This is a genomic window from Williamsia muralis (assembly GCF_002735905.1).
Classification (GTDB): Bacteria; Actinomycetota; Actinomycetes; order Mycobacteriales; family Mycobacteriaceae; genus Williamsia; species Williamsia muralis_A.
This window is the reverse complement of the sequence record NZ_PEBD01000004.1, coordinates 455,973-513,049: the sequence shown is the minus strand read 5'-3', so window position 1 is coordinate 513,049 and position 57,077 is coordinate 455,973. Positions and strand designations below refer to the sequence as shown.

The 57,077-nt window shown below is 64.8% G+C and carries 54 protein-coding genes (2 of these 54 cut by a window edge); 16 read left to right on the top strand and 38 right to left on the bottom strand.

The genetic code is table 11. The annotated features are described in order from the left end of the window. The 4 genes from CSW57_RS03085 to CSW57_RS03070 all read right to left on the bottom strand — a co-directional run. A protein-coding gene (locus CSW57_RS03085; protein ID WP_143696460.1) for a hypothetical protein crosses the window boundary here: on the bottom strand, positions 1-484 show its 5' portion. 431 nt of this gene lie to the left of the window's left edge; the window shows 484 of its 915 coding nt (coding positions 1-484); its start codon is at positions 482-484; its stop codon lies beyond the left edge, outside the window. 119 nt (positions 485-603) lie between these two features. After that, a complete protein-coding gene (gene dmpG, locus CSW57_RS03080; RefSeq protein ID WP_099381393.1) occupies positions 604-1,680 on the bottom strand; it encodes a 4-hydroxy-2-oxovalerate aldolase in 1,077 nt (358 codons plus the stop codon). A 1-nt stretch (position 1,681) separates the two neighbouring features. Then, positions 1,682-2,602, bottom strand: coding sequence for an acetaldehyde dehydrogenase (acetylating) (locus tag CSW57_RS03075; protein ID WP_099381392.1), 921 nt, complete (start codon positions 2,600-2,602; stop codon positions 1,682-1,684). A gap of 54 nt (positions 2,603-2,656) precedes the next feature. Beyond that, complete coding sequence (locus tag CSW57_RS03070) at positions 2,657-3,445, bottom strand: 2-keto-4-pentenoate hydratase (protein ID WP_099381391.1); 789 nt, start codon at positions 3,443-3,445, stop codon at positions 2,657-2,659. Positions 3,446-3,592: 147 nt separating this feature from the next. Between CSW57_RS03070 and kstD the strand changes: the two genes are divergently transcribed. Further along, positions 3,593-5,332: a 3-oxosteroid 1-dehydrogenase gene (gene kstD / locus CSW57_RS03065; RefSeq protein WP_223249007.1), complete on the top strand. Its 1,740-nt coding sequence runs from the start codon at positions 3,593-3,595 to the stop codon at positions 5,330-5,332. Next, positions 5,332-6,192: a MaoC/PaaZ C-terminal domain-containing protein gene (locus CSW57_RS03060; RefSeq protein ID WP_099381389.1), complete on the top strand. Its 861-nt coding sequence runs from the start codon at positions 5,332-5,334 to the stop codon at positions 6,190-6,192. The genes kstD and CSW57_RS03060 overlap by 1 nt, the downstream gene beginning before the upstream one ends. Positions 6,193-6,298: 106 nt before the next feature. Here CSW57_RS03060 and CSW57_RS24760 read toward each other — a convergent pair whose 3' ends face one another. Then, complete coding sequence (locus tag CSW57_RS24760; RefSeq protein WP_255283862.1) at positions 6,299-6,424, bottom strand: hypothetical protein; 126 nt, start codon at positions 6,422-6,424, stop codon at positions 6,299-6,301. Between the two features lie 196 nt (positions 6,425-6,620). On the opposite strand from CSW57_RS24760, the gene CSW57_RS03050 reads away from it, so the two are divergent. Beyond that, a complete protein-coding gene (locus CSW57_RS03050; RefSeq protein ID WP_099381388.1) occupies positions 6,621-8,315 on the top strand; it encodes an MFS transporter in 1,695 nt (564 codons plus the stop codon). 39 nt (positions 8,316-8,354) lie between these two features. Here CSW57_RS03050 and CSW57_RS03045 read toward each other — a convergent pair whose 3' ends face one another. The 7 genes from CSW57_RS03045 to CSW57_RS03015 form a co-directional block, all read right to left on the bottom strand. Then, positions 8,355-9,977, bottom strand: coding sequence for an AMP-binding protein (locus CSW57_RS03045; protein WP_099381387.1), 1,623 nt, complete (start codon positions 9,975-9,977; stop codon positions 8,355-8,357). Positions 9,978-9,987: 10 nt separating this feature from the next. Then, positions 9,988-11,163, bottom strand: coding sequence for a lipid-transfer protein (locus CSW57_RS03040; RefSeq protein WP_099381386.1), 1,176 nt, complete (start codon positions 11,161-11,163; stop codon positions 9,988-9,990). Further along, a complete protein-coding gene (locus CSW57_RS03035; RefSeq protein ID WP_223249006.1) occupies positions 11,160-11,630 on the bottom strand; it encodes a MaoC family dehydratase in 471 nt (156 codons plus the stop codon). The genes CSW57_RS03040 and CSW57_RS03035 overlap by 4 nt, the downstream gene beginning before the upstream one ends. Next, positions 11,627-12,661, bottom strand: coding sequence for a bifunctional MaoC family dehydratase N-terminal/OB-fold nucleic acid binding domain-containing protein (locus CSW57_RS03030; RefSeq protein WP_099381384.1), 1,035 nt, complete (start codon positions 12,659-12,661; stop codon positions 11,627-11,629). Before CSW57_RS03030 ends, CSW57_RS03035 begins: the two co-directional genes overlap by 4 nt. Positions 12,662-12,666: 5 nt before the next feature. After that, on the bottom strand, positions 12,667-13,830 hold the full coding sequence (locus tag CSW57_RS03025; protein ID WP_031332047.1) for an acyl-CoA dehydrogenase family protein: 1,164 nt from the start codon (positions 13,828-13,830) through the stop codon (positions 12,667-12,669). A 2-nt stretch (positions 13,831-13,832) separates the two neighbouring features. Further along, positions 13,833-14,891, bottom strand: coding sequence for an acyl-CoA dehydrogenase family protein (locus tag CSW57_RS03020; RefSeq protein WP_099381383.1), 1,059 nt, complete (start codon positions 14,889-14,891; stop codon positions 13,833-13,835). A 93-nt stretch (positions 14,892-14,984) separates the two neighbouring features. Further along, positions 14,985-17,189 (bottom strand): acyl-CoA dehydrogenase, encoded by a 2,205-nt coding sequence (locus CSW57_RS03015; RefSeq protein ID WP_099381382.1) that lies wholly within the window; start codon positions 17,187-17,189, stop codon positions 14,985-14,987. Between the two features lie 235 nt (positions 17,190-17,424). Between CSW57_RS03015 and kstR the strand changes: the two genes are divergently transcribed. Continuing rightward, complete coding sequence (gene kstR / locus CSW57_RS03010; protein WP_099382006.1) at positions 17,425-18,078, top strand: cholesterol catabolism transcriptional regulator KstR; 654 nt, start codon at positions 17,425-17,427, stop codon at positions 18,076-18,078. A gap of 74 nt (positions 18,079-18,152) precedes the next feature. Here the strand turns inward: kstR and CSW57_RS03005 are convergent, their stop codons facing one another. Together CSW57_RS03005 and CSW57_RS03000 are read right to left on the bottom strand one after the other, a co-directional pair. Continuing rightward, positions 18,153-20,693, bottom strand: a complete 2,541-nt coding sequence (locus CSW57_RS03005) for an ATP-dependent Clp protease ATP-binding subunit (protein ID WP_023957391.1) — start codon at positions 20,691-20,693, stop codon at positions 18,153-18,155. Between the two features lie 283 nt (positions 20,694-20,976). Beyond that, positions 20,977-21,582, bottom strand: coding sequence for a TetR/AcrR family transcriptional regulator (locus tag CSW57_RS03000; RefSeq protein WP_099381381.1), 606 nt, complete (start codon positions 21,580-21,582; stop codon positions 20,977-20,979). Positions 21,583-21,641: 59 nt separating this feature from the next. On the opposite strand from CSW57_RS03000, the gene CSW57_RS02995 reads away from it, so the two are divergent. Continuing rightward, the gene (locus tag CSW57_RS02995; RefSeq protein WP_099381380.1) at positions 21,642-22,496 is read left to right on the top strand and encodes an alpha/beta fold hydrolase; all 855 of its coding nucleotides are present in this window, start codon (positions 21,642-21,644) and stop codon (positions 22,494-22,496) included. 18 nt (positions 22,497-22,514) lie between these two features. On the opposite strand, the gene CSW57_RS02990 is transcribed toward CSW57_RS02995, so the two are convergent. Next, positions 22,515-23,252, bottom strand: a complete 738-nt coding sequence (locus CSW57_RS02990) for an NAD(P)H-dependent oxidoreductase (RefSeq protein WP_223249005.1) — start codon at positions 23,250-23,252, stop codon at positions 22,515-22,517. Between the two features lie 76 nt (positions 23,253-23,328). Between CSW57_RS02990 and CSW57_RS02985 the strand changes: the two genes are divergently transcribed. Further along, on the top strand, positions 23,329-23,688 hold the full coding sequence (locus CSW57_RS02985) for a winged helix-turn-helix transcriptional regulator (RefSeq protein ID WP_099381378.1): 360 nt from the start codon (positions 23,329-23,331) through the stop codon (positions 23,686-23,688). Between the two features lie 54 nt (positions 23,689-23,742). On the opposite strand, the gene CSW57_RS02980 is transcribed toward CSW57_RS02985, so the two are convergent. Both CSW57_RS02980 and CSW57_RS02975 read right to left on the bottom strand, forming a co-directional pair. Beyond that, on the bottom strand, positions 23,743-24,219 hold the full coding sequence (locus tag CSW57_RS02980) for an anthrone oxygenase family protein (protein ID WP_099381377.1): 477 nt from the start codon (positions 24,217-24,219) through the stop codon (positions 23,743-23,745). Then, positions 24,216-25,067, bottom strand: coding sequence for an NmrA family transcriptional regulator (locus CSW57_RS02975; protein ID WP_099381376.1), 852 nt, complete (start codon positions 25,065-25,067; stop codon positions 24,216-24,218). Before CSW57_RS02975 ends, CSW57_RS02980 begins: the two co-directional genes overlap by 4 nt. 71 nt (positions 25,068-25,138) lie before the next feature. On the opposite strand from CSW57_RS02975, the gene CSW57_RS02970 reads away from it, so the two are divergent. After that, a complete protein-coding gene (locus tag CSW57_RS02970) occupies positions 25,139-26,065 on the top strand; it encodes an AraC family transcriptional regulator (RefSeq protein WP_099381375.1) in 927 nt (308 codons plus the stop codon). A 16-nt stretch (positions 26,066-26,081) separates the two neighbouring features. On the opposite strand, the gene CSW57_RS02965 is transcribed toward CSW57_RS02970, so the two are convergent. Continuing rightward, positions 26,082-27,098 (bottom strand): esterase/lipase family protein, encoded by a 1,017-nt coding sequence (locus CSW57_RS02965; protein ID WP_099381374.1) that lies wholly within the window; start codon positions 27,096-27,098, stop codon positions 26,082-26,084. 75 nt (positions 27,099-27,173) lie between these two features. On the opposite strand from CSW57_RS02965, the gene CSW57_RS02960 reads away from it, so the two are divergent. The 3 genes from CSW57_RS02960 (at position 27,174) to CSW57_RS02950 (ending at position 30,394) form a co-directional block, all read left to right on the top strand. Continuing rightward, positions 27,174-28,448: an outer membrane protein assembly factor BamB family protein gene (locus CSW57_RS02960; protein WP_189339116.1), complete on the top strand. Its 1,275-nt coding sequence runs from the start codon at positions 27,174-27,176 to the stop codon at positions 28,446-28,448. Positions 28,449-28,568: 120 nt separating this feature from the next. Next, positions 28,569-29,078, top strand: coding sequence for an RNA polymerase sigma factor (locus CSW57_RS02955; protein ID WP_099381372.1), 510 nt, complete (start codon positions 28,569-28,571; stop codon positions 29,076-29,078). Next, positions 29,075-30,394, top strand: coding sequence for a VOC family protein (locus CSW57_RS02950; protein ID WP_099381371.1), 1,320 nt, complete (start codon positions 29,075-29,077; stop codon positions 30,392-30,394). Before CSW57_RS02955 ends, CSW57_RS02950 begins: the two co-directional genes overlap by 4 nt. Positions 30,395-30,479: 85 nt before the next feature. Here CSW57_RS02950 and CSW57_RS02945 read toward each other — a convergent pair whose 3' ends face one another. The 5 genes from CSW57_RS02945 to CSW57_RS02925 form a co-directional block, all read right to left on the bottom strand. Continuing rightward, on the bottom strand, positions 30,480-31,751 hold the full coding sequence (locus tag CSW57_RS02945; protein WP_099381370.1) for a M18 family aminopeptidase: 1,272 nt from the start codon (positions 31,749-31,751) through the stop codon (positions 30,480-30,482). An 8-nt stretch (positions 31,752-31,759) separates the two neighbouring features. Then, entirely contained in the window at positions 31,760-32,440 is a 681-nt protein-coding gene (gene purQ / locus CSW57_RS02940) for a phosphoribosylformylglycinamidine synthase subunit PurQ (protein WP_099381369.1), read from the bottom strand. Next, complete coding sequence (gene purS, locus CSW57_RS02935; RefSeq protein ID WP_030173357.1) at positions 32,437-32,685, bottom strand: phosphoribosylformylglycinamidine synthase subunit PurS; 249 nt, start codon at positions 32,683-32,685, stop codon at positions 32,437-32,439. Before purS ends, purQ begins: the two co-directional genes overlap by 4 nt. 119 nt (positions 32,686-32,804) lie before the next feature. Beyond that, the gene (locus CSW57_RS02930) at positions 32,805-33,509 is read right to left on the bottom strand and encodes a DUF2334 domain-containing protein (RefSeq protein ID WP_099381368.1); all 705 of its coding nucleotides are present in this window, start codon (positions 33,507-33,509) and stop codon (positions 32,805-32,807) included. A gap of 94 nt (positions 33,510-33,603) precedes the next feature. Further along, complete coding sequence (locus CSW57_RS02925; protein WP_099381367.1) at positions 33,604-34,092, bottom strand: glutathione peroxidase; 489 nt, start codon at positions 34,090-34,092, stop codon at positions 33,604-33,606. A 117-nt stretch (positions 34,093-34,209) separates the two neighbouring features. On the opposite strand from CSW57_RS02925, the gene CSW57_RS02920 reads away from it, so the two are divergent. Then, positions 34,210-34,737, top strand: coding sequence for a MarR family winged helix-turn-helix transcriptional regulator (locus tag CSW57_RS02920; protein WP_223249004.1), 528 nt, complete (start codon positions 34,210-34,212; stop codon positions 34,735-34,737). 30 nt (positions 34,738-34,767) lie between these two features. Then, the gene (locus tag CSW57_RS02915; protein WP_099381366.1) at positions 34,768-36,231 is read left to right on the top strand and encodes a DHA2 family efflux MFS transporter permease subunit; all 1,464 of its coding nucleotides are present in this window, start codon (positions 34,768-34,770) and stop codon (positions 36,229-36,231) included. 100 nt (positions 36,232-36,331) lie between these two features. Here the strand turns inward: CSW57_RS02915 and CSW57_RS02910 are convergent, their stop codons facing one another. The 3 genes from CSW57_RS02910 to CSW57_RS02900 are packed head-to-tail and all read right to left on the bottom strand — an operon-like array spanning position 36,332 to position 39,782. Further along, entirely contained in the window at positions 36,332-38,452 is a 2,121-nt protein-coding gene (locus tag CSW57_RS02910) for a S9 family peptidase (RefSeq protein WP_099381365.1), read from the bottom strand. After that, positions 38,449-39,342: a phosphoribosylaminoimidazolesuccinocarboxamide synthase gene (locus CSW57_RS02905; RefSeq protein WP_099381364.1), complete on the bottom strand. Its 894-nt coding sequence runs from the start codon at positions 39,340-39,342 to the stop codon at positions 38,449-38,451. The genes CSW57_RS02910 and CSW57_RS02905 overlap by 4 nt, the downstream gene beginning before the upstream one ends. A 53-nt stretch (positions 39,343-39,395) precedes the next feature. Next, a complete protein-coding gene (locus tag CSW57_RS02900; protein WP_099381363.1) occupies positions 39,396-39,782 on the bottom strand; it encodes a DUF1304 domain-containing protein in 387 nt (128 codons plus the stop codon). An 87-nt stretch (positions 39,783-39,869) separates the two neighbouring features. Between CSW57_RS02900 and CSW57_RS02895 the strand changes: the two genes are divergently transcribed. Next, positions 39,870-40,160: a SelT/SelW/SelH family protein gene (locus CSW57_RS02895; RefSeq protein ID WP_223249003.1), complete on the top strand. Its 291-nt coding sequence runs from the start codon at positions 39,870-39,872 to the stop codon at positions 40,158-40,160. A 281-nt stretch (positions 40,161-40,441) separates the two neighbouring features. Here the strand turns inward: CSW57_RS02895 and purB are convergent, their stop codons facing one another. From purB to CSW57_RS02880, 3 genes are all read right to left on the bottom strand, one after another. Continuing rightward, positions 40,442-41,890, bottom strand: a complete 1,449-nt coding sequence (purB, locus tag CSW57_RS02890) for an adenylosuccinate lyase (RefSeq protein ID WP_099381361.1) — start codon at positions 41,888-41,890, stop codon at positions 40,442-40,444. Positions 41,891-41,948: 58 nt separating this feature from the next. After that, positions 41,949-42,548 carry a TetR/AcrR family transcriptional regulator gene (locus CSW57_RS02885; RefSeq protein ID WP_099381360.1) on the bottom strand — a complete coding sequence of 200 codons (600 nt, stop codon included), beginning with the start codon at positions 42,546-42,548 and terminating at the stop codon, positions 41,949-41,951. A gap of 84 nt (positions 42,549-42,632) precedes the next feature. Beyond that, on the bottom strand, positions 42,633-43,784 hold the full coding sequence (locus tag CSW57_RS02880; RefSeq protein WP_099381359.1) for a pyridoxal phosphate-dependent aminotransferase: 1,152 nt from the start codon (positions 43,782-43,784) through the stop codon (positions 42,633-42,635). A 92-nt stretch (positions 43,785-43,876) separates the two neighbouring features. On the opposite strand from CSW57_RS02880, the gene CSW57_RS02875 reads away from it, so the two are divergent. Beyond that, positions 43,877-44,842 (top strand): alpha/beta hydrolase, encoded by a 966-nt coding sequence (locus CSW57_RS02875; RefSeq protein WP_370623885.1) that lies wholly within the window; start codon positions 43,877-43,879, stop codon positions 44,840-44,842. Between the two features lie 11 nt (positions 44,843-44,853). On the opposite strand, the gene CSW57_RS02870 is transcribed toward CSW57_RS02875, so the two are convergent. Further along, positions 44,854-45,711 (bottom strand): helix-turn-helix domain-containing protein, encoded by an 858-nt coding sequence (locus CSW57_RS02870; RefSeq protein WP_223249002.1) that lies wholly within the window; start codon positions 45,709-45,711, stop codon positions 44,854-44,856. Between the two features lie 145 nt (positions 45,712-45,856). On the opposite strand from CSW57_RS02870, the gene CSW57_RS02865 reads away from it, so the two are divergent. Continuing rightward, positions 45,857-46,795, top strand: coding sequence for an SDR family NAD(P)-dependent oxidoreductase (locus tag CSW57_RS02865; protein WP_099381358.1), 939 nt, complete (start codon positions 45,857-45,859; stop codon positions 46,793-46,795). A 35-nt stretch (positions 46,796-46,830) separates the two neighbouring features. Here CSW57_RS02865 and purD read toward each other — a convergent pair whose 3' ends face one another. The 4 genes from purD to CSW57_RS02845 form a co-directional block, all read right to left on the bottom strand. Next, a complete protein-coding gene (gene purD, locus CSW57_RS02860; protein ID WP_099381357.1) occupies positions 46,831-48,081 on the bottom strand; it encodes a phosphoribosylamine--glycine ligase in 1,251 nt (416 codons plus the stop codon). Positions 48,082-48,107: 26 nt separating this feature from the next. After that, on the bottom strand, positions 48,108-49,397 hold the full coding sequence (locus CSW57_RS02855) for a low temperature requirement protein A (protein WP_223249001.1): 1,290 nt from the start codon (positions 49,395-49,397) through the stop codon (positions 48,108-48,110). 81 nt (positions 49,398-49,478) lie between these two features. Beyond that, entirely contained in the window at positions 49,479-51,641 is a 2,163-nt protein-coding gene (locus CSW57_RS02850) for a glycosyltransferase family 39 protein (RefSeq protein ID WP_099381356.1), read from the bottom strand. Next, positions 51,638-52,912 (bottom strand): bifunctional glycosyltransferase family 2/GtrA family protein, encoded by a 1,275-nt coding sequence (locus CSW57_RS02845; RefSeq protein WP_099381355.1) that lies wholly within the window; start codon positions 52,910-52,912, stop codon positions 51,638-51,640. Before CSW57_RS02845 ends, CSW57_RS02850 begins: the two co-directional genes overlap by 4 nt. Positions 52,913-53,166: 254 nt before the next feature. On the opposite strand from CSW57_RS02845, the gene CSW57_RS02840 reads away from it, so the two are divergent. After that, entirely contained in the window at positions 53,167-53,592 is a 426-nt protein-coding gene (locus CSW57_RS02840; RefSeq protein WP_099381354.1) for an HIT family protein, read from the top strand. Between the two features lie 12 nt (positions 53,593-53,604). Here the strand turns inward: CSW57_RS02840 and CSW57_RS02835 are convergent, their stop codons facing one another. The 4 genes from CSW57_RS02835 to CSW57_RS02820 all read right to left on the bottom strand — a co-directional run. Further along, complete coding sequence (locus tag CSW57_RS02835) at positions 53,605-54,951, bottom strand: sensor histidine kinase (RefSeq protein WP_099382001.1); 1,347 nt, start codon at positions 54,949-54,951, stop codon at positions 53,605-53,607. 83 nt (positions 54,952-55,034) lie between these two features. Next, positions 55,035-55,733, bottom strand: a complete 699-nt coding sequence (locus tag CSW57_RS02830; protein WP_099381353.1) for a response regulator transcription factor — start codon at positions 55,731-55,733, stop codon at positions 55,035-55,037. Positions 55,734-55,823: 90 nt separating this feature from the next. Further along, the gene (locus tag CSW57_RS02825; RefSeq protein ID WP_099381352.1) at positions 55,824-57,008 is read right to left on the bottom strand and encodes a winged helix DNA-binding domain-containing protein; all 1,185 of its coding nucleotides are present in this window, start codon (positions 57,006-57,008) and stop codon (positions 55,824-55,826) included. Next, on the bottom strand, positions 57,005-57,077 hold the end of the coding sequence (locus CSW57_RS02820; protein ID WP_099382000.1) for a RidA family protein. It continues 317 nt past the right edge of the window; 73 of the gene's 390 nt are visible here — the last part of the coding sequence; the start codon falls outside the window, past its right edge; it ends in the stop codon at positions 57,005-57,007. The genes CSW57_RS02825 and CSW57_RS02820 overlap by 4 nt, the downstream gene beginning before the upstream one ends.

Genomic DNA, 57,077 nt, shown 5'->3' with positions numbered 1-57,077 from the left:
CCAGCAGGAGCCCGATGATGATGGTGGCGATGCCCGGCGCACTGGTTTCGGCCTCTGCCTCGCTCTCGGCGTCGGCCACCTCACTCGAGTCGGCCGTGTTGTCGCCTGCGTCGATGGTCACCGAACCGAGGCCGCTGATCGACACGCTTCCCACACCGAAGTCCTGTGACGCCCAGGTGAAAAAGCTGAACAGCACGATCAGCAGACCGCCGACGGCGAGAGCGATGCCCGGGAACCTCACCCCGGAATTGGACGACCTGGGAGCGAGCAGTCGACCCGTGGCAGACGTCTGGCTCGGACCGGCGGCACCGAAGGCCGACTGATAACCGGATTGCTGAGGCGGATAGCCGGGCCCCGGTTGATGGACAGGTTGATAACCCCCGGGCTGGTACCCACCGGGCTGATGGCCACCGGGCGACTGACCACCGGGACCCCCAGGCGGCGGGAACCCACCGCTGTTTCCGGATGGCGGACCGTAGGTCATGTTCTCCCCCTGATCAGTGCATCACCGACGCGCGGACGCACGCTCGGACCCCGATCGTAGCGTCCGGTGTTCCCGGAGACCGGGGTCCGCGAGTCGGCGGCAACGCCGGCGGCGAACTCTCACACGCCGGCGTTCGCGTCCTGCTTCTTCTTGAGTTCCAAGGCGATGTCGATCAGTTGGTCTTCCTGGCCGCCGACGAGCTTTCGGCTGCCCGCCTCGATCAAGATCGCTGCGGCGGACACACCGTACTTCTCGGCGTGGCCCTCGGCGTGCTTGAGGAACGAGCTGTAACACCCGGCGTAGCCCATCATCATCGCGGGCCGGTCGACCAGGCATTCGGTGGGCATGACCGGCCGCACCACGTCCTGCGCCGCGTCGGCGATCTTCATGAAGTCGATGCCGGTGCTGATGCCCAGCTTGTCGCAGACCCCGACAAACGCCTCCACGGGCGTATTGCCGGCGCCGGCGCCGAAGCGGCGGACCGACCCATCAATCTGTTGTGCGCCAGCCCGAACGGCCGCAATGGAATTGGCGACCGCGATGTCGAGGTTCTCGTGCCCGTGGAAACCGATCTGAGCGTCGTCCCCCAGCTCTGCACGCACTGCCGACACGCGATCCGACACCTGCTCGAGCACCAATGCGCCGGCTGAATCCACCACGTACACACACTGACAACCCGCATCGGCCATGATCCGCGCCTGCTTCGCGAGCACCTCCGGAGGCTGGCTGTGCGACATCATCAAGAACCCGACGGTCTCGAGCCCCAGCTCACGCGCCAGCCCGAAATGCTGGATCGAGACATCGGCCTCGGTGCAATGTGTCGCGATACGACAGATCTGCGCACCGTTGTCCTGCGCCGCCCGGATGTCGTCCTTGATCCCCAGACCAGGCAACATCAGGAACGCGATCTTCGCTGTGGTGGCGGTCTCGACGGCGGCCTTGATGAGTTGCTGCTCAGGCGTTTTGGAAAACCCGTAGTTGAAGGACGAACCACCGAGTCCGTCACCGTGGGTCACCTCGATCACCGGGACACCCGCACCGTCGAGGGCGGCGACGATGTCACGCACCTCTTGCTCGGTGAACTGGTGACGCTTGTGATGGCTGCCGTCACGCAACGACGAATCAGTGATGCGAATGTCCAACGTATCGCTGTACTTTCGGGCATCTGCCATCAGATCTGCCGAGTTCGCGAACATATCAGACACCCACCTTTTCTGCCTTCTCGGCAAGCTTCTTCTTTGCGATCTCTTCGCCCACCTTGGTGGCGGCGGCGGTCATGATGTCGAGATTGCCCGCGTACGGCGGCAGGAAGTCACCGGCGCCTTCGACCTCCACGAAGATCGACACCCGGGCCATCCCACCGTTGACCACGCTGGGCGGGTCGAACTGCGGTTCCTGCAGCAGTCGGTAACCCGGCACATATTGCCGGATTTCCTTCTCGCGATCCAAGATCGCCTGAGCGATGGCGTCGGTGTCCGCATCCTCCGGAATCGCGCAGAAGATCGTGTCGCGCATGATCATCGGCGGATCGGCCGGGTTGAGGATGATGATCGCCTTACCCCGATCGGCGCCGCCGATCGTCTCGATTCCGCGCGATGTGGCACGCGTGAACTCATCGATGTTCGCGCGCGTTCCCGGTCCGGCGGACTCGGACGACACAGACGCCACGATCTCGGCGTACACCACCGGCACCACGGACGAGACGGCGTGGACCATCGGAATGGTCGCCTGGCCGCCGCAGGTGATCATGTTGGTGTTCGGTGCGTCGAGATGCTCCCGCAGGTTCGCCGGGGGAACCACGGCAGGGCCGATGGCGGCCGGGGTGAGGTCCACCGCGGTGATGCCGGCCGCCTCGTACTTCGGGGCGTACTCGCGGTGTACGTAGGCCGAGGTGGCCTCGAAGATGATGTCGGGCTTCTCCTCTGACGCCAGGAGTTCGTCAGCCCCGCCGGCCATCGTGATGAGCCCGTGGTCGGCCGCACGCTTCATGCCCTCGGAGTCCGCGTCGATACCCACCATCCAGCGTGGTTCGATCACCTCCGAACGCGCCAACTTGTACATCAGGTCGGTCCCGATGTTGCCCGAACCGATGATTGCTGCAGTGACCTTCTGTGCCACGGGTGGTGCTCCTAACCTCAGGTCTTGCCAAAGTTTGTGGTGATGTGTGCGGTGCTACGTGAAATCCAGGGTGACGCTGCCGAGTCCGGCGAACTGTGCGACGAAGTGGTCGCCCGACCGGATGTCGATCGCCCTGGTGGCGGTGCCCGGAAGGATGACGTCACCCTTGCGCAGGCGAACACCGAAGCTCTCGACCTTGCGCGCCAGCCAGGACACCGCGTTGAGCGGATGACCGAGCACCGCGCTCGAGTTGCCCTCGGCGATCAACTCCTCGTTGCGGTGCAAGGTGGCGTCGATGTTGCCGGTGTCGATGTCGGAGATGCGGACGCGCTGTTCGCCCAGCACCCAACCGCACGACGACGCGTTGTCGGCAATGGTGTCGGGAAGAGAGATCTTCCAGTCGCGGATGCGGCTGTCGATCAGTTCGATCGAGGGAACCACCCACTCGACCGCCGCGATCACGTCGTCGTTGGTGCAGCCCGCCCCGGGCAGATCAGCGCCGAGGATGAACCCGACCTCGACCTCGACACGGGGATAGCAGAACTTGGTGGCATCGATCGGGGTGTGCTCGTGATACTGCATCACGTCGAGCAGGTGACCGTAGTCCGGCTCGTCGACGCCCATCATCTTCTGCATCGCCTCAGACGCCAGGCCCACCTTGTGGCCGGCGACCGACGCACCCGCCTCGAGCCGCCTGCCGATGTTGATCAGCTGGATCTCGTAGGCGTCTGTGACGTCGAGATCCGGGTGGCTCACCACGGGTGGATCGATGGCGACCGCGGTCGCCTCGGCCCGGGCCAGATCGTCGGCGATACGCTGACGTTCCTGGTCGGAAACGGTCACTGGTGGCTCCTCCTGCAGTACTGGCTGGGCACTGGAACGTGTTTCTGTTTTGGGGCTGTCAGGCACTCGCCAATGCCTTCCAGGCTGGTATAGCCTGCCATGGACGTGAGTTTATAACGTGTTCTACCTAGAGGGTAGAGCTCGGCAATGCGCGAAGGGGCAATGATGAGCCGTTCGGAAGAGATTCCTGGGGACGAGATCTTCGATGTGATCGTCGTCGGCGCCGGTGGCGCCGGTATGAGTTCGGCCATCACGGCCGCCGCTCATGGCCTCGACACAGTGATCATCGAGAAGTCGCCGTACTGGGGTGGATCCACCTCCCGGTCGGGTGGAGGTGTCTGGATCCCGAACAATCAGGTGCTCAAGCGTGATGGCGTCAAGGACGATCCCGAGGCCGCACGCACCTATGTCCGCGCCATCGTGGGCGACGGTGTGGCACCCGAGCGCATCGACGCCTACATCGACCGCGGCCCCGAGGCGCTCGACTTCCTGAGCGAGCACGCGCCCCTCGAACTGGAGTGGGTCAAGAACTACTCCGACTACTACCCGGAGGCGCCGGGCGGCCGAGTGGGCGGGCGCTCCTGTGAGCCCAAGCCGTTCGACTCCCGCAAACTGGGTGACGACATCAAGACCCTGCACCCCCCGTACAGCAAATCCCCCTTGAACGTGGTGGTGATGCAGTCCGATTATCGCTGGCTGAGCACAGGACTGCGTCACTGGCGCGGGCCCCTGCGCGCGATCAAGGTCGCCACGCGGTTCGCCGTGGCCAAGCTGACCGGCAAACGACTGATCGCGATGGGCGCCGCCCTCACCGCGGAACTGCTCCTCGGAGTCCGCCAGGCCGGTATCCCGTTGCGCCTGAACACCGGACTCGTCGATCTGGTCACCGAAAACGGTCGCGTCGTCGGCGTGGTGGTGGAGACCGAGGGCAAGCAGAGAACCATCCGTGCCCGGCACGGCGTGGTGCTCGCGTGTGGTGGCTTCGAGCACAACGAGGAGATGCGCCACAAGTACCAGCGCGAACCCATCGGATCGCAGTGGACCACCGGCGCAGAGTCCAACACCGGCGACGGCATCAACGCCGGCCTGAAAATCGGTGCGGGCGTGAGCTTCATGGAAGATGCCTGGTGGGGTCCGACGATTCCGCTTCCCCGTGGGCCGTGGTTTGCCCTCTCCGAACGCGCACTCCCAGGCAGCTTCATGGTCAACGACCGCGGCGAACGCTTCATGAACGAGTCACTGCCCTACGTGGAAGCGGTGCACCGGATGTACGGGGGCGAGTTCGGCCAAGGCGAGGGGCCAGGAGAGAACCTGCCGTGCTGGCTGGTGTTCGACCAGACCTACCGCAATCGGTACATGTTCGCGTCGGTGTCGGGCCGTCAGCCGTTGCCCGGCAAGTGGTTCAAGTCCGGCGTGATCACCAAGGCCGGGAGTCTGGCCGAACTCGCGGAGAAGATCGGCGTGCCCGCCGACCGTCTGTCCCGGACCACCGAGCGGTTCAACGAGTTCGCGAAGAAGGGCGAGGACGAGGACTTCGGGCGCGGGGTGAGCCAGTACGACCACTACTACGGCGACATCACCAACAAGCCCAACCCCAGCCTGGGCCCCCTGAAGAAGGCGCCGTTCTACGCGGTGAAGATGGTGCCGGGCGACCTCGGGACCAAGGGCGGGATCAACACCGACGCGGCAGGCCGTGCTCTGCGCGCAGACGGGTCGATCATCGAGGGGCTCTACGCCGCGGGCAACACGAGTTCGCCGGTCATGGGCCACACCTATGCCGGACCAGGCGCCACCATCGGGCCCGCTATGGTCTTCGGATACCTTGCCGCACTGGACATCGCCGACAACGCTCAGCGGTCGCGTGCCGCCGGAGAGAGGGCCAGCTGATGCCCATCGATCCGTCGGTCGCACTCGGTGCCGAGGTCGGCCAGACCACATTCAGCTGGAACGCCTCCGACATCGCGCTCTACCACCTGGGCGTCGGCGCCGGAGCAGACCCGCTGGACGCGCACAGCCTTCGGTATCTGCACGATGCCGAACCGAAGGTGCTGCCCACGTTCGCTACCGTCGCCGCGAGCTTCCACGAGACCGAGCCGCCGAAGGTCTCCATGCCCGGCATCGAGATCGACCTTGCCGCAGTGGTTCACGGGTCGCAGGAGGTGACCGTGCACCGCCCCATCCCGCCTTCGGGTTCGGCCACCACACGTACCACCATCGCCGAACTCCAGGACAAGGGCTCGGCCGCGGTCATCGTTCAGGAGTCGACGACGATCGACGACGCCGGTGAGCCGCTGTGGACTGCGCGTTCGGCCATCTTCGCCAAGGGCGAAGGCGGATTCGGCGGCGAGCGTGGAAGCTCGGACAAGGTGGCCTATCCCGACCGCGAACCGGACCGGACGATCGAAGAGAAGACGCTCCCGCAGCAAGCGCTTCTCTACCGTCTCTGCGGCGACCGCAACCCGTTGCACTCGAGTCCGGAGTTCGCCGAGATGGCGGGCTTCCCCCGGCCGATCCTCCACGGGCTCTGCACGTACGGAACAGTGTGCCGCGCCGTCACGGACACGATGCTCGGCGGAGACGTGGACCAGATCGAGCAATACGCGGCGAAGTTCGCCGGTGTCGTCTTTCCGGGTGAGACGTTACGAATCAAGGTGTGGGAAGACGGATCTCGCCTTCTCATCGCCGCATCCGTGGCCGACCGCGACGATGCACCGGCCCTCGGGAACGTGGTGCTGACGAGGCGCTGACGGCCCATCTGCTGATCGCGGGCGGACTGCTGGACCGGTCCGCATCGCGATCGGCGGCCGGCACCGACAGCGCGGCGATACCGGCGACAAGAGTTGTAAAGCGTTGTCAGGCAGCGCTCATGAAGATGGCAACGAGCCCGACGATGACGGCGACGAGTGACGCCAGCATCGTGAGCACACGCCATGCGCGCAACTTGACCGCCGAGACGTCGTTGACCTGAGTTGAGGCCATCGGATTCCCTCTCATGTGGGTGTGGCCGGACCCGGCTGGGTCGGTCTGTACCAGCAAGCTCACTGTCGAGTTACCAGTGTTGTTAATGTGACATAAGAGACAGTCGATGCGTGTGTGCCACACCGAGGGATCGTGATAACGATTACACAACTCCAAGGTGTGTTTAGAACACGTTCCACTCGACTACTTTGAGTGGATGAAGACATCTGTGGGGGCGTCGCCGAACGATTCGGGAACAGACGAGAAGTTCGGACTCCGAACCGTCTGGCTGATCTTCGTGGTGTGCACCGCCGTCTCGATGGTTGTGGCTGCGATGGCCGCGTTGAACACCGCGATTCCCGAGATCGCTCCGGACATCGAGGCGACGTCGAACCAGCTGACCTGGCTCATCGACGGCTACACACTGACCTTGGCCGCCCTGCTGTTGCCTGCGGGTGCCCTGGGCGACCGATACGGCCGCCGTCTGGCTCTGGTCGGTGGTCTGATCATCTTCGCCATCGGCTCCCTCCTGCCAGTGTGGATCAGCGATCCGAATCTGTTCATCGCCTCGCGCTGTTTCACAGGTGTGGGTGCCGCCTTTGCGATGCCCGCGACGCTGTCGTTGATCACCTCCGGGGTGCCGGAGTCGAAACGACCACTGGCCGTCAGCATCTGGGCCGGCGTGGCCGGAATCGGGGCCATCGGCGGATTCTTCGTCACCGGGATATTGCTCGAGTTCTTCGACTGGCATTCGATCTTCATCGCGTTCGCGGTCGCAGCGGGAACCACCGCGGTTCTCTCGTGCACCATCCCGACATCTCGCGACTCCACCTCGAAACGCTTCGACCTGATCGGATCGATCAGCTCTGCGGCGGCCATCGCGCTCGTCGTGTTCGGTCTCATCGAGGCGCCACACCGCGGATGGGTCAACCCACTGGTCATCGCCGCGCTCGTCGGCGGTGTCGCCCTGATCGGGGTCTTCTGGATGCTCCAGACGAGGCGGGCCCAGCCATTGCTCGACGTCACGCTGTTCCGCAACCGGGCCTTCTCAGCCGGCGCCTTCAGCATCATGCTCCAGTTCCTGGTCGCCTTCGGCGTGTTCTTCGTCCTGCTGCAGCGGTTGCAACTGGTGTTCGGCTACTCCCCCCTGAAGTCGGCCGTCGCGATGTTCCCCCTCGTGGTGGTCGTGATGATCTTCTCGTTGTTGGGCAACTGGGTTGCTGTGAAGATCAATCTGCGTGCCATCCTCGCGGTCGGCACCTTCTTCATGGGCGTGGGCGTCATCATGCTGGGCGTCATCGACCACACCGAGTACTGGACGATCGCGGTGTCACTGGTCGTCATGGCGGCGGGTCTGGGCATCGCGACCGCGCCGTCCACCACCGGGATCATGGTGAACACCCCTGCCGACAACCAGGGAGTCGGCTCGGCGGTCAACGACACCGCCCGAGAACTGGGCTCGGCGCTCGGAATCGCCATCGCCGGCAGCTTGTTGGCCGCCGGCTACACGAGAGATGTTCAGCCGACCGCTGATTCGGCCCAAAATCAGCTGACCCAGGCCGCGAGCCAATTGCAGGCGGCGGGGCAGGCGGAACAGGCACAACAGGCGACCTCCGCCGCCGGTTCCATCAGCGAACACATCACGCGAACACTCGCCGAAGCCCTGCAGGTTGCGCAGGGCATCGCACCGCGCCAGCCCGAGCTCGCGGCACAGATCTCCGAGGGTGCAAGAGAAGCCTTCGTCGGACCGATGAACACCGCCTGCATCGTTCTCGGCTCGATCGGAATCGCCGGTGCGGTGCTGTTGGCAATGTTCACCCCGAGGGCGATGGGCGGGCAGGACGCCACGGTGGGCGAATTGCCCACCGCGCACCCAGCTGCCGCGAGTGCGGCCAAGTCGTCGACCGACTGACCGGGCCCGGGTCACCGGGCCACTCGTTGCCGCTGAGGACTAGACCGGCGTGCCCGTCGCGTCCAGCGCAGCCTGCTTGGCCCATCGGTAGTCCGCCTTGCCGGCCGGCGTGCGCTTGATCTCGTCCACCACCACCAGCAGTCGCGGGATCTTGTACCCGGCGAGCATCGTTCGGCAGTGGGCCTGGATCTCGTCGAGATCGGGCTCTGGAGCGTCTGGACGAATCGCGACGACCGCAGACACCTTCTGACCCATCCGCTCATCGGGTGCGGGAACAACCAGCGCGTCCGCGACAGAGGGGTGTGCGTGGAGGCATGCCTCGACCTCTTCGGCGAAGACCTTCTCGCCTCCGGTGTTGATGCACTGCGACCCGCGGCCCAGGAACACGATCGTCCCGTCGGCCTCCACCTGTCCCATGTCACCGAGCACCGCCAGACGCGTCCCGTCGGGCAGTGTCGGGAACGTACGTGCCGACTTCTCCTCATCCCGGTAGTAGCCGAGAGGGACCCTGCCGATGCGGGCGATCATGCCCACGTCGCCGGTACCGGGTTCGATCACGTTGAGCTTCTCGTCGACCACGGTCATCTTCGAGGTGGGCGGCATCGCCAGCGTGCCGTCCTCGCGGACTTCGAAGGCACCGTCGTTGCCGGTTTCCGACGCTCCGAAGTTGTCGCGCAGCAACAGGTCCGGCTTTGCGGCCAGCATCTTCTCCCGCACACCCACCGACCAGATCGCACCGCCGGAGGTGATGGAGAACAGCGTCGACATGTCGACCTCGTCCTTGAGCTTCTGCATCGCGTCGGCCAAGGGAGAACCCATGCCGTCCCCGACGATCAGCACCACATTGACCTTGTCGGCCTCGATCGACCGCACGACCTTCTCTGGATCGAAAGCACGCATCAGCACCAGTCTGGCGCCCAAGGTGAGAAAGGTGAACAGCGAGTACAGGGCTGCGCCGTGCATGAGTGGCGCCGCTATCAAGAAGGACAGACCGGGGAACTCCTTGGCTGCAGCGCCGATCTCGGCAAGGTCCTTACGGGGTTTGTCCTCGTAGGGATTGCCACCGGAGAGGGGCTTGTGAAAGAAGTCGTCGTGTCGCCACATGACGCCTTTGGGATATCCCGTTGTTCCGCCCGTGTAGAGGACCCACAGCTCGTCGCCGGTCCTGGGCTCGAAGTCACGCTCGTCCGATTGATCCGACGGATCGAACAACCGAACGTCGACGCCCGCGTCCGCGGCGGCCACCGACAGCTGTTCGGTGATCTCACCGATCACGAAGATCGTTCGCAACGTGGGGATTTGGCCGACGATTGTGGCGAGATTGTCCTGGTGCTCCGCTTCCTCGACCACGATCGCCACCGAATCGGAGTTCTCGAAGATGTAGAGCAGCTCCGCCGGCGTGTACCGGTAGTTGATGTTGATCGGAACGGCGCGGATCTTGATGACACCGAGGATGGTGGTCACGTGCTCCACGCTGTTCTTGAGGAACAACGAGACATGTTCGGCCGCACCGATACCGGCGGCGGTCAGCATGTGGGCCACCTTGTTCGATTCGACCTCGAGCTGTCGGTAGCTGTGGTCGACGCCTTCGTAGGTGAGCGCCACCGTGTCCGGAACCGCGTCCGCCACGGTCTCGAAGACATCCGCCAGATTGAACCCCATCGCGCAACTCCTAAGCTGTGAGTACCAAACCACTTGTGGGAACGCCAGTTCCGGCGGTGACGACGACCTTACTGGCACCGGGAACCTGATTGACCGACTTTCCGCGAAGCTGCCGTACGGCCTCGGCGATGCCGTTCATCCCGTGGATGTACGCCTCGCCGAGCTGGCCGCCGTGGGTGTTGAGAGGCAACCGTCCGCCGACCTCGAGCGCGCCGGGTTCGCGGACGAAGTCCTTTGCCTCTCCCCTGCCGCAGAAGCCCAGTTCTTCGAGCTGCATCAACGTGTACGGCGTGAAGTGGTCGTACAGGATCGCCAGGTCCATGTCGTCCGGACCGAGTCCGGACTGCTCCCACAGCTGCCTGCCGACCAGACCCATCTCGGGAAGACCGGCGAGCTCGTCACGGTAGTAGCTGGTCATGATGTATTGGTCGTTGCCACTCCCAGATGCCGCACCGGCGATGACGGCCGGCGGATGAGGCAGATCCTTGGCCCGCTCGGCCGAGACCACGACAAACGCCACGCCACCGTCGGATTCCTGACAGCAGTCGAGCAGATGCAGCGGCTCGGCGATGTACCGCGAGTTCTGGTGGTCCTCGAGGGTGATCGGCTTGCCATAGAAGAACGCGTTCGGGTTGACCGCTGCATGCTTGCGGTCCACCACCGAGATCCGGCCGAAATCCTCACTCGTGGCGCCGTACTCGTGCATGTATCGCTGAGCGACCATGGCGACGAACGCGGCAGGGGTGCTCAAACCGTGCGGGTAGCTGAACGCGTTGTCGGTGCCCGAGGAGTTGTCCTGGGCCACCAGCGAGGTGTTCACCTGCCCGAACCGCATCCCCGACCGTTCGTTGAACGCCCGGTAGGCGACAACGACATCGGCGACACCGGTGGCCACGGCCATGGCTGCCTGCTGCACCGTTGAGCAAGCCGCACCACCGCCGTAGTGGATACGCGAGAAATACTTCAGCTCGCCGATCCCGGCGGAACGCGCGACCGCGATCTCGGTGTTGGTGTCCATGGTGAACGAGACCAGGCCATCGACGTCGGAGGGTGCCAGACCTGCGTCGGCGATGGCCGCGGTGACCGCCTCGGCCGCCAGTCGCAACTCGCTGCGACCGGAGTTCTTCGAGAAGTCGGTGGCGCCGATTCCGGCAATCGCTGCGGCGCCGGACAATTGACCGCTCATCCGGCAACCCCCGCTCGGCTCGCTTCCGGCAGTGCGCCGGCGACGGTGCGATCCATCGCCAATGACACCTGCGAGGTGATGTGCTTACCCAGGCTGTCCGTCCCGACCACCTCGACGTTCACCAGACCGTCGGCGACCGAGGTGACGGTCCCGGTCAGCGTGAGGGTGTCGTAGGCGTACCAGGGCACGCCGAGGCGCAGTTTGATCGACCGGATCTGCGCTCGCTGACCGGCCCAATCGGTGATGTATCGCTGCACCAGACCGGTGTCGGTGAGGATGTTGACGAAGATGTCCTTCGACCCCTTCTGATGCGCGAGGTCGCGATCATGGTGCACGTCCTGAAAGTCCCTGGTGGCCAACGCGGTCGAGACCACGAAGGTCGGAGTGGCCTCGATTGTCAGTTCGGGGAGCGTGTCTCCCTCCTTGACGTCGGGGGGCGTGGCGGGCGGTACCACTTGTGTACTCACGACTGTTCTCCTGCTTTCGCGGGCTGCCAGGCATAGAGCGTCCATGCCTGGGTGACTCCGTCCTCACCTGCCGGGAAGTCGATGAACTCCACCTGTACCGGGTAACCCACCTCGACCTGCGCCGGGTCGACCCCACGGAGTTCTCCGAGCATCCGCACCCCCTCGTCGAGTTCGACGAGCGCGATCACAAACGGCACGCGTCGCCCGGGCACCCGTGGTGCATGGTGGACCACGTAGCTGTAGACGGTGCCCCGGCCCGACGACACCACGTAGTCGGTGGTCTCGCCCGTGGGCTTCCACAATGCAGGCACCGGTGGGTGTTGCAGAGATCCATCGGCACGCTGCTGGATTCGGAGTTCGTGCGCACGCACGCCGTCCCAGAAGAACAGTGTGTCGAGGGATGGTGTGGGCCGCATCATCTTCGCCGGATCGAAGTCGTCTGTGTTCGACCCGAGCGACGAGATGACCTCGCCCGCAGCCTGTTCGGGCGCCGGAGTCTCTGCTGACGGCGACTTCTCGGCGGGCCGGAACTTGAGGATCCGGAAGTCCATCTCGGCCACCACTTCGTCGCCGACCTTCCAGATGTTCTTGGTGGTAAAGAACCAGCCTTCGCCCAGCGCGGTCTGCTTGGGGCCGACGACGTCGGTCAGCGCAGCTTCGATGGTGACGTGCTCACCCGGCCTGGTGTATCGGTGGTAGGTCGAGTCACAGTTGGTCGCGACCACCGACGAGTAACCCGCCTGATCGAGTATCTCGGTGACCTGGCCGAGTGGATCGTCCTCGGCGCGCACGCCTCCGAGGCCACGCATCGTCCACACCTGGGCCATTGCCGGTGGTGCGACAACGCCGTCGTGGCCGGCCGCACGGGCCGCTGCGTCGTCGGAGTAGATGGGGTTGGTGTCGCCGAGCGCCTCGGTCCAGTTGTTGATCATCGGGGTGTTGATCGGATCGCGACCTGAGATGGGCGCACTGGTACCGGCAGCGCGGACCGCGTCGGTGGCCGCGATGATCGCGGCCGCATCAGATGTCATCGTGTTCAACGCTTTCCACGCGGAAGTCCGAGACCCGCGGTCGCGATCATCTCCCGCATCACCTCGTTCACGCCGCCACCGAAGGTGATGACGACGTTGCGCTTGGACTGCACGTCGAACCACTCGGCGAGCTCGGCGGTCGCGGGATCCGAGAAGTCGCCGTGTCGGCCGAGCACTTCGTCGATCAAGCGGTGGACGCGCTGGAGTCGTTCGGTGGCAAAGACTTTGGTTGCTGCGGCGTCGGCCATGGAGATCGAGTCACCGCCGGAGGCGACCTGCCAGTTGAGCAGTTCGTTGATCCGGTAGTAGGCGTGGAGCTCGGCCAGCGCCCGCTTGACGTCGGTGTGTTTGCCCGGAACCGTGCCATCGGGCCCTGGCCGGCCGGCCCAGTCGGTGATGCGGGCCAGCAAACCGTCGAGTCGTCCGGCCGGCCCCAACATGACCCGTTCGTGGTTCAACTGGGTGGTGATCAACCGCCAGCCGCCGTTGACCTCACCGACCACCATGCTCGCGGGCGCCCGCACATCGGAGTAATACGTGGCGTTGACGTGGTGGGCGTGGTCGGCGGTGATGATCGGGGTCCAGCTGTAGCCGGGATCCTTCGTGTCGACGATGATCATCGAGATGCCCTTGTGTTTGGGAGCATCTTTGTCGGTGCGGCATGCCAGCCACACGTAATCGGCGTCATGCCCGCCGGTGGTGAAGATCTTCTGGCCGTTGATGACGTACTCGTCACCCTCCAGCACCGCTGTGGTCTTGAGTGACGCCAGGTCGGTGCCGGCGTCGGGTTCGGTGTAGCCGATGGCGAAGTGCACCTCACCGGCCAGGATGTCGGGGAGAAAACGCTGCTTCTGCTCGTCGGTCCCGTACACCTGCAGCGTCGGGCCGACGGTCTGCAAGGTGACCGCAGGCAACGGCACGTCCGCCCGAGCGGCCTCGTTGACGAAGATCTGTTGTTCTATCTGACCGAAGCCCCTGCCGCCGTACTCCTTTGGCCATCCGACGCCGAGCCACCCATCTTTGCCCATCTGGCGGATCACCTTGCGGTACGTGGGCCCGTGCCGTTCGGTGAGCATGGTGACCGCATCCTCGGGCGAGATGAGGTTCGAGAAATACTCGCGCAATTCCATTTTCAGCGCGTGCTGCTCGGGGGTGAGATCGATGAACATTGTCACGCTCCTGCCTCGACCTGCTCGGCGAGTGCGTCGAGCCGGTCAGTGGGCCCACCGACCAGGCGGGCAAGGTCTTTGGCCAGGGAAAAATAGCGGTGCAACGGGTAGGTCAGGTCGACACCGACGCCGCCGTGCAGATGGATCATGGTGCGCATGGCTGCCGGAATCTCTTGTGCCAGCCAATAACCGGACAAGGCCAGGTCCGTTCCGGCGTCGAGACCTTCACTCAGACGCCATCCCGCCGATGTGGTGGCCAGGGTCATCGATCGGGCCACCACGTAGATGTCCGCGAGCTGCTGCTGAACGGCCTGGAACGTCCCGATCGGCTTGTCGAACTGGATGCGCTCTGACACGTGGGTGGCCGTCAGCTTCATCGCGCCGGCTATCAGCCCGTCCGCATAGGCCGCGATTCCCAGAGCGTGGTGCTGCGTGAGCCACACCGGGTCGCCACCGATCACGATGTCGGCCGGTACATCTGAGAACTCGACCGTGTACTCACCCCAGCCCGATGACGACGTGGTGCGGGTGATCTTCACGCCGTCATCCCCGGGTGACACGACCACAACACCCGCGTCTGCGGCGACGAGGAGTGCGGTGGCGCCTTCGGCGTGGAGCACACCGGTCTTGACGCCCGAGAGCTTGCCACCAGAAACGGCGGTGTGCGGGGTGGAGGTCATCGGGGCGCCGGGTTCGTTGATCGCGGCTGCGAGCCAGCCACCCCCCTGCACCTTGGCACCCAGGTCCGCCGCGATGTCGGGCGCACGCTGCACCAGCGGCGCCAGCCCGGACAGCAACGTTCCGATCGCGGGAGTTATCGCGGCAGCGCGACCGAGCGCAGTCGGTACCGGAGTCAGTCCCCCGACTGCCACGTCGTCACCGCCCTGCGCCTCGGGTAGCGGCAGGGCCAGCAGTCCGGAGTCGGCGAGGGCCGACCACAACGAACCCTCGAAGCCGCCGGTGTCGGACAGTGAGGCGTCCCACACCGACTCGTGCCTTTCCAGCACGGAAGCGATGACATCGCTCACAGTCTGGGCTGTCGAATCGAGCGTGAAGTCCACCGTTTTGCACCTCTTCAGTGAATTAGAACCTGTTCTAGTTGTATCAGAGTCGGGCGCGCGTCAGCTACGTGTTGTCGACACCCGGTCCTGCACTCAGCGCGGCAGTCCCAGCAGGCGTTCGGCGGCCGCCGTCGCAAGAATCTGAGTGGTGCCGCCGGCGATCGACAGGCACCTGTTGAGCAGGAACTCGTCAGCCATCTCCGAGTACTCCAGACCGTCCAGCCCACGTAGTCGCTGGCCGAACTCCGGCACCGCCTGCCGATGCCGGACGCCGATCAGTTTGCGCACGCTCGAGGCTGCTCCGGGGTCGGTGCCGTTGATCGACCCGAGGACCGCGCGCAGATCGAGAACCTGACCAAGCTGGGCCTGCACGATCAGCTCGCCCAGTTCGGCACACTCGACCGCGTCGAGCCGGCGCCCCTCGATCTGTGCGAGCAGTGCCTCCATCTCCTTGCCGAGGGCAGAACCGCCCATCGCAACCCGTTCGTTGGCGAGTGTGGTGCGGGCCAGCCGCCAGCCGTTGTTCAGTTCCCCCACCACGCAGTCGTCGGGCACGAACACGTCGTCGAGGAACACCTCGTTGAACAGCGCTCGCCCGGTGATCTCTCGGAGCGGTCGGGTTTCGATGCCCTCGGACTTCATGTCGACGAGGAAATAGGTGATGCCCTTGTGCTTCGGTGCATCCGGGTCGGTACGCGCCAAACAGATCGCCCAGTCGGCCGTATGTGCGTGAGAGGTCCAGACCTTCTGCCCCTGCAGTTTCCAACCGCCGTCGACCTTGGCGGCCTTCGTGCGCAGGGCCGCGAGGTCCGAACCCGCGCCGGGCTCGGAAAACAGCTGGCACCAGACGATCTCGCCGTCGAGGGTGGCGCGGACGAATCGCTCACGCTGCTCGTCGGTGCCGTACTGGAGGATGGTCGGGATCGCCCATCCCGCGATCACGAGATCTGGGCGGCGAACACCGGCGCGGTCGAGTTCTTGATCGATCAGCACCTGTTGCGCCGGTTCTGCCGCCAGTCCATACGGCTCCGGCCAATGCGGCGTGAGGTACCCCGATTCGGCCAGCGATTGCCGCTGGTCGTCGGCGGCAGCGATGGAGTCGACGTCGGCGCGGACCTGCGCCCGGCGTTTCTCGGCATCACCGAGGTCCAGCCGGTGCACCCGGCGGACACCTTGCCGATTCAACTCGGCCACCCGCGCGCGCCAGGTGGCCGCGCCACCCAGCTGTGCCTGCCAAGCCAGAGCCCTGCGCAGGTACAGATGCGCGTCGTGCTCGAAGGTGAATCCGATACCGCCGAGGATCTGGATGCAGTCCTTCGCGTTGTCGACGGTGAGATCGGAGACCGTCGCCGCAGCCACGGCCGCACTGATCTCCACCTGCTGCGCGGCGTTCGTCCGCTCGTCGCCCTCGGCTTCGGTGAGGTCGTCGATCGCTCCGGCCAGATCCCAGGCGGCCGCACTGACCTGTTCGCTGCGGCAGAGCATCTCGGCACAGATGTGCTTGACCGCCTGAAAGCTACCGATCGGCGCACCGAACTGCTCGCGCACCTTCGCGTACTCGACCGCGGTGTCCAGAGTCCAGCGTGCGACGCCTGAGGCCTGGGCGGCGATGGCTGCGATGAGGGTCGCGCGCACGTACGTGTCCGACAGGTGCAGCACGTCGCGCGTGGGGATCACCACCTCGTCCAATCGCACCCTCGCCAGCTCCATCGAGAAGTCCAGAGCGTCAACCGAATCAGCGATGACGCCGTCTGTTCCCGGTTCGAGCAGTACCCAGCGGTGGCTACCGGCGATGTCGATCGGTGCGAGCAACGCCGCCCCGGGGACGTATCCGGCGACCAACCCGAGCTCGCCGCTCGCCGACAGGACGCCCCGGCGGGGTTCGTGGGCGGTGGGCGCCTGACCGCCGGACAGCACCGACGTGGCCACGGCGGCGCCCACCTCACCGGCGATCAGCTGGGCGAGTAACGCGTTCTCGTTCGGCGCCCCGGACACGGCCGACAGCAGGGCACTGACTGCGGTCGCGGCGACAGGTCCGGGCACCAGGTCGTAGCCCGTCTGTTCGAGCATGACAGCGAGGTCGGCGAACTGGGCATCCATGCCGCCACAGTGTTCCGGGACAGCAGCGCCGAATACACCGAGCTCGGCCAAGTCCGGGAACAGCGCAGGCCAGGGTTCACCGGCGCCGTTCGCCTCGGCGTCGCCACTCCGGACCGAGGTGATGACCGACACCTTTTTGGACCATTGACCAATTGCGTCGGCGACGGCGGTATGTTCTGGGGTGGAAGCAATGGTCACGGAGATCGGATCCTGCCTGCTCGGGATTGTCGGTGCGTAGTAGAACCTGTTCTAATATTGCACGTCCCAGGGGGCAGAATGAAGGGGCCCGTGTCGCAAAGTCGGAGAAGTCGCTTTTCCGGCATGAGCGATTACCGTGTACTTGGCCGGTTTCGACATCGCAAAGGTGTCGTTGCCAGATGACCTAAGTGACCGACAGACGCGAGAAGTCGACCTGAACGAAAGTGGGACCTCGATGGCAAGCCCGATCCCGACCGGAACCCCGGCGAGTAATGCCGCCGTCGGCTCGGAGGTCGACCTCGGGTCGAATGCACAACGCGAACGACGTCGACGCATCCTCGACGCCACGCTGGCCCTGGCCTCCAAGGGCGGCTACGACGCCGTACAGATGCGAGCTGTCGCCGACCGTGCCGACGTGGCCGTGGGAACTCTCTACCGCTACTTCCCCTCCAAGGTGCACCTGCTGGTGACCGCACTCGCCCGCGAGTTCGAGGCAGTCGAGAGTCGCGCCGACAAGTCGCGCCTTCGTGGCACCACGTCACTCGAACGCCTGCGGCACGTGCTCGACATGATCACCATCGCGATGCAGCGCGATCCGCTGCTGACCGAGGCGATGACCCGCGCGTTCATGTTCGCCGACGCCTCAGCGGCCGCCGAAGTCGACAAGGTGGCGACAATCATCGACCGCCTCCTGGCCAATGCGATGGTCGAGGGCGAACCCACCGATCTCGATCTCAAGATCGCCCGTGTGGTCTCCGACGTGTGGATGTCGAACCTGGTGCAGTGGCTGACCCGCCGCGCGTCCGCGACCGACGTCACCAACCGTCTGGAACTCACCATCACGCTGCTGCTCGCCGGCCGCGATCAGGAACCCGAGATCAGGGACTGACCCGCACCTTCGGCATTCGCACAATAAAAGGGGCGCAACCACTTTCGTGGTTGCGCCCCTTTTGGGTGTCGTGACTAGCTGTCGGTGGACTCACCGGTCTTGGCCAGCTCGACCGGGGTGTCCGGCAGAGCGATCGGCTTCTTCGACCCGACGAAGGTGAACTTGGCGTCTTCGCCTTCGCCTTCGCCGTCCCAGTTCTCCACGTCGACCAGGACGATCTCGCCGGCACCGATCTCGTTGAAGAGGATCTTCTCCGAGAGCTGGTCCTCGATCTCGCGCTGGATCGTGCGACGCAGCGGACGGGCACCGAGCACAGGATCGAATCCACGCTTGGCGAGCAGGCTCTTGGCCTTCTCGGTCAGCTCCAGTGCCATGTCCTTGTTCCGCAGCTGGGTTTCCACTCGGGCGATCATCAGGTCGACCATCTTGATGATCTCGTCGCGGGTGAGCTGGTGGAACACGATGACGTCGTCGATACGGTTGAGGAACTCAGGACGGAAGTGCTTCTTGAGCTCGTCGTTGACCTTCTGCTTCATCCGCTCGTAGTTCGAGCCCTCCGCATTCGACTGCGAGAAGCCCAGACCCACGGCCTTGGAGATGTCGCCGGTACCGAGGTTCGAGGTGAAGATCAGCACGGTGTTCTTGAAGTCGACCGTACGACCCTGACCGTCGGTGAGACGACCGTCCTCGAGGACCTGCAGCAGCGTGTTGTAGATCTCCTGGTGAGCCTTCTCGATCTCGTCGAACAGCACCACCGAGAACGGCTTGCGACGCACCTTCTCGGTGAGCTGACCGCCCTCTTCGTAGCCGACGTAACCGGGAGGAGCACCGAAGAGCCGCGACGCGGTGAAGCGGTCGTGGAACTCGCCCATGTCGATCTGGATGAGCGCGTCGTCCTCGCCGAACAGGAAGTTCGCCAGCGCCTTGGAAAGCTCGGTCTTACCGACACCGGACGGGCCGGCGAAGATGAACGAACCGGACGGGCGCTTGGGGTCCTTCAGACCGGCGCGGGTACGGCGGATCGCCTTGGACACCGCCTTGACCGCCTCGGTCTGGCCGATGATCCGCTTGTGCAGCTCATCTTCCATCCGCAGCAGACGGGTGGTCTCTTCCTCGGTCAGCTTGAACACGGGGATGCCGGTCCAGTTGCCCAAGACCTCGGCGATCTCGTTGTCATCGACCTCGGCAACGATGTCCATGTCGCCACTGCGCCACTGCTTTTCACGTTCGGCGCGCTCGGTGACGAGCTGCTTTTCCTTGTCGCGCAGACTTGCCGCCTTCTCGAAGTCCTGCGCATCGATCGCAGATTCCTTCTCCTTGCGGGCGTCGGCGATCCTGTCGTCGAAGTCGCGCAGGTCTGGCGGTGCGGTCATCCGCCGGATGCGCATCCGGGCGCCGGCCTCGTCGATCAGGTCGATCGCCTTGTCCGGCAGGAAGCGGTCGTTGATGTACCGGTCGGCCAGGGTGGCGGCGGCGACCAACGCACCGTCGGTGATCGAGACGCGGTGGTGCGATTCGTAGCGGTCACGCAGACCCTTGAGGATCTGGATCGTGTGCTCCACGCTGGGCTCGCCGACCTGCACCGGCTGGAAGCGGCGTTCGAGGGCGGCGTCCTTCTCGATGTACTTGCGGTACTCGTCGAGGGTGGTGGCACCGATCGTCTGCAGCTCGCCACGGGCCAGCTTCGGCTTGAGGATGCTGGCCGCGTCGATGGCACCTTCGGCGGCGCCCGCGCCGACGAGGGTGTGCAGCTCGTCGATGAACAGGATGATGTCGCCGCGGGTGTTGATCTCCTTGAGGACCTTCTTCAGTCGCTCTTCGAAGTCGCCGCGGTACCGGCTACCGGCAACCAGCGACCCGAGGTCGAGGGTGTAGAGCTGTTTGTCCTTGAGGGTCTCGGGGACGTTGCCGTTGACGATGGCCTGTGCCAGTCCCTCGACGACGGCGGTCTTACCGACACCGGGCTCGCCGATGAGCACCGGGTTGTTCTTGGTGCGGCGGCTGAGCACCTGCATCACGCGCTCGATTTCCTTCTCGCGCCCGATCACCGGGTCGAGTTTGGCCTCGGCGGCAGCGGCGGTCAGGTTGCGGCCGAACTGGTCGAGCACCAGGGAGGTGGACGGGGTGCCAGCCTCGGTGCTGCGGCCACCGGTGCCCGCTTCCTGCGGCTCCTTGCCCTGGTAGCCCGACAGCAGCTGGATGACCTGCTGACGGACCCTGTTGAGGTCGGCGCCGAGCTTGACCAGAACCTGGGCGGCAACGCCCTCACCCTCGCGGATGAGGCCGAGCAGGATGTGCTCGGTGCCGATGTAGTTGTGGCCGAGCTGCAGTGCTTCGCGCAGCGACAGCTCGAGGACCTTCTTGGCGCGCGGGGTGAAGGGGATGTGGCCCGAGGGAGCCTGCTGGCCCTGGCCGATGATCTCCTCGACCTGGCTGCGGACGCCTTCGAGGGAGATACCCAGCGACTCGAGCGACTTGGCGGCGACGCCTTCACCCTCGTGGATCAGACCCAGCAGGATGTGCTCGGTGCCGATGTAGTTGTGATTGAGCATCCGCGCTTCTTCTTGGGCCAGGACGACAACCCGGCGAGCGCGGTCGGTGAACCGTTCGAACATTGTTCTCCCTTACGTTTCTATGGGTCGAGCTCGGCCTTCGGCTTCGTCTCCCAGTGTGTCTGGTCGACAGGCTTCGTTCTTCCCAGGGTTGGCAGTGTCGACGATGAACCGATAGGTCACCTGCAACAGCCTTGCTCCCACTGTAATGGCCGCAGGTCACCGGCACCGCAGATGTGTCGCCGAGCCCTCGGGTGGCACCGCTTGATCGGGGGTCACAATTGGTCAACGTCCCAGCTTGCAAGGGTGTTTGCGCTGGGGATACGCCGTCAGCGAACGCGTTCGCTCATTCGATCGTGATGGCGCGAATCAGTCTACGGGCGACATCGAGCATCTCGACTCGGGCTTTCTCGGGCTCGCCAGACCTCGCCACATACATCGCTGCCTCGTCCAATGCGCCGATCATCGCATGTGCGAGAGGCCGTACCGGTTGGGCCGGCGCAGTGCCATCGGCGATCGCCTGTTCGATCAGCGACTCGATCAGTCCCATCGCGTAGCGGGCGCCTGCCTCACGCCACGCTTCCCAGCCGAGCACCACCGGGGCCTCGAGCAGGATGATCCGGTGCACCTCGGGGTCGGCGCACAATTCCAGCCATTCCCGGACGCCCACCTCCATCGCCTCGAGTGGGCCATCGACGCCGACCCCGACCACGGCCTCGGTGACCTTGTCCATCACCTCTTCCTCCACCTGCTCGAAGACCGCGACGAACAATTCGTCCTTGTCTGCGAACTGGTGATAGAGCGCACCTCGGGTGACGCCCGCCCGGGCGACGATCGCCTGCGTGCCGACCCCGCTGAATCCGTGCTCGGCGAACAGGGTGCGCCCGGCCGCGATCAGCGCAGCCCGCGTCGCGGCGGTGCGCTCGGCTTGAGTACGACGATTGACTTTCATGCAGCTTGTATGTAACTTCCATGCTAGGTGTACGTAAATAGCCACAGAAGGGTACCGCCATGGAGACCATCGAGCTGACTCACGGCACACTCGAATACCGCGCCGTCGGTCCAGCGGATTCAGCGCACCCACCGGTGCTGTTCATTCATGGGGCGCTGGTCGACGGGCGCCTCTGGGATTCGGTCGCCGATTCGCTCGCGGCGCAGGGATACCGCTGCCTCGTGCCGACACTGCCGCTGGGCTCCCAGCGGATACCTGCAGGCCCCACAGCCGACCTGTCGCCGCGCGGGCTCGCAACGATGATCCGGGACTTCGCTGCCGCCCTCGGTCTCGACGACGTCACTCTCGTTGGCAACGACACCGGTGGCGCGCTGTGCCAGTTCGCGATCGACGCACATCCGGAGTTCGTCGGCAGGCTCGTACTGACCAATTGCGATGCCTTCGACACGTTCCCGCCGTTCCCGTTCAATGCACTTTTCGCCCTCGGCAGATTCAAGCCGATCCTCAAACCTTTGGCCGTTGCACTCTCGGCGACTGCGATACGGCACTCCGCCATCGGATTCGGGCTCCTTGCATCCCACCCCGACCCCGAACTGACCAGGTCGTGGCTGGCGCCGGCGCGTGAATCGGACGCGGTGCGCGCCGAACTGGCTGCGTTGGCGCGCACGATCAAGCCCGCCGCACTCGACCAGGTGACCCGCCGCCTCGGCACATTCGACAAGCCGGTGTCCATCGTGTGGGGCATGAAGGACAAATGCTTCAAACCCGCGCTCGGGCGGCGTCTCGCCGCGCAGTTCCCGAACGCGACGTTCACCGAGGTGCGGGACGCCAGAACGTTTGTATCCCTCGATGATCCGGATGCAGTCGTGCGTGCGGTGGAGAAGATCTCGGCGTCGGCTCCATCGTCGAGCTGAGCGCCTCGGCCGACGGACTCAATCGTCACGGACGTGCATGGCGAGTCCCTCCGACTCCGTCGCATGCTCGGGTGCCAGCGTCCTGTCGGGGCAGTAGTCACCAGACTCCAACGCCCGGTAGCGAATCGGCTCCTCGTCGAAGACGGTCTCGAGTCGGCCGAGCAGCCGCCGGCACTCGTCGTCGGCGCTACTCCAGCCGGGTACGTCCGTACCGGCGATGAGGTGAGGCCTCAACGCGGATATGCCTGAGTACCAGAGAGTTCCGTGAAGCAACGGAAACAACAACAATTCGATGTCGCCGTTGATCCCTCGAGGGTCGAAGGACGATTGCCGATCACCGGCGGTGACGATCGTGAGCGCTCTGCGCCCGGCCAGGCCTCCGTCTCCGTACTTCAACGTTCGACCGGTCTCGGGGTGTTTGATCCCGTACGCGAACCCGTGGGAGAAAACGCGGTCGAACCAGCCCTTGACGATGGCGGGCATCCCATGCCACCAGAGTGGGAATTGGATGATGAGCAGATCGGCCTCGCGCAGGAGGTGCTGCTGCGCAACCACTTCGGGCGCTGGGCCACCGGCCCCGGAGAGCTCTGGCGAATCCAGGACCGGATTCCAGCCGAGTTCGTACAGATCGACCACGGTGACCTCCGCACGGCCACGCAGGTTCCGGGACGCGGTTTCCATCAGCTGATGATTCAGCGAGTCGGTCTCGGGATGTCCGTAGACCCACAGGACTTTGGTTGCGTTGTTCTCTGCCACGGACTTAGTGTGCAGCCAAAGGTGCGCAGCGGACAGTACGCACAATCTTGTCCATAGGGACTGAATGGATAGTGTCATGCGTGAAGCGATCAGGAAGGCAGCGGAAGTCTGCCCCGTCGAAGTGGCCGTTGCCGTTCTGGGCGGGGCGTGGAAGATGACCATCGTCAAACACCTGACCGAGGGCACCCTACGATTCGGCGAATTGGGAAGGGCCGTCGGAGCCGTCACGCCTCGCGTGCTCGCCCGGCAACTTCGCGAGTTGGAAGCCGACGGCATCGTGTTGCGCACCGTGTACTCCCAGGTGCCCCCCAAGGTCGAGTACTCGCTGACTCCACTCGGCGAGACCCTGGCACCGATGGTCCGCGCACTCAACGATTGGGGCGAGAGCTACCTGGGCCAGGTCAGTGCACGTACCGAGCCCGAGGCCCCCACCTGATCCACGGCCTGGAGTCGTCAATCCGGTACGGCGCGACGACAAACGGGCGAGCCCTCACCTGGTGACCAGCCCCACGAGGAGGGCAGCGAACGCCACTGTGTGCACCACCGCGCGAATGAGATTCCAGCGCACCCAAACGTTTTCGAAGGCCGCTCTGGCCGCTGCCGGATCGGCGATGCTCGAAGGTCCACCGATGGCGGCCAAGTCGTTGTTCAGGGGGACGTTGACCACCATCGTGATCAACAACCCGACCACGTAGGTCACCGCCCCGGCGACGATCCACCAGAAGATCGGCTCGCCGCGGTAGAACACTGCCGCCGCGGTGGTGAACACCAGACCGCCGAAGAAGAGGAGCAGGAACAGTGGGTTCACGATCACCACGTTGATGCGCTGCATCGAGGAGACGAAGACCGGATCGTCTGTCTGAGCCAGTCCTGGCATCACCGCATAAGCGAAGGCGCAGAACAGTCCTGCGATCAGACCGACCGCCAGGACCGCTGCGATGAGGAGCGACTCGCGTAACGCAGTCATGCCTGCGCTCCGTCGAACCAGGCGCCCTCGGCAACCGACTTCGCGACGAAGTCGGCAAAACCCGTGGGCGCGCGGCCCAGTAGTTCAAGCACCCCGTCAGTGGTGGTTGCATTCCTCCCATCGAAGAGGGTCCCGAACAACGAGATGACCATGTCGGCGTAGTCTTCCGGCACACCAGCTTCTGCCATTCCCGCCCGGTAGTCCTCCAGAGAGACTGTCAGGTAATCGATTTCACGATTCACAGCCGCCGCGATCTGGGCCGTGGCCTCGGCGAATGTCAGAAGCCTGGGGCCGGTCAACTCGTACACCCTCCCGTCGTGACCTGGCCTCGTCAGCACCGTCACCGCAGCGTCGGCGATGTCGTCGGCATCGATGAAAGGCTCCCCCACTGCGTCGACAGGCAGCACCACCGCTCCTTCACGCACCCCGTCCGCCAGAAATGATTCCGAGAAGTTCTGTGCGAACCAGCTGCAGCGCAACACCGTTGACACCATGCCCGAGTGCAGCACGATCTCTTCGCATGCGCGGGCCTCGGGCTCTCCACGGCCCGACAGCAGGACCAACTTGTCGACGTCCGCATCTCGTGCGACCTCGACAAACACCCTGAGATCATCGGCGGAACGTTGGACGATGAGGTCCGGCTGGTAGGTGACGTACACGGCACCGGCGCCATCGAGTGCGGGCCTCCAGGTCGTGCGGTCGGTCCAGTCGAGTCTGGTCGCACCAGAGCGGCTCGCCAGTCGGGTCGGTACACCGAGGCCGGCGAGGCGGCCGGCCACCCGACGACCGGTCTTGCCGGTGGCGCCGAGGACGAGCACTGGACGTTGGGTGTGCGTTGTGGTTGTCATACATCCGAGTACAGCCCGCGACATTGAGCCTTTCCATCGCCTGAACGCTCACTTTCATGTGTAATCGTCCAATGGATGCGCTCGGAAGTGTGCTCAACGGGCCCCGCGCCGCCAATGCCTTTCTGTTGCGGGTGGTGATGACACCGCCGTGGTCGGTGCGAATCGAAGACGAAGCGCCATTGACCGTGGTGGTGGCGGTCAGCGGTACCGCCGCGGTGCGCTTTGACGATGGCGAGACCACGTCGATGTTCCCGGGCGATGTCGCGGTCCTCCGCGGCCCCGACCCGTACGTCTACGGCGACGTGGAGGCGTCGCCGGCCGCGTTCATCCAACCGGGCCAGCGATGTGTCCGCGCCGACGGTACCGATCTGGTTGACGAGATGAATCTCGGTGTTCGCACATGGGGCAACGACGCCGCCGGCGATTCGGTGTCACTCGTGGGGACTTACGGCGCGACGGGCGAGGTTTCGGCTCGACTGCTTGCCGCACTCCCCCGGCTGATCACGGTGCAGGGCAACGCTGCGCTGACGGGGCTCCTCGCCGCCGAGATGACGCGCCGAGTGCCGGGCCAAGAAGTGATGCTGGACCGCCTCCTCGACCTCCTGCTCATCGACACCCTGCGAGCATGGTTCTCGAGGCCTGAATCGGCGGGGCCGACGTGGATCGCGGCGGAATCGGATCCGGTGGTGGGCCAAGCGCTCTCCTTGATCCACCACAATCCAGAGCATCCCTGGACGGTGTCCGACCTGGCCCGCCGATGCACTGTATCCCGCGCGGCACTCGCACGGCGGTTCAACGACCTCGTCGGGGAACCACCGATGACCTACCTGACGGCGTGGCGGCTGTCCATGGCGGCCGATCTACTGGCATCGGGCGATCGCACTCTCGAGGCGGTTGCCCGAGAGGTCGGATACGGCAGCGCTTTTGCGCTGAGCGCCGCGTTCAAACGCGTTCGTGGAATGAGCCCGCGCGACTACCGCAGATCGCTTGCCGGGTGATCAACTCCGGTGTCTGTCAGGATCCGAAGAAGGGCGGCACGAACATACACGGAACGTCTCGCGCGTCCCTTTGATCGTCGAGCGAATTGAGGACGTACAGCGCCGCCCGCTGTGAGCCGCAGATCGCAAGGTGATCACTGTAATCATGTGAACAGTTCTCTTGCACAACGATGTTCGTGACCGACCTGTCGTCACCGCCAGGAAGCTGGCCGCTGCTGTACGGCACCACGAACTCGTCGTACTTCGTGGAGATGTTGATGTAGTCGATACCGGGTAGATAGGGTCCGCCGTCAGCGTTGATCTTCGAGATGAAGTCAGATCCTGCCATCATCTGCGGCGCCGAATAGCAGGGCAGGACCTTTGTCGGATCCAGGCCGAGCGGCAGATTGATTCGTTGCAGCACACCTTGGAAGGCGGACGTTCCCTGCCACAACGGGGCGATGGACACGTACTTGCGAATCTTGTGGTGTCCGCCGAGGAACTTCGCCCAGTAGCTGGGCATCAGCGTCCCCTGTGAATGTCCGACGACATCGACCTTGTCGGCGCCGGTGGCGTCGAGGATCTTGTCCACGAACTCGCCGAACTCGGCTGCACTGTCCTCCATCCTCGCCATTCCGCCGATTGCCGACAGCGGCCACGGCACACCCTTGATCGCGCCGTAGGTCAGCGAAAAAACGGAGAAACCCTCGTTGAGCAACAGCGGCACATACGTGCCCCAATTGGTCTGCGCCCCACCGCCGGTGCCGTGGACCAGAACCACCGGATTCGGATGGTCGCGGCTCAGCGGCTTGTCCCAGTCGTTCGCACCGGGAAGGTGACCGCCCGGATTTCGGAGTTCGTACGGGATACCGGCGAAGAAGTTGTAGGCGACCTTGCGTTCCTGCGCAGTGGCGGCCGCGGCGGGATTCGACACGCCTGCGAGCCCGTTCAAACCGCCGGCCTTGGGTTGCGCACGGCCCCGAAGCATCCCACCCACGCGTAGCGGCACCGTCATCGCGTCGCCCAGGAGGCGACCGATCGCATTGTTGGGCATGTGTCCAGGTTAGAGGGTGTGTCGTGGGCCGATGTTCACCCTGGTCGGTACGGGTGTCGTGATTGGATGGACCACATGCTCAAACGCCGATCCATGCCCGGAATCGGATCCGTTGTGTTCCTGCTGTCCGTCGCGATGGTTGTGTCCGTCGGTCTGGTGTTCTCGGTCAACCCGACCGCTGACGCCACGGTGTACGGCAACGGTCAGCTCCGTCCGTACCCGAACTCGCCAGAAGAGCGGTGGAGCCTGGACCTCACCAGCATGCAGACCTACGGTGAGGGCGACACCCCGGAAGTGGTGGGCACATTCGGTGACGTCTGGTTGGTGGCCTATCCGTCGGGGCTCGGCAACACCTATTCGGCAATCGACCACCGCACCGGTGAACAGTTGTGGGACACCCCGATCGACGCCGGGCTCGGTTCTTGCGCGATCAACGGCAGCGGCGAGGTGGGATGCGCCCTGAATCTGGCGGACCAGCCAGACGGGTTCTATCTCGCAGACCTGACAACCGGCCAACTGCGGGATGCCTCGCCCGACAACGACACTCAGTCGGTGGTGGGTGTGGGGCCGGACTTCCTCCGGGTCAACGGGTCCGGTTATCAGGTCACCCGCAACAAGCCCGACGGCACACAGCTCTGGGCCCGTTCATTTGCGGCGGCGGCGAAGACAGAGGTCGACGGCGAACTCGTGGTGATCAGCGCGTCGGACGGTTCCAAGCACGTCATCGATCCGGCGACAGGGGCTGACAAATTCGGTTGCGCGTCGTGCGATCTGCGCATCTATCCCACCGGTGTGGCCCTGCAGTTCACCGATGCCGGATCCCCTCGCGTCGAGTTCTACACGCGTGGCGGCACCCGGACCTCCGTGAACGAGGGACAACAGCTGGTGTCGGGACCGGCAGTCCTCGCCGTGACCACCGGGTCCGGCCCGGGACAGGTCATGCAGACCCAGGGCGCCTACTCGGTCTTCGACCCCGCTCAGAAGGACAAACTGTGGCAGGTCACCGACCCCGAGCTGTCGAAGGTGGCCTCGCGGCCGTGCGGCTCCGTGGTCGCTTTCGCCCGCAAGGACGGAAGTCGGTCGATCCTCGACCTGCGGACCGGGGAGAAGGTAGGGGAGGTCCCGCGCCCCGAGCCGGGACAGCCCGGTACCAACATCGACTACCTCACGTGTGTCGGCCAGGGCGAGGACACCGCGGTGTTCGGCAACGCCGGCGAGCTCACAGCGTTCAACATCGGTGACGGATCCGTTGCCTGGCAGCGGTCGATAGTCGGTGGACAAGCCGCCATCGTCGACGGATATCTCGTGCTCGAGGAGGGCACCACCCTCTCGCTCCTGGCGCCGTCGTAAAAAAGTTTCGCCAGAGGGCGTCGGATAACGCCCCGCCGGGACGACTATGAGGATGTGAGCGGCACAGCGGGGAGCACGTCGAATCGGGCGGACGGTGGACCACCGTCGGCCGGGCGGACAATGCTCGACCTGTACGACGAGGCGCTGCCGGCCGTGTACGGGTACCTGCTGCGGCGAACACGCGACACCAGCGTGGCCGAAGATCTCACCTCAGAGACGTTTCTGGCCGCGATGGACAGCGCCCGGGGTGTGGACGCTCCCGAACCGTCCATCCCATGGCTCATCGGCATCGCCAGACACAAACTGGCAGACCACTGGCGTCGCATGCAGCGCACCCCGACACCCGTCGACGAGGTGCGCGACGACCCGGCCGACGACGAATGGGACGTCCACCTGGACCGGTTGATGGCCGAGTACACCCTCGCCCAGTTGTCGACCACGCACCGGGCGGTGTTGACCCTGCGGTACGTCGACGACTGCACGGTCGGTCAATGCGCGGAGCTGTTGGGCCGCACCGTCGCGGCCACCGAGGCGCTGCTCACACGGGCCAAGCGGGCCTTCCGCACGGCCTATCCCGACACCAACGATCCCAGTCCCACGTCGCTGCGACCGAGAGGAGGCCGGTCATGAACCCAGACCTCGATCCGTTCACCGCACTGGCCGCAGACGATGTTCCGGTCGCGCCCGACCCCGACTTCGCGCGCCGGCTGCGAACGCGGCTCGAACGTGGGCTGGACTTACCCGAAGGAGTGACCATGTCAACAGATGTCTTGTCCGAACCTCTCGATTCCGCCGAGTCAGTCGGTATTGCTGAATCTCGCAGTCCCGCAACGCCCTCGGTTGTCGAGCGTCCCGGCGCGTTGCCTTACCTCACCGTCGCCGACCCCGGCGCAGCCATCGAGTGGTATACCGAGCATCTCGGTGCGCAAGTGCGTGGTGAGCCGATCGTGATGGACGACGGAAAGATCGGCCACGCCGAACTCCTGATCGGCGGCGGCGTCATCTACCTTGCCGGCGAGTTCGCCGAGCTCGGCCTCAAGGCCCCTGCCCCACAATCTGTCTCGGTCTCGCTGATGTTGCCGGTGCCCGACACCGATGTTGCTGTGCGCAGGGCTGCCGACGGTGGTGCAACCGTGCAGCGCGAACCATACGAAGGCTACGGATCACGGACCGGATCGATCATCGACCCGTTCGGCCACCGCTGGATGCTGACGGGACCTTCCGCGTCCACCGTCCCGGAACGGAGCCCGGCGGAGGGGATCCGACGCGGCGATCTCGGTTACTGCTCGCTGTGGACCACCGACGTCGATCGGGCCGCCCGCTTCTACAATTCGGTCCTGGGCTGGGAGTTCGATTCGGAGACCGGTCAGGTCACCAACCTCGCGCACCGACTGGGCATCGTCTCTGTTCCCGGTGATCCGACGATGTTGTGCGCGTACGCCGTTGACGATCTGGACGGCGCCCGGGCAGACATCGCCGCCGCCGGCGGTTCCACCGGCGACGTTCACCAGCTCCCCTTCGGTGAACTGCTCGACGCCGTGGACAACCAGGGAGTCACCTTTGCTGTCTACCGGCCGAGCGGCAATGATCCGCGTCCCCCCGTGAACGGCACGGGTCATGGCGAACTGACCTACATGACCCACTACACCCCGGACAGTTCTCGGTGGCGCGACTTCTATGGTCGGGTGCTGGGCTGGAAGTTCACCGGCGGGAGGATCGAAGACGGCTGGGAAGTGGTCGACGGCCACCCAATGACGGGCATCGCCGGCGGACAGGACCACTCGCTGTCGGTGCCGATGTGGGTGGTCGATGACATCGAAACCGCCGTCGAACGAGTTCGCGCTGCCGGCGGCATGGTCATCGAAGGCCCCGCACGGCAGTCCTACGCCATCTCCGCCGAATGCCTCGACGACCAGGGCAGCCCGTTCTGGTTGGCGCAGTACTGACCTCGCCGGTCACACACCCTCCGACCTCGGCCTCATCCTCCGATTGCAACCGGAGGATTTGGCCGGACTCGGAGGACTTGGGCCGTCAGGGGTTCAGGAAGGCGGCCAGTGCGGCCGAGTACATTCCCACGTCGGCCGTTCCCATCAGCTCGCGGGCGCTGTGCATCGCGAGCTGCGGGGCACCGACATCAACGGTGGTCAAACCGGTTCGGGTGGCGGTGATCGGGCCGATGGTGGACCCGCATGGCAGGTCCGCGCGGTGCACGTACCGCTGCAGTGGTACGCCGGCCTGCTCCGCGGCCACCGCGAACAGCGCTTCGCCTTCGGCATCGCTGGCATAGCGCAGATTCTGGTTGACCTTCAGCACCGGCCCTCCGTTGATGGAGATCTGATGTGCCGGTTCGTGGCGCTCAGGGTAATTGGGATGGGTGGCATGGGCCATATCACCGGAGGCGCACGCACTCATCGACATCGACCGCAGGTAGTCCTCACGAGAACCACCTCCCGCCAACACGATTCGTTCGAGCACCGTGGGCAGCAACTCTGACGCCGCGCCCCGATCCGAACCGCTGCCGACCTCTTCGTGGTCGAACAGGGCGAGCATCGGAATGTACTGCCCGACCCCACCTTCGACTACATCGACAAGCGCGCGGGTACCGGCGTAGCACGTTCCCTGGTTGTCCAGGCGGGGTGCGCTCAGCAGGTCGTCATTGACCCCGACCACTCGGCTCGGCGCCAGATCGTGGGTCATCAGTTCCCAACCGAGGAGCTGATCCACACCCACCTCTGCCTGTGCGGCAATCCATTCCATGAAACCGGGGCCGCTCTCACCCACCGACCAGATACCGTTGACGTGCCGCTGCGGGTCGAGCGTCACACCGGCCCGGTCCTCGGACAAGTGAATGGCGAGCTGCGGGACCCGCAGAACAGGTTCGTCGATCTTGATCAGCCGGCGGCGGAGCCCTTTCGAGTCCCGGATCGCCAACCGGCCCGAAATGCCCAGATCGCGGTCGAGCCACGAATTGAGCAGTGCGCCACCGTACTTCTCCAGGCCCACCATCGACAGGCCGGCCGAGCGGAGGCCGGGGTTCTGCTTCACCCGGAGGTTGGGACTGTCGGTATGACCCCCGACGATCCGGAAAGCGCGTCCCGGTCCACTGCTGTCCCAGGCGACGATCGAGCCCCCGCGCATCACGTAGTGCCGCCCGGGTTTGCTCGGCCACTGATGCTCTTCGCTCAGCTCGCGAAAACCCGCTACCTCCAGCGCCTTGGCCACCGAGTCGCACACATGGAACGGCGATGGCGATGCGTCGACGAACCTACCCAGTCCGGCCGCGTCGGCCGAGGTGGTCACCATCGTTCTGCTCAGGCCGTGGTGAGCACTGCGTCAAGAGCGGAGTAGAACAACCCGAGGCCGTCGTCACTCGGTCCGGTCAGCGCTTCGGTGGCGTGTTCGGGATGCGGCATCAGGCCCACCACGCGCCCGTTGGCGCTGGCGATCCCGGCGATGTCGCGCATCGAGCCATTCGGGTTGTCGCCGGCGTAACGGAACACCACGCGGCCTTCACCTTCGAGTTCGTCGAGCACTGCCTCGGACGCGACGAAACGGCCTTCACCCGATTTGAGCGGGATGAGGATCTCTGCGCCCGCCTCGAAACGACTGCTCCACGACGACGAGGTCGATTCGACCTTCAGCCATTGGTCGCGACACAGGAAGTGCAGTCCGTTGTTGCGGGTGAGTGCCCCCGGCAACAGCCCGGCTTCGCACAGCACCTGAAAGCCGTTGCAGATGCCAAGAATCGGCATTCCCTTGCCTGCGGCCTCGACCAGCGCACCCATCACGGGAGCAAACCTGGCGATCGCGCCGGCGCGCAGGTAGTCGCCGTAGGAGAAGCCACCGGGAACCACAACGGCGTCCACGCCTTGCAGGTCGCCGTCGCCGTGCCACAGTTCCACCGGCTGACCACCGGCCAGGCGCACCGCGCGCGCGGCATCGATGTCGTCGAGCGACCCCGGGAACGTGATGACCCCCACGCGGGCCGTCACGATGCGGCCTCCTGCACCCGGGTCACCGAGTAGTCCTCGATCACGGTGTTTGCCAGCAATTCTGCCGCGATGCGGTCGAGCGCTTCGTCATCCACCGAGTCGTCCACTTCCAGTTCGAAACGCTTGCCCTGGCGTACGTCGGCGATGCCGTCGAACCCCAATCGGCCCAGCGCGCCGCTGATCGCCTGACCCTGCGGATCCAGGATCTCGGCTTTGGGCATCACGTCAACTACCACTCGAGCCACTTGGGCGCTCCTCTTCAGCTGCGGTTTTCAGCCGTCACTCTACCGGCAATCGCTTGATGGACCGGCCCCGGAGGTTCCCGGCTCGGACTGGCCCGGAACTCTCGGCCCGACTTCCTACCTCAGGCGGCCCGTCGCAGCGCGGTCGACGTGAGGTTGCGGTACGTCACCGGCTGCGCGCCGTGGAGCAAGGCGAGGTCGATGCAGTCGACAACAGCTTTGCCCGTCACCGGCTCGCCGAGGTGTTTGGCCGCCACCGAGAGCCGGACCACCCCGCCGCGGCGCGCCACCCGGACCGTGTTGCGGACGAGGAGCCGGCACCACCATGACTCGGCCGAGAAGCCGTCTCCGATACCGAGGACTCGCGCCTTGGTCGACGTCCCGGTCATCACGTCTTCGATACTGGTGAAGCCCAGGTTGGTGCGGAAGCCGCGACCGGCCAGGGCAGAGCGGGCGCCTGGTGATGCATTCCACCTGGGAGCGGCGAAGATCCGGGTGCGTAGCCCGATCTGCTCGAGCATCCTGTCAGCGGCCAGCAGTCGCAGACCGGCCTCGTGCGCTCCGAGTTCGGCGAACTCGGCTCGCCGACGGCGGCTGGGTACCTGGTTGTACCCGTGCAGCACGATCGCGTCGTCGCCGCTGCGTCGTTCGCGTAGCCATGCGCACGTATCAACGTCCTCGGCCAGGCGGTAGCCGCCCTTGAGGCGAGGCGCGACGAGGAACGACAGCGGCACGTCTCGTGTGGCCACCTCATCGGCGAAGGCCTGAACCTGCCCGAGAGTGGTGTCACGGATACCAGAAACCGAGACGATCAGTTGTCCTGCCACGGCGCCCAGTATTGCGGGCGCAGGTGGTCAGCCGGTTGCCCTCAGGTGGACAACACGCAAAAACAACGTCCGCCACCGTCCCAGCACGCGTCCGCTATCCGAGCGTGCGCTCGATCGCCTCGACCACTTCGGTCGCCTCCGGCTCGGTACGCGGACGGAAACGTCCGACAACCTCTCCGTCCGCGCTCAGCAGGAACTTCTCGAAGTTCCACTGGATGTCACCGGCTTCGCCATCAGCATCTGACGCCTTGGTGAGTTCGGAGTACAGCGGGTGGCGGTCGTCGCCGTTCACATCGGTCTTCTCCAGGAGCGGGAACGTCACCCCGTAGGTGGTCGAGCAGAACGTGGCGATCTCCTCGGGGGTACCGGGCTCCTGCCCCATGAACTGATTGCAGGGCACACCCACCACGGTCAGGCCACGATCGCGGTAGTTCTCGGCCAACTTCTCGAGGCCGGCGTACTGCGGCGTCAGACCACATTTGCTCGCAACGTTCACCACGAGGACGGGGCCGCCGAACTCTCCGAGAGTGGTCGAGTCGCCGGACAGTGTGCGCAGGGGAATGTTCTTGATGTCGGTGGTCATTGACACAGGTTACGACGATGACGGCTTCCGGTGGCGGCAGTCGGGCGCAGCCCATGTAACCGAAAACACAGTTGGTTGCGCTGGTGTCAATAGTTGCGTCGGCGTTACCGTTAGCCAGTGTCACAATCAGGCGGGGTCGAAGAGACCTTTCGAACCGTGCACGAGTTCCTGACCCGGTTGTCCTGCGCGCTCGACGCCGACGCGATGGAAGACCTCATCGAGACGGACTTGGGTTTCACGCACTACAAGGCTCTGCTGATCCTCAACCGGCACGGTAATGCGCTGTCGGTCAACGAGTTGGCGGACGAGCTCCACCTATCTCTCGCTGCCGCCGGACGTGCCGTCGACAAGCTGGTCGGGCTCTCGATGGTGTCGAGACGCGAGGACGAGCACGACCGCCGGATCAAGAGGGTCTCGCTGGCCGAAGGTGGCGAAAAAGCAGTTGCGTTGAGCATCCGGCGCCGAGAAGACTCGGTGCGTGATGTGATCGCGAAACTCCCGAGCGACATGCGCGCTGACCTCAACAGTGCCCTGCTTCCCATCCTTGCCGGCGACTATCTGAGCACGCCGATGTGCTCCGACAACGTCCGCATTGGATCTGCCACACCGGGTTCGGCAGCCGCCACTTCGGCCGCCGCCCGATAGACATTCGAACACGATCGAGAAAGTGACCCCATGACCTCACCGTCAACAACGTCGAGTGCGAGCGACAAGCTCGATCCGGCAGTGATCAAGATCGCTGCCGTGGTCGTGCTCGGCGCGATCATGTCGATTCTCGACACCACGGTTGTGTCCGTGGCGCAGAACACATTCCAGGATGAGTTCAGCACCGACCAGGCCGGTTCGGCGTGGACGATGACCGGTTACACGCTGGCCCTGGCCGCGGTCATCCCGCTGTCGAGCTGGGCCGCCGCACGTTTCGGCACCAAGAAGGTCTATCTGACGTCGCTGGTGCTGTTCGTCCTGGGCTCGGTGCTGTGTGCGCTGGCCTGGAGTATCGGCACCCTGGTCATCTTCCGGGTGCTGCAAGGTTTCGGCGGCGGCATGCTGATGCCGGTCGGAATGATGATTCTGACCAAGGCGGCAGGCCCGGCTCGGGTCGGCTCGGTGATGGCAGTGCTCGGAATCCCGATGCTCCTCGGCCCCATCCTCGGACCGATCATCGGCGGCGCCCTGATCGAGTACGCCAGCTGGCACTGGATCTTCCTGATCAACGTGCCGATCGGTGCACTCGCGTTCGCGTACTCCTACTGGATCCTGCCCAAGGACAACGAGACATCACGGCCGACGTTCGACTTCATCGGACTCCTCCTGCTGTCCCCCGGCCTTGCCCTGTTCCTCTACGGCATCTCCTCGAGTACCGAAGAGGGCACCTTCATGACCGCAAAGGTGCTGATACCGGCCGTGATCGGAGCAATCCTGGTTGCCGGGTTCATCGTGCATGCCCTGCGTGCCCGTAACCCTCTGCTGGACCTCCGACTGTTTACCAACAGCAAGTTGTCGTGGTCGGTGGTGACCATGTCGCTGTTCATGATCGCGTTCTTCGGCGCGATGCTGCTGTTCCCGCAGTACTACATCGGCGTCCGCGGCGAGACCACGCTCTTGACCGGGCTGCTCATCGCACCTCAGGGCATCGGGGCGATGCTCACCATGCCGATGGCCGGTCGGCTGACCGACAAACACGGCCCCGGGAAGATGGTGATCCCCGGCATCGTCCTGATCGCGATCGGACTCGGCGTCTTCATCTTCATCGGCGCCGACACCTCGTACTGGCTCCTCGGCGCGGCTCTGTTCGTGCAGGGCCTCGGCATGGGTATGACGATGATGCCCATCATGTCCGCCGCGCTGGCAACACTCAATCCGGCTCAGGTCCCCGACGGTTCGACTCTCATGAACGTTGTGCAGCAGGCGGCAGGGTCGGTCGGTACCGCGGTCATCTCGGTGATCTTGGCCAACAACGTCAAGGGCGCGGTCGAGAGCGGCGGCGACGTCGCCGGAGCCTTCGGTGACACGTTCATAGTCTCGGTGGGGCTGATCGTGCTAACGCTGATCCCAGCGTTCTTCTTGCCGCGCAAGCGGATAGTGCACGACGCTGTCGATGCCGACACCGAGGCGAAGACCCCGGTGATCATGCACTGATCACCGGACTGCACGGTTCGGCCTGACAGGCAGTTCAGATCAAAACAAACGGCGCGACCCGGCATCAGCCAGGTCGCGCCGTTCTGTTGCAGTCCAGTTCTCAGACAGCTCCTGTCTGACGCAGTACCCACGCGTACTCGAAGGCGACTTCTTCCCACTGCTTGTAACGGCCGCTGACACCACCGTGACCGGCCTTCATCTCGGTCTTCAACAGGATCGGCGCATCTCCGGTTGTGCTGTCTTGCAGCCGGGCAACCCATTTCGCCGCCTCGGTGTAGAGGACGCGAGTGTCATTGAGCGAGGTGACCGCCAGGATCTGCGGGTATGGCTTGGCGTCGACGTTCTCATACGGAGAGTATGACTTCATGTACTCGTAGACCGTCTTGTCTGCCAACGGGTTTCCCCACTCGTCCCACTCGATGACGGTGAGGGGCAACGACGGATCGAGGATGGACGTCAGCGGATCCACGAACGGGACCACCGCGAGTATGCCGTTGAACAGCTCGGGCGCCAGGTTCGCGACCGCGCCGATCAGCAGGCCGCCGGCGCTGCCGCCCTCACCGACCAGCTGCTTGGGGGTGGTGACACCGGTCTCGATCAGATGTTGTGCAGCGGAGACAAAATCGGTGAAGGTGTTCTTCTTGGTGAGGGTCTTACCTGTCTCGTACCAATGTCGGCCCATCTCACCACCACCGCGGATATGGGCGATGACAAACACGACGCCGCGGTCGAGCAGCGACAACCGTGAGATCGAGAACCCTGGGTCGTTGCTCGATTCATAGGAGCCGTATCCGTACAACAACGTGGGCGCGGGCCCGTCGGCGTGTTCACGGCGCCGGATCACCGAGAGTGGGATCTTGGTGCCGTCGCTCGCCGTGGCCCAGTCACGGTACTGCTCATAGTCGGTCGGGTCGAAATCGCCGAGCACCTGCTGACGTTTGAGCAGTGTCCGTTCGCCGGTCGCGACGTCGAGATCGAACACCTCTGTGGGGTTGATGAAGCTCGTGTACCCGATGCGCAGCCGCGGCGCCGCCCATTCGGGGTTGCCGCCGAGTCCGGCCGAGTAGAGCTCCTCATCGAACGAGACCTCGACGAATTCCGGGGTACCGCTGCCGTCGAGTTGCGCGATGGACAACCGCGGCAACGCTTCTCGACGATAGCTCAGGACCAGCTGGCCGGCGAAGGCGTCGACATCCTCGATCCGGACCTCCGGGTCGTGCGGGACCAGCACCCGGGTGTCGGTGGGATCGGTCACGGGCGCATCGAGCAATTCGAAGTTCTCGGCGTTCTTGTTGTGCAGGATCAGGAAGCGATCCTGTCCGTCGATCACGGCATGCTCCACGCCGTACTCGATTCCCTCTTCACGGGGCCACACCACGGTGAACTCGCCGGTCGGGTCGGCAGCGTCGAGAATCCGGACTTCGGTGGTGATCTTCGAACCGAGCGTGATCATCAGGTACTTGTCGCTGCGGGTTCCACCGATCCCCACCCAGTACTGCTCATCGGGCTCGTGGAACACCTTGACGTCGGGCGTACCTGCACCGAGGTCGTGGCGCCAGACGGTGTCGGGCCGCCATGCCTCGTCGACGGTCTGATAGAAGACATGGTTGCCATCGAGCGACCACAGTGCGCCCGGCGCGGTGTCACGGATCTCGTCGGCGAGCAGTTCGCCGGTGCGAAGATCCTTGAACCGCATGGTGTATCGCTCGTCACCAGCTGTGTCGACGCTGTACGCCAGCAGATTGCCGTCTTCGCTCACCGAGAGCGCACCGAGACTGAAGAAGTCGGTGCCCTCGGCCTCCACGTTGGAGTCGAGGAGGATCTCCTCTCCCGGCACACTCTGACCGGGCTCGACCGTCGGCGGCGTCCAGTCGTCGGGGCCGGCGATCGGGCACCGCGCCCTGAGTGCGTACTGCTTGCCCTCTTCGGTACGCGCGTAGTACCAGAACTGACCGCGTCGAGTCGGCACCGACATGTCGGTTTCCTGGGTGCGGCCCTTGATCTCGTTGTAGATGTCCGCACGGAGATCTGCGAGCTCGGCGGTGTGCGCGGTGGTGTACTCGTTCTGTTGTTCGAGGAACGCGATGACCTCGGGATCCTCTTTGTCGCGCAACCACTCGTAGTGGTCGATCACGGTGTCTCCGTGGTGTGTGCGCTCGAACGGGATCTTCTTCGCGACGGGCGGCGCGCCTGCTGCTGCGTCCTGCGAGGTGTCGGTCACTGCTCTCCCTTCGGCCAGTCATCAAATGACAGACCTGAAATACGTTCGTAGGCTTCGATGTAGCGGTCGCGGGTGCGTTGCGCGACGTCGTCCGGCAACGGCGGGGGCGGATTGTCTGCATCGCGGTCCCACCCGGAGTCGGGTCCGGTGAGCCAGTTGCGGACGATTTGTTTGTCGAAACTGGGCTGCACCATGCCGGCTCGATAGTTCGCCGCGTCCCAGTACCGCGAACTGTCCGGTGTCAAGACCTCGTCGGCGAGGACAACGGTGCCCTCTTCATCGAGGCCGAACTCGAACTTGGTGTCGGCGAGGACGATTCCACGCGCTGCCGCCAGCTCAGATCCCCGCGAGTAGATGTCGAGAGTGAGATCTCTGAGCTTTTGCGCGAGCGTTTCACCAACGGTGGCCACCACAGCGTCGAAGCTGACGTTCTCGTCGTGCTGGCCGATGTCTGCCTTGGTCGCGGGGGTGAAGATCGGTTCGGGGAGTCTGCTCGACTCCTCGAGCCCCTCCGGGAGGGCGATACCGCAGACCGAGCCGGTGGCGATGTAGTCGAGGAGGCCGGACCCGGTCAGGTACCCGCGCGCGACACACTCGACGGGGAGCATGTCGAGCTTCTTCACCACGAGCGCCCGGCCCACCAGTTCGGCGGGGATGCGACTGTCGGTCGGATCGCCCGCCAGGTGGTTGGGAACGCCCAACGCGCCGAAGTAGTACACGCTCATCGCAGTGAGAACCCGCCCCTTGTCAGGGATGGGCGTGGGCAAGATGTGGTCAAAGGCAGAGATGCGGTCGGACGCCACCATCAGCATCGTCTGCTCGTCGATCGAATAGAGGTCACGTACCTTTCCGGCCGCGAGATGTTCGTAGGACTCCAGGCTCGGACGCATGGTTTTCAGGCTAGTCGGGCGGGCACGCCAATCGACGTCCAGGGCGGGTGGCGCTAGAACACCAGGCCGGCAGCAAGAGCCACGACGCCGATTGCCGGCGGCGTCAGCTGGATCAGCGCCGAACGCCCCTTCTCAGGCGACGAGATCAGCAGAACGAGACCCGCGGCAACCATCGACCCAGCGCCGGCGAACACCAGTGCAGCTCCGGCATCGGCGTGATCGAGAAGGGTCAACACGATCCCGACAGCGGTGACGATCGCCAGGAACAGGTTGTAGAACCCATGATTGAAGGCCATGTCCTTGGTCGCTTCGGCTTCCTCGGCTGTTGTTCCGAAGGTCGTGCGGGTTGCCGGTGCCGTCCACCGCAACGATTCGAGCACGAAGATGTACACGTGGATGAGTGCCGCAATCGCGGTGAATACCAGGCCTACTACCGTCACGTCGTCGTCCCGTCCGAAGTCATGTGGTCCTCGCTACCGCTGTCGGCACGAGTATCCGCCGACTGCGAAGACTGCCACAATGAATCGGTGAGCACATCGGCTGCATCGGTCACCATCACTTACTGCACTCAATGCAACTGGGTACTCCGGGCATCGTGGATGGCAACGGAATTGCTGAACACCTTCGGTACCGAACTGGGGTCGGTGACCCTGGTGCCAGGTACAGGCGGCGTGTTCACCATCGAAGTCGACGGACAGCTGATTTGGGAGCGCAAGCGCGACAACGGTTTTCCGGACGTCGTCACTCTGAAGAAACTCGTGCGAGACATCGCGGTGCCGGATTGGAACCTCGGGCACGCCGATACCGCGGCGGAGTAGACGTCCGTCTCGAGCGGTCCGATGTCGCCCTACGGAGGAGCATTCGGGTCGATGCGCGCTGAGGTTCGGAGGACCTGCGCAGCCGGCAACCGGGCCCACAGCAAGACCTCCGACTCCAGCCAGAAGCTCCGGTTGCAACCGGAGGAGGTCTACGAAGTCGGAGGGCCTGCCCAACCAGCGGCCCGGACCCGCCAAAACCTCCGACTCCAGCCACAACCTCCGGTTGCAACCGGAGGAACTCCACGAAGTCGGAGGGCCTGCCCAACCAGCAGGCGAAACGGTCAGAGAATAGGTGCCGGCGCATAGCCGGCGGCGTCGGGATACTGATCGACGAGTTTGCCCACCTGAGCGACGACGTCGGCCACCTGGTGCTCTGCTGCGCCGATGAATGCCGATTTGTCGGCCAGCGCGGCGTCGAGCCCGGCGCGGTCGAGCGGGATCCTGTCGTCGGCGGCCAGTCGGTCCAGCAGGTCGGGATCGCGACCGTCTTCGCGCATGGCGAGGGCCACGGCGACGGCATTTTCCTTGATCGCCTCGTGCGCGACTTCGCGACCGACGCCTGCACGAACCGAGGCGATGAGGACCTTGGTGGTCGCCAGGAACGGCAGGTACCGGTCGAGTTCCTTGGCGATCACCGCCGGGTAGGCACCGAACTCGGCGAGCACCGTCAGGAAGGTCTCGAGCAGTCCGTCGATGGCGAAGAATGCGTCGGGCAATGCCACACGGCGCACCACCGAACAGAACACGTCGCCCTCGTTCCACTGCGCGCCGGCCAGTTCCGCAGCCATCGATCCGTAGCCGCGGAGCACCACGGCGAGCCCGTTCACCCGCTCGCAGCTGCGGGTGTTCATCTTGTGCGGCATCGCCGAACTGCCGACCTGCCCTGCCTGGAAACCCTCGGTGACCAACTCATGGCCTGCCATCAGGCGGATGGTGTGAGCCAACGACGAGGGGCCGGCAGCCACCTGGACCAGCGCCGAGACCACGTCGTGGTCGAGGGACCGCGGGTACACCTGGCCCACCGACGTCAGCGACTTCGAGAACCCGAGGTGGTCGGCCACCTTCGACTCCAACCGGGACAGTTTCTCGACGTCTCCGTCGAGCAGGTCGAGCATGTCCTGGCTGGTGCCCATCGGGCCCTTGATGCCGCGGAGCGGGTAGCGGTCGATCAGCTCGCGAAGGCGGGTGAGCGCGATGAGCAGTTCGTCGGCCGCCGATGCAAATCGCTTGCCCAGGGTGGTGGCCTGCGCCGCGACATTGTGGCTGCGACCGGCCATCACCAGCGTGGAGTACTGGGCGGCCCGGTCGGCCAGGCGTGCCGCGGTGGCAACACCGTGTGCGTGTACGTGCTCGAGCGACCGCAGGATCTGCAATTGCTCGACGTTCTCGGTGAGGTCGCGGCTGGTCATCCCTTTGTGGATGTGCTCGTGGCCGGCGAGAGCGTTGAACTCCTCGATGCGCGCCTTCACGTCGTGGCGGGTGACCCGTTCACGGTCGGCGATGGAGGTCAGGTCGATCTGATCGAGCACACGTTCGTAGTCGGCGATGGCCTCGTCGGGCACGTCGACGCCGAGTTCCTGCTGCGCTTTGAGGACTGCGACCCAGAGTTGCCGCTCCAGGACGATCTTGTGGTCGGCGGACCACAACCGCACCAGATCTGCCGACGCATAGCGACCGGCCAGGACGTTCGAGACCCGCGGTTTCTCGGTCGGTGATTTCGTTTCAGACACGCCTCATTATGCGACATGGCAGCCATGCCCCCCGCACATGGCGGTCACGACCGGCGCATCACACCGCGGCGACGGGTGCGAGCTGATCGATGACCTCGCTCAGGGCGGTGCGGGTCACCTTGACCACGTCCTCCACCGAGTCGGCCAGGGCCCCGATCACCACACCGTCTTCGACAGCCATCAACTGCTCGATCCCACTGGGATCGGTGCTGCGACCCGACTTCTCGAGAACTTCGAAGTGGGTGTTACGCAACGTGTTTCGGTGATCGATGAGAACCTGTTGCAGTCGCGGCACCCGCGCACTGAGAACAATTGACTCGAACCGGCAGGTCAGACGCTCTCGCGACGTGTCCTCCCCGATGAAGACATCGGCAAGTACTTCGGCCGTCGCCTCGGCCCCACGGCGACGCCGGGTCAGCCCCCGGCCCCTCTCGATGATCGCATCGCAATCATTCGCGCAGGCGGACGCCACTGCCTCGGCGACCAAATCCTCAAGTGAGGCAAAGTAATACGTTGTGGAGGCAAGCGGAAGCTGCGCTCGGTCGGCCACCGCCCGATGTCGGACGGCGTCAAAACCGCCTTCCAGAAACAATTCCCCGGCGGCGGCGATCAATCGCGCCCTTCGGCGCGTCCCCTTGGGGGTCGCTGCTGCTCTCACCCCGCCATGGTGGCAAAGGGCACGCGGCGGCGGGATCGTTTCGGCAAAAAACTGACCTCCGGCAAGGATTTCAGTGATGCTGGATCAGCCGAGAACCGGACGGAGGAGTTGCAGTGCCCGCTCGATCTCGTCGGTCGCGCCGGCGAAACTCATCCGCACGGTTCGGTGTCCCTTGCGGGTGTCGAAGTCCAGACCCGGCGCCATGGCGACCCCGGTCTGCTCGAGCACGCCTTCACACCAGCCCAGCGAATCGTCGGTGATCGCACCGACATCGGCGTACACGTAGAACGCACCGTCCGGAGGTGCCACGTCGGTGATGCCGAGTGCGGCGAGGCCGCCCACCAACAACTCACGATTTCGCGCGTAACGCCGCACGTGCCCGTCCAGCTCGGCACGTGAGTCGGGGGTGAACGCTGCGACGGCAGCGTGCTGGCTGATGGTCGGCGGACAAATGGTCATGTTGGCCGTGAGTCGCTCGACGGGCCGACGCAGAGGTTCGGGCACCAACATCCAGCCCAGTCGCCAGCCGGTCATACAGAAGTATTTCGACACCGAACCCATCACCACCGACTGGCGCGACGTCTCCCATGCGCATGAGGTGGGCCGCCCGTAACTGATGCCGTGATAGATCTCGTCCGAGATGAGCAAGGTGCCGTGGGCGTCGCACCAGGCGGCAAGATCGGCGAGTTCCGCGGGCGCGAGGATCGTCCCGGTGGGGTTCGCCGGGCTGGCGACGATCAACCCGGCCGGCGGCCGGTCGAGTTGTTCGAGCATGTCGACCGTCGGCTGAAAACGCGTTTCGGGACCACAATCGAGTTCGAGTACCCGGCAACCCAGCGCCGAAAGCGTGTTCCGGTATGCCGGATAACCCGGCCGGGCCATGGCCACCGTGTCGCCCGCATCGAATGCAGCAAGGAAGATCAGGGTGAATGCACCGGATGAGCCCGTGGTGATCACGACGTCGTCCGCACTCACCTCCACTCCATAGGTGTCGCGGTGATGCGCCGCGATCGCCTCGCGCAGCGGCGCGATACCGAGCGACTCGGTGTAGCCCAGCGGAGAAGCATGCAAGGCGGCCGCGGTGGCCTCGAGAACCGGCGCCGGAGCCGGGGTCGAAGGCTGACCGGCGGCCAACGACACGACGTCGAGGCCGCGGGCCCGCCGTTTGGCGATCGCTGCCAGCACGTCCATCACATGGAACATCTCGACCTGGGATCTGTCCGATTGCGACCGCATCTGTCGAAGTTAGCGCCTGCCGTAAACGACATCGCGTCAGAGAGGGTCGAACGGTCACTCGGCGTCGGGCCGCAGGTACCGTGTATCTCGCAATGACTACCACAGGCAACCGCTTCCAGCGACCCGGAAGCAACGACGACGGCACTTCCGGACTCGCCGATCTGGCGATACCCCGTCGTTCCCTGCTCACTGCGGGTGCCGGACTGGGTGCCATGGGGCTGCTGGCAGCGTGCGGGTCGGGTGACGAGTCGAAGCGCGTGGCACCTCAACCGGCCCGCGCTGACGAGCCCAAGACCACCTCCACTGCGCCGACTGTTCCGCAGAGTGGGACGGCCGAGATCTTCAGTGGAAGCTTCGTCTCCGCCAAAATGCTTGGACGTCAGACCAATTGGATCGTCGCACGGCCGGCCGGCGTCACCGGCGAGTTGCCGGTGGTGGTGGTGCTGCACGCCTTGAACACCGACCAGAGGGCAGCTTTCGGCGGGGGCCTGGAGATGCAGAACCTGATGCAGGACTGGGTGAACCAGGGCAATGCGCCGTTTGCCCTCGCCGCCGTGGATGCCGCGCGCAGCTACTACCACCCCCGCGCCGACGGCACCGACGGCGGCGCGATGGTGCTCGACGAGTTCCTGCCACTGCTCGACGGCACCCCAGAACTCCAGCTGCGCACCGATCGCATCGGATTCTTCGGCTGGTCCATGGGCGGCTACGGCGCACTGCGCCTCGGCGCCCTGCTGGGCGCACCACGGGTATCGGCCATCGCCGTCAGCTCCCCCGCGCTGTGGGGTGACCCCGCCACCTTCCCACCACGAGCGTTCGACAGTCCCGCCGACTACCAGGCCAATTCGCTTTTCGGGCAGCAAGATTCGTTCATGAAGATCCCACTGCTGATCGAGTGTGGATCCAGCGACCAATTCTTCACCTACACCCGGCAATGGATGGCGGGCCTGCGTCCACCACCGGCCTTCGGCACCTCACCCGGCGGACACACCAACCGATACTGGCGCGGCGTCCTGCCCGGGCAGATCGCGTTTTTAGGCCGGAACCTCGCGGCCTGACCTGATTCGAGTCAGCTGCCTCCGGCGGCCGGTTCCACCACCTTCAGGAACTCGAGCAGTTCGCTGTCGCGACTACCCGGGGTCGCCGAGTAGAGAACCAGTCGCAGATCCGATCCCGGGACGAGAAGCACATCGCAATCCAGGACAATCTCGCCGACAACCGGGTGAATGATCGTCTTCCGATCGGACGCATGGACACCGACGACCGCGCGCTGCCAGAGCTCCTCGAACCGGGGATGCTGTAATCGCATGTCCCGGATCAACCGGCTCAATCGTGGGTCGTGAGGATGAACAACCTGCGCCGACCGCAGGTCGGCCACCAAAGCCGACTCCAGATGGTGGCTGCCGAGCGTTGACTTGTTCGGGTGGACAAGGTCACCGGTGTCCACGTCGGCAAAGATGAGGCGGACAAGATTGCGGAGAGGTCCGGGCACTGCCGACGGATCACCGATCAATGCGGCCCACGTCGGGGTCCAACGGATCAGGTGCCAATCTGCGGTGAAGACAGCGACAGGAAGATCAGCCAGGCGAGCGAGAACGCGGTGGACGCCGGGCGATATGTGGTCATCGATCAAGGCATCGCCCGGCGGCAGCAGACCTGCGGTGCGATAGAGGTGGTCACGTTCGGCTCGGTTGAGTTGGAGGGCCCGCGCCAGCGAACTGATCACCGATTCTGTCGGATGGGTGGCACGTCCCTGCTCGAGCCTGACCAGATAATCGACCGAGACGCCGGCCAGTTGGGCCAGCTCTTCGCGTCGTATTCCAGGCACTCGTCGCGCCGGCGACTTCGAGAATCCGCAGGATGCCGGGTCGAGGCGGTCGCGCCATCGACGGATCAGTTCACCGACTCCCGCCTGCACCTCGGCCACGAACCCATTGTGCACCGGGGAAGCCGATCGGTCAGGGCCTCAAGGTGGTACTGCCAGACCATATGTTGATCAATGATCTGGCTGCTCACGCCAAATTGCGCGACGTTGGTGGAGTCCCATTTCAACCCAAACACTCTGGAGTCCCATGTCACCCAGCTCTCTGGTCTTCACCGGCGCAACTCGCGGCATCGGCCGGGCGGCCGCACTGCGTATCGCGTCCGCGAACCCTGACGTCCACCTCGTCCTGCTCGCTCGCGGTTCGGCGGGCCGAGAACTCGTCGACGAGGTGCGACGACGTGGCGGCACCGCAACCGCAGTGACCGCAGACCTGTCCTCGATGAGGGCAGTACACGAGGCTGCGACTCGGATCGGCACGATGGCCGCGACCGGTGAGATACCGCCTCTCGGTGGCATTCTCGCGAACGCCGGTATCCAGCACACCAACGCGATCACCGCGACAGAAGACGACCTCGAGGAGACCTTCGCCGTGAACGTTCTGGCCAATCATCTCCTGATCCGTGTGCTCAGCGACCACCTACGGCCGAGTTCGCGAATCACGGTGACCTCCAGCGACACTCACTTCGGCGACCTACACCACAATCTCGGCATGGTTCCCGCCCCCGCATGGCAGCACCCCGATCAGCTGGCTCGACCCGGCGCCTTCCCCGCCGCCGAGTCGACCAAAGCCGGCCGCACCGCATACTCCACCAGCAAACTGGCCGTCATCTACCTTGTCCACGCGTTCGCGCGGCGGCTCCCCGGCGCCGTCGACATCGTTTCGTACAACCCCGGGTTCGTTCCAGGCACCGGGCTCGCCCGACATGCCGACCCGGTCAGTCGATTCCTTGCTCGCAATGTGCTTCCGGCGCTGACAATTACGCCGCTGGCGACATCGGTCGAGACTGCTGCACGGTTGCTCGTCGCAACCGCGATGCAGGAAGTCGAAGCATCCACCGGAGACTACGTCGATCGCGGCATCGTCACCCGCTCTTCAGAGGAGTCGTACGACCTTGCACGCGAGGAGGAATTGTTCGCTACAGCCGAACGACTGCTGCACGACGCCGGCCACCTCACACTCAGCTGACCGAGAACACCTGCCGATTCCACGCGTTCGTCCAGTCAAATGGAAATACGGCCTTCTTCGGCGGCCAGGCCGATGTCGCTGCGGTAATGCGCACCCGCCAGTTTGACTCCCGACAGTCGCTCGTAAGCCTGGGCCCGTGCGGCAGCCAGGTCTTCTCCGACACCGACAACGCTGAGCACACGTCCGCCACTGGAGACCACTGATCCTTCGACCGATGCCGTACCGGCGTGCAGCACGCCCTCCGCATCGGCACCGGTGATCGGATCGCCCGTGCGAGGTCGACCCGGGTAGTTCTCGGCTGCCAACACCACGGTGACGGCGGCCCCGGGCTCCCACTCCAGGGGCGGCAGCTGGTCCAGGTGCCCTGTCGCGGTGGCGTTGAGGGCAACGCCCAGCGGCGACTTGAGGAGAGCCAGAACGGCTTGGGTCTCGGGATCGCCAAAGCGGCAATTGAATTCGACCACTGCCGGCCCGTCTGCGCCGATGGCCAGGCCGGCATAGAGCAGTCCTGAGAAAGGGATACCGCGACGGGCCAACTCAGCTGCGACCGGCGCGACGACCTCGTCGACTATGCGCGTGGTCATCTCCTCGGGCAGCCACGGCAACGGCGTATAGGCGCCCATGCCACCCGTGTTCGGCCCCGCGTCGCCGTCACCGACCCGCTTGTGGTCCTGGGCAGGCAACAGTGGAACCACCGTCTCACCGTCGACCAGACAGAACAACGAAACCTCGGGGCCGTCGAGGAACGACTCGAGCAGCACCGGGTGGCCGCTCTCGAGAAGGTCGGCTGCGTGGGCGCGGGCGGCAACGCGGTCGGCGGTGACCACCACGCCCTTACCTGCGGCAAGGCCGTCGTCCTTGACAACCCAGGTGGGACCGAAGCGGTCGAGGGCGGCATCGAGCCGGGCCGGACTGTCGACGATCTCGCTGTGCGCCGTACGCACCCCGGCAGCGGCCATCACGTCTTTGGCAAAGGCCTTGGAGCCCTCGATCTTTGCTGCCTGCTCGCCCGGTCCGAAGGTTGCGAATCCGGCTGCCCGCAGAGCATCCGCAACGCCCACCACCAAGGGGACCTCGGGGCCGATGACCACCAGGTCTGCCTCGATCTCCCGGGCCAGCGCCACCACGGCGTCCGACGAGACGATGTCGACCGCATGATTGGTGGCCACAGCTGCAGTGCCGGGATTGCCGGGGGCCACATGCAGGTCGGTGACCGAGGGGTCGCGGTCCAGGCCCAATACGAGGGCGTGTTCGCGGCCGCCCGATCCGATGACGAGTACTCGCACGTGCCAGACCTTACCGTCCGCCGCGGTCAGCGCGAACCGGCCACCAAAGCCTCGAGTGCCTTCTTGCGTCCTTCGCTGCCGAGTCGCTCGTCGACCACGATGCAGAGTGCCGGCGCCAGGGCGATCACCACAAGACACGTCACCACCGACACCCCGTTTGCCGCCAGCACCACCGCGACCGCCAGGATGGCGCCCGACCCGACGGCCAACGCCATATTGATGCGATCGAAGCCCAGCAGGAATCCGTACAGCAGGAAGACCGATCCGATGAAGACCCCGACGGGCAGCACCACGGACACCACCGCGGCCAATTCGCTGATCGTCGCCTTGTGTTCGATGAACAGTGCCGCAACGTGAAGTCCCGCCCCCATCATCGCGATCGACATGAAGACGATGATGTGGAAGTACCCGAAGACAAATGCTTTGCCACGCTGAAGGTGCAGCGCGTGGCCGGCCGGAACGATGAAGTAGACCCACCACATGCCGAACGTGATGCCGACTCCGGCGAGGCCGAGGATCGCCGTCTCCAGAGTCCATCCGGCCGAGTGGACCACCGCCTGCAGCGCCACGGTGGTGCCGACGATGCCTTCGCCCAAGGTGATGATCGCGAGCAGACCGTACCGCTCGGCGATGTGATGCGCATGCCACGGCGTCGTGCCCTCATCGCCGATGTTCTCGGCGATCGCCGGCACCGCCATCTCGCAGACGACCAGCGCCCCGATCACCAGCAGGGTCTGCAGAAGGGTGGTGTCGAGGAAGATGGCCGCAATCCAGGCAATCTGCACAACACTGATGCCGACTGCGTACGTGAGGCAGGTCCGTCGGTAGTCCGGGCTGCTCAGGGCGGCGCGGACCCATTGGAGCACCATGGCCAGGCGCATCACCACATACCCGAGGACGAGGACGCGGTTGTCGACGACACCGCCCTCGTCCACCGACGCGAACAACGGCTCGATGCCCAGGGCGAGGATCAGGACACCGACCATCTGCAGCATCGTCGTCAGGCGATACACCCAGTCGTCGGTGTCGAATGCCGATGCGAACCAGGTGAAGTTGATCCAAGCCCACACCGCCGCGAACGTGCAGAACACGAACCCGATCACGGCGGTCTTGTAGTGACCTTCGGCGACGAAGTGCGCAACTTCGCTTCCTGCGAACGCAAAGGCGACGACAAACGTGAGATCGAAGAACAACTCGAGGCTGGTTGCCGCGCGACCGTCCTCATGCGGGTCGCGGCCGCGCATACGGGTCACCCGGTGCCTGAGTTGAGCGACACCAGCGGTGGCTGGACGGACGTTGCTCTCGGGCTCGCTCATTCGGAGACACCTTCTCTGTCAGGCTGTCCTATTTCCCGAACAGCACTGCGAGCTTAGAAGAAGGCGTCTGGCGATCGTTGCTCAGGCGGGCGCGGTGAGGTCGTAGAGCGTCACGCCGTCCACTGTCGTACTGACGAAGTTGGCCTCCACCCACTCGGTGATGTCCGATCCGGTGCCCCCACTCATCATGCCGCCGCCCATCATGCCGCCGCCCGCGGCGATGAAGTAGTGAATTTCGCCGTCCTGCACGTACTTCTGGAACTCCGCGAGCGTCGGAGACGGGTCGCTGCCGTTGAAGCCACCGATCGGCATCACCGAACGCTCGGTCGCGAGCTGGTAACCAGAGGCACTGTTCGATCCGATGGCGGCCGCGACCCACGTGTAGTCGTCTGCATCGGTGTTCAGCAACGCCACCAGCTCATCGCTCGGGCGCGAGCCCTGCAGCAGACCGCCGCCGGTACCGCCCATACCTCCCGGCCCACCGAACAGCTCCAACGTACCGTTCTGCGGCACTTGGGTGCCCGCTGGACCGGGGGTCATGGTGCGGCCCTGACCTTTGGGCATCCCCGGCACGGTGCCCTGGTTGTTCGACATGCCGGGAGGCATGCCGCCGCCTGCCCCACCCCGGCCCAGTCGCATACCGCCACCTGGACCGAACCCTCCTTGCGAGGAAGGGCCTGCGCTCGGTATCGATCCCGAGCGAGCGCTGCTCACCGTGTCGATGGCGTATGCGGCCGGTCCCGCGAGCCCCAACACGACCGCGACCAGAGCCGCGACCAGCGCCCCGCGGCGCGCACCGGTGTTCCGGAGATTCGACAGGAGCAGACCCAGTGCAGCGACGACCGAGCCGACGAGCACCACATATCTCAGCCACGGCATGAAGTCGGCGGATCGATCGAGCAATACGAATGACATGACGCCGGCCGTCAGTGTAGTCGCAGCGAGAACTGCCGGTACCCAACGCTTCTCGCGTCGACGCCAGCACTCCACCGCACCGGCGCCCACCAGAGCAGCAATGGCCGGTGCCAGCGCCACCGTGTAGTACGCGTGGAAAATGCCCGCCATGAAACTGAAGACCGCCATCGTCGTGATCAGCCATAGGCCCCAGACGACCAGCAGTGCGCGGCGACTGTCGGTTCGGGATGCCCTGCCGCGCAACGCGATCGCAGCGATTCCCAGGATGAGTGCAGCCGGGATCGGCCACGCGATCTGACCACCCTGGCCTGATTCGAACATCCGGGTGATGCCGGTTTCACCCCACATCCCGCCACCTCCGCCGGGGCCGGTGAACGTCGCGCCACCGGGCGCGGCGAGTTCATTGACGCCTCCTGTGGCCGGGGCACCGAACTGTTCGGCCATTCCGCCTCCGCCCGGGCTCACGCTACCGGTCTCGTTTCCGTTGAGACGTCCGAAACCGTTGTAGCCCAATGTGAGCTCCAGAATGGAGTTGTTCTGCGATCCACCGATGTAGGGCCGCGAGTCCTTCGGCCACAATTCCACGGCCAACACCCACCACCCGGCCGACACGATCATGGCGCCGAGTGCTGCGAAGAGATGACCGAGTCTCTTGAGCCAGGTCTTCTGCCCGAACGCGATGTAGGTCAACGCGAGCGGCGGTATCACCAGGAACACCTGCATCTGCTTGGTGAGGAACCCGAAACCGACGAACACACCCGTCAGGATCATCCAGCGGACCCGTCCGTCGTCGATGGCTTTCAGTGTCGCCCACACCGCGGCGATCATGAGCAGCACCAGCAGCGCGTCGGGATTGTTGAACCGAAACATCAACGCCGCCACAGGGGTCAGCGCAAGTGTCGCACCGGCGATCAGGCCACCCGCCGGACCGAATCGTTTACGCACGATCCAGTACAGCAGCGCCACCGACGCGACACCCATGAGTGCCTGCGGAGCGATGATCGACCACGAGTTCAACCCGAAGACGCGGACGGAGATACCCGGGATCCACAACGACATCGGCGGCTTGTCCACCGTGATCGAGTTGGCGGCATCCGACGACCCGAAGAACCACGCCTTCCACGATTGAGACCCCGCTTGGATGGCCGCCGAGTAGAACGAGTTGGCCCACCCATTGATGCTCAGGTTCCACAGGTAGAGCACGCCGGTCCCGACAACAAGGGCCGCAAAAGCAGGCCATTCCCACCGTGGCCGGGTGGACGTCCCCGATGGCGAGTCAGGGGTACCGGGAGCCGGATCGGCCGGCGGTCGATCGATGAGCACAGTCATGCCGAGACCTCTTTCACAGTGCGGTGCGACGCGCTGAACACCCATCGAAAGCCGATGAAGCGCAGGACTGTGGCGACGAGGTTTGCCACCACGAGCACGAATAACTCTGCGTGCTTGGACGTGTCGGGGGCCCAGATGTGCAGCAAGAGAAGCGATCCAGCTGTCAGAGTCCAACCGAACACGAAGATCGCGATTCCCTGGAGATGGTGCTTGGCGGCATTGTCCCGTCCGTGCACCCGAAAGGTGAACGCGCGGTTGGCGGCAGTGTTGAACACGGCCGTGATCAGCAACGACAAGAAGTTGGCCGTTTGGGCACCGACGATCGAGTGCAGAGCCAGGTAGAGCACCGCGTAGGCGATGGTGGAGGCCATCCCGACCACACAGAACCTGGCCAATTGACCCACCATTCCACGCGGCACCCCGGTCACCTGCGGTCCGGGATCGTTGCGGCCGAAGCTGTCCCGGAGTTCAGACACCGGCAGCCGTCCACTCGCGAGAGCTCGCCCGACACGCCAACACCCCTTCACGTCCTCGGTGGCCGTCTTCACGATGTCGACCTTGCTGGCAGGATCATCCACCCAGTCCACCGGCACCTCGGCGATCCGGAGTCCGGCCCGCTGCGCGATGACAAGCATCTCGGTGTCGAAGAACCAGCCGGTGTCGTCGACCATCGGCAGCAGACGCCGAGCCACGTCGGAGCGAATCGCTTTGAATCCGCACTGTGCGTCCGAGAAACTGGCCCCCATCGTGGTGCGCAGCAGCAGGTTGTAACCACGAGAGATGAACTCTCGCTTCGGTCCCCGAATCACCCGCGACGAGCGGATCAGCCGAGATCCGATCGCGACATCCGAATGCCTTGACACCAATGGAGCAACCAACGGCAGCAGCGCATTGAGGTCGGTCGACAGATCGACGTCCATATACGCGACCACACGTGCGTCGCTGTCCTGCCACATCGCTTTGAGCGCCCGGCCCCGGCCCTTCGCGTCGAGATGCGCCACGCGCACCCGACGCCCGTCATCGATCGCCGCAGCCAGACGGCAGGCGACCTGCAACGTGGCATCGGTGCTGGCGTTGTCCGCGATCGTGATCCTGGCCGAGTAGGGCATCTGGGTGTTCAGGTACTCGGCGAGCTGGTGCACGCACCTGCCCAGGTCGAGCTCCTCATTGAAAACCGGGACGACTATGTCGAGAACCGGCCCTGGCGGCGTGTGGTCGAAGACGATTGCGGCGGTCTCGAACGGCGCATCGTCGAGGGTGTCTGCTGTCATGGCACACACTCTGGAATCCGGACCTGCCGCAAACCTCGGGCGTAGCTGTCAACAAGCTGTGTTCATTCGGCTCGCTCCGCTCGCTTTGTCGGCGTGGCCATCGGGCGGTTGCTCTTCCCTTCTCCTCACATCGCTGCGCTCGTTCGTCGGCAGTCCAGATCAACCGCGGCCACACCTCCGGCTTCGCTTCGGCTCGCGTATCGAGCCATCGGACAAAAGCTCGCCAATTCGCACGTACCCAATAAGCTCATCCCATGGCATCGGTTTTCAGCATGATCATCAACGGCGACATCCCCGGACGGTTCGTGTGGAAGGACGACGACGTGGTGTCGTTCTTGACCATCAATCCCGTCACCGACGGTCACCTGCTGGTGGTGCCGCGCCAAGAGGTCGACCATTGGGAAAGCGTTGATCCTGAGCTGTTCGGAAAGATCAACACGGTCGCGCAGACGGTCGGCCAGGCCGTGAAGGAGGCGTTCGACGCGCCGCGGATGGGTTTGCTCATCGCCGGACTGGAGGTTCCGCACCTGCACGTCCACGTGTTCCCGGCCTGGCAGCTCGAGACCTTTGACCTCGCCAACGCCGACAAGGACCCCGACCCCGCGGCGCTGGATGAGGTTGCCGACAAGATCAGGGCGAAGCTACGTGAATACGGTCATACCGACTACGTGGCCGACTGACCCTTTCGAACTTCAGCGGTCGCGCGGCAACCGGACCCAGAACGTGGCACCGCCACCCTGTGTGTCGTCGACCCCGACGGTTCCGCCATGTGCGGCCACCAGCGCCGCGACGATCGACAGGCCGAGACCGCTGCCCGAGGAGTGCTCGGTGCGGTGGCGCGAGGCATCGGCCCGGTAGAAGCGCTCGAACACCTGGGCTTTGTCCTCGTCACGTAGGCCTGGTCCGGTGTCGGCAACCTCCAGAATGGCGTCATCACCACTGGTGCCGACCCGCACGGTGATGGTGGCCTGTGGTGGGGTGTGCCGGATGGCGTTGCCGATGAGATTGCTCAGCACCTGAGCCAGGCGGTCGGCGTCACCCTGCACTTCCGGAAGGCCGGGGCCATCGAGCACTTGCACCGAGATGTCCCGATCGGGCGCGGTGGCCCGCGCGCTGTGCACCACGTCGGAGGCGAGCGCGAGCAAGTCGACGGGCGCATGCTCGATCGGGCGATGCGCATCGAGACGCGCGAGCATCAACAGGTCCTCGACAAGCAGTCCCATGCGTCCGGCTTCGGTTTCGATTCGCGACATCAACTGCGCCGTGTCGGTCATCGCGCCCTGCCGATAGAGCTCGGAAAACCCTTTGATCGACGTCAGAGGTGTGCGGAGTTCATGGCTGGCGTCGGCGACGAATCGGCGCATCTTGTCCTCGGAGCGACGAGCCTGTTCCTCTGACGCGGCGGTGGCGGCAAAGGCGTTCTGGATCTGGTGGAGCATGGTGTTCAGCGACGCACCGAGTCTGCCGACCTCGGTGTTGGGTGCAGCCGGTGGTACGCGCTGATCGAGATCGCCGGCAGCGATCGCCATCGCTGTGTTCTCGACGCGCTGCAACGGCCGTAAACTGCTGCGTACCAACAGATATCCCAGCGCTCCGACCAGGAGCACCACCCCCACGCCGATCCCGAACTGCAGCCAGATCAGCCGCGTGACCGTGTCGTCGACGTCGGTCAGTTTGATGGCAACGATGGCGGTTCCGGTCGGTGAGGATGTCATGATCACCCGCCAGTGGGGGTCGCCGCCGTCGGCCGACGAGACAGTCACAGGATCTGGCCCCAACTTGCTGAGATCGGTGATGTCGGGCTGACCGCCGAAGTCGTTGATCTTCAGGACGGTCCCGTCAGCCCGCTGCACGAACACGAAGTAGGGCGTCGGAGGCCGGCCGATCTGAACGTCCTCGGGCTTCGGGAGATCGGGGGGCAACTCTTTCGGCCTTGCCCAGGTCTGCGAGGCCTCCCGTAACGACTTGTCCGTGCGGTCCATCAGGTTGTTCTTCATCGCCGACGTCACGGCGATACCCGACACCAACAGTCCGAGCATCACCAGCACCAATGTCAATGCCACCAGTGACACCCGCAGAGGTACCCCGCGGCGTGGGACTGTTGCCGTCGCGGCGGTTCCGGTCACCGAGGCTCGCGCATCACGTAACCCACGCCGCGCAGTGTGTGGATGAGCCGCCGGTCGCCGGTGTCGACTTTGCGGCGGAGGTAGGAGACATACGATTCGACGACGTTGACCTCGCCACCGAAGTCGTAGTTCCAGACATGGTCGAGGATCCGCGGCTTCGACAGGACGGTTCCGGCGTTGATCATGAAATAGCGCAGCAGCGTGAACTCGGTGGGCGACAGCGAGATCAGCTCGCCGCTCTTCCACACCTCGTGGGTGTCGTCGTCGAGCTCGATGTCGGCAAAGGTGATTCGAGGATTCTGCGCCGGCTTCTCACCAAAACCGCCGCGCCTCAGTAACACGCGCAGACGAGCCACCACCTCCTCGAGACTGAAGGGCTTGGTGACGTAGTCGTCTCCCCCGATGGTCAACCCGGTGACCTTGTCTTCCAGGGAATCGCGGGCCGTCAAGAACAACGCGGGCGCCTCCACACCGTCGGCGCGGAGGCGACGGAGCAGGCCGAATCCGTCCATCCCCGGCATCATCACGTCCAGGATGAGGGCGTCCGGGCGAAAGGTCCGGGCACGGTCGATGGCACGCGGGCCGTCCGGCGCTGTCCGGACGTCGAACCCCTGGAACTTCAGAGACACCGACAACAGTTCGAGAATGTTCGGTTCATCGTCTACCACCAGCACTCGTGCACCCTGATCACTCATGGCACCTACTCTGCCGACCCATACTTTTGAGAAACTGCCAGCAAGCTGGGAGCTTCCTGTGAACCGTCAACCATCGCACCGAGGGCACCGTCATCCACTGGGTGTTTTGTGAAAAGGAGCTGGATACCCAGGCTTCGGGCGGGCCTCCCCCAGGAACAGCTCGAGGTCGCGTGCTCTCGCCCTTGCCGCGGCGACAGCGGCCCGACCGACCTTCTCGAGCAGATGCAAGCCGATCGACCCGTCGGGCCGCTGGTGCCAGCCGCCGATGATGCGGCCATCCCACCACACCGTCTGTCCGCCGTTGCCGTTGCTGTCGAACAGGTGCCCCGCATGCGGACCGAGATACCAGTCGCGCTGCTTCCAGCCCATCAGGGTGGGGTCGAGTTCGGGTAGCAGCACCGCAGTCGGTGGCGCAGGTTCCACCTCGCCCAGGTCGTCGGCCAACACGAACCCGGTCGAGCCGTCATCGAGATCCACCTCCACCACGTCGAGCTCTGACAGCGCTTTGCGGACAGCAGTTTTCGTCGATCCCAGCCACCACACGATGTCGGTTTCGGTACCGGGCCCGAATTGCCGCAACCATCGCCGGATCAGGTTCCGGTGGCCGGTCGCCGCGTCTTCGATCGGCAGGGGTTCACCGAGCCAGTCCTGCATCGAGATCCATCGAGGCTTGGAGCGCAACCAGTTCCCGTCATTGGGACCGCGCACGATGTCGCCTGCCGCGCTCAGATGACTGAGAATGCGGGGCCCCATCTGGGATACCCCGCCCCACGACTTGCCTTCACCGTGCCGGATGGCTCCGGCGAGTGCGGGCAGCTCGTTGCGCAGTTGAGTCGACGAGGCCGACCGTCCGTCGGTGAGGGCACCCAGTACCGCCGCGCGGGCCTCGGCGATCCACTCCTCAGGGTCGGGGAAGTTGTCGTCGCGGCGCAGGTCTCGAAGCATGTTGGTGCGTTCGCTTGCCGCGACCCTGGTGCCCACCGCGCTCACCGCGTCGACCAGTGTCGGCCGCGGGAACACAAAAAGGGTCCGGCGCATGGCCAGTTGCTTGACCAACGTGCGGTCGACGTAGAGCGCACGTTCCATGTCGGTGATGTCGAAGTGCGCCATCCGCGCCCATGTCGAGATGTAGACGGTCGACGGTGTGGTCGCGTGCAGACCCACCACCGCTTCGGCGACCTCCTCGGGCGAGCCGGCATGGACAGCCGGGAGCAGCCGGTGTCGGCGCATCAACCGTGCGCGACGCTGCTCGGTGCCGATCGCGAACCGGGTCATGAGCCCGGACGAACCGCCACGGCCTCGATTTCGACGAGCTGGTCGTCGTAGGCCAGAACAGTCACCCCG

What these genes read in the sequence shown, in the direction of transcription:
- CSW57_RS03030 (WP_099381384.1), bottom strand. Translation starts at nt 12,661, where the DNA reads ATGACATCTGATGCGGCCGCGATCATCGCGGCCACCGACGCGGTCCGC.
- CSW57_RS02850 (WP_099381356.1), bottom strand. Translation starts at nt 51,641, where the DNA reads ATGACTGTGCTCATCGATCGACCGCCGGCCGATCCGGCTCCCGGTACC.
- CSW57_RS02955 (WP_099381372.1), top strand. Translation starts at nt 28,569, where the DNA reads ATGCTCGACCTGTACGACGAGGCGCTGCCGGCCGTGTACGGGTACCTG.
- CSW57_RS02865 (WP_099381358.1), top strand. Translation starts at nt 45,857, where the DNA reads ATGTCACCCAGCTCTCTGGTCTTCACCGGCGCAACTCGCGGCATCGGC.
- CSW57_RS02980 (WP_099381377.1), bottom strand. Translation starts at nt 24,219, where the DNA reads ATGACTGCGTTACGCGAGTCGCTCCTCATCGCAGCGGTCCTGGCGGTC.
- CSW57_RS03025 (WP_031332047.1), bottom strand. Translation starts at nt 13,830, where the DNA reads ATGTTCATCGATCTCACCCCCGAGCAGCACGCGCTGAAAATGGAATTG.
- CSW57_RS02840 (WP_099381354.1), top strand. Translation starts at nt 53,167, where the DNA reads ATGGCATCGGTTTTCAGCATGATCATCAACGGCGACATCCCCGGACGG.
- CSW57_RS02925 (WP_099381367.1), bottom strand. Translation starts at nt 34,092, where the DNA reads ATGACCACCGACATCAAGAACATTCCCCTGCGCACACTGTCCGGCGAC.
- CSW57_RS02970 (WP_099381375.1), top strand. Translation starts at nt 25,139, where the DNA reads ATGGATGCGCTCGGAAGTGTGCTCAACGGGCCCCGCGCCGCCAATGCC.
- CSW57_RS02880 (WP_099381359.1), bottom strand. Translation starts at nt 43,784, where the DNA reads ATGCGGTCGCAATCGGACAGATCCCAGGTCGAGATGTTCCATGTGATG.
- CSW57_RS02875 (WP_370623885.1), top strand. Translation starts at nt 43,877, where the DNA reads ATGACTACCACAGGCAACCGCTTCCAGCGACCCGGAAGCAACGACGAC.
- CSW57_RS02905 (WP_099381364.1), bottom strand. Translation starts at nt 39,342, where the DNA reads ATGCGTCCGAGCCTGGAGTCCTACGAACATCTCGCGGCCGGAAAGGTA.
- kstR (WP_099382006.1), top strand. Translation starts at nt 17,425, where the DNA reads ATGGCAAGCCCGATCCCGACCGGAACCCCGGCGAGTAATGCCGCCGTC.
- kstD (WP_223249007.1), top strand. Translation starts at nt 3,593, where the DNA reads ATGCGCGAAGGGGCAATGATGAGCCGTTCGGAAGAGATTCCTGGGGAC.
- CSW57_RS02915 (WP_099381366.1), top strand. Translation starts at nt 34,768, where the DNA reads ATGACCTCACCGTCAACAACGTCGAGTGCGAGCGACAAGCTCGATCCG.
- CSW57_RS02985 (WP_099381378.1), top strand. Translation starts at nt 23,329, where the DNA reads ATGCGTGAAGCGATCAGGAAGGCAGCGGAAGTCTGCCCCGTCGAAGTG.
- CSW57_RS02845 (WP_099381355.1), bottom strand. Translation starts at nt 52,912, where the DNA reads ATGACAGCAGACACCCTCGACGATGCGCCGTTCGAGACCGCCGCAATC.
- CSW57_RS02830 (WP_099381353.1), bottom strand. Translation starts at nt 55,733, where the DNA reads ATGAGTGATCAGGGTGCACGAGTGCTGGTGGTAGACGATGAACCGAAC.
- CSW57_RS02950 (WP_099381371.1), top strand. Translation starts at nt 29,075, where the DNA reads ATGAACCCAGACCTCGATCCGTTCACCGCACTGGCCGCAGACGATGTT.
- dmpG (WP_099381393.1), bottom strand. Translation starts at nt 1,680, where the DNA reads ATGTTCGCGAACTCGGCAGATCTGATGGCAGATGCCCGAAAGTACAGC.
- CSW57_RS03005 (WP_023957391.1), bottom strand. Translation starts at nt 20,693, where the DNA reads ATGTTCGAACGGTTCACCGACCGCGCTCGCCGGGTTGTCGTCCTGGCC.
- CSW57_RS03050 (WP_099381388.1), top strand. Translation starts at nt 6,621, where the DNA reads ATGAAGACATCTGTGGGGGCGTCGCCGAACGATTCGGGAACAGACGAG.
- CSW57_RS03045 (WP_099381387.1), bottom strand. Translation starts at nt 9,977, where the DNA reads ATGGGGTTCAATCTGGCGGATGTCTTCGAGACCGTGGCGGACGCGGTT.
- CSW57_RS02995 (WP_099381380.1), top strand. Translation starts at nt 21,642, where the DNA reads ATGGAGACCATCGAGCTGACTCACGGCACACTCGAATACCGCGCCGTC.
- CSW57_RS02835 (WP_099382001.1), bottom strand. Translation starts at nt 54,951, where the DNA reads ATGCTCGGACTGTTGGTGTCGGGTATCGCCGTGACGTCGGCGATGAAG.
- CSW57_RS02855 (WP_223249001.1), bottom strand. Translation starts at nt 49,397, where the DNA reads ATGAGCGAGCCCGAGAGCAACGTCCGTCCAGCCACCGCTGGTGTCGCT.
- CSW57_RS02965 (WP_099381374.1), bottom strand. Translation starts at nt 27,098, where the DNA reads ATGCCCAACAATGCGATCGGTCGCCTCCTGGGCGACGCGATGACGGTG.
- CSW57_RS03040 (WP_099381386.1), bottom strand. Translation starts at nt 11,163, where the DNA reads ATGAGCGGTCAATTGTCCGGCGCCGCAGCGATTGCCGGAATCGGCGCC.
- CSW57_RS03000 (WP_099381381.1), bottom strand. Translation starts at nt 21,582, where the DNA reads ATGAAAGTCAATCGTCGTACTCAAGCCGAGCGCACCGCCGCGACGCGG.
- CSW57_RS02975 (WP_099381376.1), bottom strand. Translation starts at nt 25,067, where the DNA reads ATGACAACCACAACGCACACCCAACGTCCAGTGCTCGTCCTCGGCGCC.
- CSW57_RS24760 (WP_255283862.1), bottom strand. Translation starts at nt 6,424, where the DNA reads ATGGCCTCAACTCAGGTCAACGACGTCTCGGCGGTCAAGTTGCGCGCA.
- CSW57_RS02960 (WP_189339116.1), top strand. Translation starts at nt 27,174, where the DNA reads ATGCTCAAACGCCGATCCATGCCCGGAATCGGATCCGTTGTGTTCCTG.
- CSW57_RS02945 (WP_099381370.1), bottom strand. Translation starts at nt 31,751, where the DNA reads ATGGTGACCACCTCGGCCGACGCGGCCGGACTGGGTAGGTTCGTCGAC.
- CSW57_RS03060 (WP_099381389.1), top strand. Translation starts at nt 5,332, where the DNA reads ATGCCCATCGATCCGTCGGTCGCACTCGGTGCCGAGGTCGGCCAGACC.
- CSW57_RS02825 (WP_099381352.1), bottom strand. Translation starts at nt 57,008, where the DNA reads ATGACCCGGTTCGCGATCGGCACCGAGCAGCGTCGCGCACGGTTGATG.